55 protein-coding genes, 1 tRNA gene and 1 pseudogene (1 of these 57 running past the window's edge) are annotated in these 55,931 nt (G+C 59.5%); 35 read left to right on the top strand and 22 right to left on the bottom strand.

What is annotated here, in order from left to right; genetic code table 11:
- Positions 1-127: 127 nt before the first annotated feature.
- From ASE80_RS08585 to ASE80_RS08595, 3 genes are all read right to left on the bottom strand, one after another.
- Positions 128-1,453, bottom strand: coding sequence for a sigma-54-dependent transcriptional regulator (locus ASE80_RS08585; RefSeq protein WP_056858546.1), 1,326 nt, complete (start codon positions 1,451-1,453; stop codon positions 128-130).
- Positions 1,447-3,213, bottom strand: coding sequence for an ATP-binding protein (locus tag ASE80_RS08590; protein ID WP_056858547.1), 1,767 nt, complete (start codon positions 3,211-3,213; stop codon positions 1,447-1,449). Before ASE80_RS08590 ends, ASE80_RS08585 begins: the two co-directional genes overlap by 7 nt.
- Before the next feature lie 234 nt (positions 3,214-3,447).
- On the bottom strand, positions 3,448-4,971 hold the full coding sequence (locus tag ASE80_RS08595) for a fumarate hydratase (protein WP_010208051.1): 1,524 nt from the start codon (positions 4,969-4,971) through the stop codon (positions 3,448-3,450).
- 217 nt (positions 4,972-5,188) lie between these two features.
- Between ASE80_RS08595 and ASE80_RS08600 the strand changes: the two genes are divergently transcribed.
- Together ASE80_RS08600 and ASE80_RS08605 are read left to right on the top strand one after the other, a co-directional pair.
- On the top strand, positions 5,189-6,121 hold the full coding sequence (locus ASE80_RS08600) for an iron-sulfur-binding ferredoxin reductase (RefSeq protein ID WP_056858548.1): 933 nt from the start codon (positions 5,189-5,191) through the stop codon (positions 6,119-6,121).
- 30 nt (positions 6,122-6,151) lie between these two features.
- Entirely contained in the window at positions 6,152-6,901 is a 750-nt protein-coding gene (locus ASE80_RS08605; RefSeq protein ID WP_056858549.1) for an enoyl-CoA hydratase-related protein, read from the top strand.
- Between the two features lie 161 nt (positions 6,902-7,062).
- Here the strand turns inward: ASE80_RS08605 and pyk are convergent, their stop codons facing one another.
- Complete coding sequence (pyk, locus tag ASE80_RS08610; RefSeq protein WP_017139781.1) at positions 7,063-8,514, bottom strand: pyruvate kinase; 1,452 nt, start codon at positions 8,512-8,514, stop codon at positions 7,063-7,065.
- Positions 8,515-8,689: 175 nt separating this feature from the next.
- On the opposite strand from pyk, the gene ASE80_RS08615 reads away from it, so the two are divergent.
- A complete protein-coding gene (locus ASE80_RS08615) occupies positions 8,690-9,064 on the top strand; it encodes a tetratricopeptide repeat protein (RefSeq protein ID WP_056858550.1) in 375 nt (124 codons plus the stop codon).
- A 226-nt stretch (positions 9,065-9,290) separates the two neighbouring features.
- Positions 9,291-9,650 (top strand): PilZ domain-containing protein, encoded by a 360-nt coding sequence (locus ASE80_RS08620; RefSeq protein ID WP_056858650.1) that lies wholly within the window; start codon positions 9,291-9,293, stop codon positions 9,648-9,650.
- A gap of 62 nt (positions 9,651-9,712) precedes the next feature.
- Here ASE80_RS08620 and ASE80_RS08625 read toward each other — a convergent pair whose 3' ends face one another.
- Genes ASE80_RS08625 through ASE80_RS08650 form a run of 6 tightly spaced genes read right to left on the bottom strand, consistent with a single transcriptional unit; the run spans position 9,713 to position 16,383 of the window.
- Entirely contained in the window at positions 9,713-11,044 is a 1,332-nt protein-coding gene (locus tag ASE80_RS08625; RefSeq protein WP_056858551.1) for a DUF58 domain-containing protein, read from the bottom strand.
- Positions 11,045-11,051: 7 nt separating this feature from the next.
- On the bottom strand, positions 11,052-12,047 hold the full coding sequence (locus tag ASE80_RS08630; RefSeq protein WP_056858552.1) for an AAA family ATPase: 996 nt from the start codon (positions 12,045-12,047) through the stop codon (positions 11,052-11,054).
- Positions 12,044-13,201 (bottom strand): DUF4350 domain-containing protein, encoded by a 1,158-nt coding sequence (locus ASE80_RS08635; RefSeq protein ID WP_056858553.1) that lies wholly within the window; start codon positions 13,199-13,201, stop codon positions 12,044-12,046. The genes ASE80_RS08630 and ASE80_RS08635 overlap by 4 nt, the downstream gene beginning before the upstream one ends.
- Positions 13,198-14,727, bottom strand: a complete 1,530-nt coding sequence (locus ASE80_RS08640; protein WP_056858554.1) for a DUF4129 domain-containing protein — start codon at positions 14,725-14,727, stop codon at positions 13,198-13,200. The genes ASE80_RS08635 and ASE80_RS08640 overlap by 4 nt, the downstream gene beginning before the upstream one ends.
- Entirely contained in the window at positions 14,714-15,694 is a 981-nt protein-coding gene (locus ASE80_RS08645; RefSeq protein WP_056858555.1) for a stage II sporulation protein M, read from the bottom strand. Before ASE80_RS08645 ends, ASE80_RS08640 begins: the two co-directional genes overlap by 14 nt.
- Positions 15,691-16,383, bottom strand: coding sequence for an RDD family protein (locus tag ASE80_RS08650; RefSeq protein ID WP_056858556.1), 693 nt, complete (start codon positions 16,381-16,383; stop codon positions 15,691-15,693). The genes ASE80_RS08645 and ASE80_RS08650 overlap by 4 nt, the downstream gene beginning before the upstream one ends.
- Positions 16,384-16,548: 165 nt before the next feature.
- Here ASE80_RS08650 and sbcB point away from each other — a divergent pair, with 165 nt between their 5' ends.
- Entirely contained in the window at positions 16,549-17,976 is a 1,428-nt protein-coding gene (sbcB, locus tag ASE80_RS08655; RefSeq protein WP_056858557.1) for an exodeoxyribonuclease I, read from the top strand.
- A gap of 90 nt (positions 17,977-18,066) precedes the next feature.
- On the opposite strand, the gene mvaT is transcribed toward sbcB, so the two are convergent.
- Entirely contained in the window at positions 18,067-18,441 is a 375-nt protein-coding gene (gene mvaT, locus ASE80_RS08660; RefSeq protein ID WP_005790963.1) for a histone-like nucleoid-structuring protein MvaT, read from the bottom strand.
- 347 nt (positions 18,442-18,788) lie between these two features.
- On the opposite strand from mvaT, the gene purU reads away from it, so the two are divergent.
- Positions 18,789-19,637 (top strand): formyltetrahydrofolate deformylase, encoded by an 849-nt coding sequence (purU, locus tag ASE80_RS08665; RefSeq protein WP_017139791.1) that lies wholly within the window; start codon positions 18,789-18,791, stop codon positions 19,635-19,637.
- Positions 19,638-19,748: 111 nt separating this feature from the next.
- Entirely contained in the window at positions 19,749-19,919 is a 171-nt protein-coding gene (locus tag ASE80_RS31105; protein ID WP_164488395.1) for a hypothetical protein, read from the top strand.
- 36 nt (positions 19,920-19,955) lie between these two features.
- Here the strand turns inward: ASE80_RS31105 and ASE80_RS31740 are convergent, their stop codons facing one another.
- Both ASE80_RS31740 and ASE80_RS31745 read right to left on the bottom strand, forming a co-directional pair.
- Positions 19,956-20,720 carry a methyl-accepting chemotaxis protein gene (locus tag ASE80_RS31740; RefSeq protein WP_370589484.1) on the bottom strand — a complete coding sequence of 255 codons (765 nt, stop codon included), beginning with the start codon at positions 20,718-20,720 and terminating at the stop codon, positions 19,956-19,958.
- A gap of 93 nt (positions 20,721-20,813) precedes the next feature.
- Positions 20,814-21,845 (bottom strand): annotated as a pseudogene (locus tag ASE80_RS31745) (HAMP domain-containing protein); the annotation flags it as partial.
- A 204-nt stretch (positions 21,846-22,049) separates the two neighbouring features.
- Here ASE80_RS31745 and ASE80_RS08675 point away from each other — a divergent pair.
- The gene (locus ASE80_RS08675) at positions 22,050-23,528 is read left to right on the top strand and encodes a helicase HerA-like domain-containing protein (RefSeq protein ID WP_056858559.1); all 1,479 of its coding nucleotides are present in this window, start codon (positions 22,050-22,052) and stop codon (positions 23,526-23,528) included.
- A 4-nt stretch (positions 23,529-23,532) separates the two neighbouring features.
- Here ASE80_RS08675 and ASE80_RS08680 read toward each other — a convergent pair whose 3' ends face one another.
- Positions 23,533-23,988, bottom strand: a complete 456-nt coding sequence (locus ASE80_RS08680; RefSeq protein WP_056858560.1) for a DUF721 domain-containing protein — start codon at positions 23,986-23,988, stop codon at positions 23,533-23,535.
- 305 nt (positions 23,989-24,293) lie between these two features.
- Between ASE80_RS08680 and secA the strand changes: the two genes are divergently transcribed.
- From secA to ASE80_RS08695, 3 genes are all read left to right on the top strand, one after another.
- Positions 24,294-27,029, top strand: a complete 2,736-nt coding sequence (gene secA / locus ASE80_RS08685) for a preprotein translocase subunit SecA (protein WP_056858561.1) — start codon at positions 24,294-24,296, stop codon at positions 27,027-27,029.
- A 124-nt stretch (positions 27,030-27,153) separates the two neighbouring features.
- On the top strand, positions 27,154-28,371 hold the full coding sequence (argJ, locus tag ASE80_RS08690; protein WP_056858562.1) for a bifunctional glutamate N-acetyltransferase/amino-acid acetyltransferase ArgJ: 1,218 nt from the start codon (positions 27,154-27,156) through the stop codon (positions 28,369-28,371).
- Positions 28,372-28,390: 19 nt separating this feature from the next.
- Positions 28,391-29,335 (top strand): Nudix family hydrolase, encoded by a 945-nt coding sequence (locus ASE80_RS08695; RefSeq protein WP_056858651.1) that lies wholly within the window; start codon positions 28,391-28,393, stop codon positions 29,333-29,335.
- 108 nt (positions 29,336-29,443) lie between these two features.
- Here the strand turns inward: ASE80_RS08695 and ASE80_RS08700 are convergent, their stop codons facing one another.
- From ASE80_RS08700 to ASE80_RS08710, 3 genes are read right to left on the bottom strand one after another with little or no spacing between them, the layout of a single operon-like run.
- Positions 29,444-30,022 carry a cob(I)yrinic acid a,c-diamide adenosyltransferase gene (locus ASE80_RS08700; RefSeq protein WP_056858563.1) on the bottom strand — a complete coding sequence of 193 codons (579 nt, stop codon included), beginning with the start codon at positions 30,020-30,022 and terminating at the stop codon, positions 29,444-29,446.
- 2 nt (positions 30,023-30,024) lie between these two features.
- Positions 30,025-32,061: a sensor histidine kinase gene (locus ASE80_RS08705; RefSeq protein WP_056858564.1), complete on the bottom strand. Its 2,037-nt coding sequence runs from the start codon at positions 32,059-32,061 to the stop codon at positions 30,025-30,027.
- Between the two features lie 46 nt (positions 32,062-32,107).
- Positions 32,108-33,025, bottom strand: a complete 918-nt coding sequence (locus ASE80_RS08710) for a putative 2-dehydropantoate 2-reductase (protein ID WP_056858565.1) — start codon at positions 33,023-33,025, stop codon at positions 32,108-32,110.
- 123 nt (positions 33,026-33,148) lie between these two features.
- Here ASE80_RS08710 and ASE80_RS08715 point away from each other — a divergent pair, with 123 nt between their 5' ends.
- Entirely contained in the window at positions 33,149-33,634 is a 486-nt protein-coding gene (locus ASE80_RS08715; protein WP_003209785.1) for a YajQ family cyclic di-GMP-binding protein, read from the top strand.
- Between the two features lie 136 nt (positions 33,635-33,770).
- Complete coding sequence (locus tag ASE80_RS08720) at positions 33,771-34,613, top strand: mechanosensitive ion channel family protein (protein WP_056858566.1); 843 nt, start codon at positions 33,771-33,773, stop codon at positions 34,611-34,613.
- Positions 34,614-34,805: 192 nt separating this feature from the next.
- Here the strand turns inward: ASE80_RS08720 and ASE80_RS08725 are convergent, their stop codons facing one another.
- Positions 34,806-36,077, bottom strand: coding sequence for an OprD family porin (locus ASE80_RS08725; protein WP_056858567.1), 1,272 nt, complete (start codon positions 36,075-36,077; stop codon positions 34,806-34,808).
- A 741-nt stretch (positions 36,078-36,818) separates the two neighbouring features.
- On the opposite strand from ASE80_RS08725, the gene ASE80_RS08730 reads away from it, so the two are divergent.
- Positions 36,819-37,244 carry an HIT domain-containing protein gene (locus ASE80_RS08730; RefSeq protein ID WP_056858568.1) on the top strand — a complete coding sequence of 142 codons (426 nt, stop codon included), beginning with the start codon at positions 36,819-36,821 and terminating at the stop codon, positions 37,242-37,244.
- Between the two features lie 3 nt (positions 37,245-37,247).
- A complete protein-coding gene (locus ASE80_RS08735) occupies positions 37,248-37,454 on the top strand; it encodes a SlyX family protein (protein ID WP_017139805.1) in 207 nt (68 codons plus the stop codon).
- An 86-nt stretch (positions 37,455-37,540) separates the two neighbouring features.
- Here the strand turns inward: ASE80_RS08735 and ASE80_RS31650 are convergent, their stop codons facing one another.
- Complete coding sequence (locus ASE80_RS31650) at positions 37,541-38,143, bottom strand: cold-shock protein (RefSeq protein WP_003193875.1); 603 nt, start codon at positions 38,141-38,143, stop codon at positions 37,541-37,543.
- Between the two features lie 411 nt (positions 38,144-38,554).
- Here ASE80_RS31650 and ASE80_RS08745 point away from each other — a divergent pair, with 411 nt between their 5' ends.
- From ASE80_RS08745 to ASE80_RS08840, 20 genes are all read left to right on the top strand, one after another.
- Complete coding sequence (locus ASE80_RS08745; protein ID WP_003193874.1) at positions 38,555-39,028, top strand: Dps family protein; 474 nt, start codon at positions 38,555-38,557, stop codon at positions 39,026-39,028.
- 180 nt (positions 39,029-39,208) lie between these two features.
- Complete coding sequence (locus ASE80_RS08750) at positions 39,209-39,550, top strand: ribbon-helix-helix domain-containing protein (RefSeq protein ID WP_056858569.1); 342 nt, start codon at positions 39,209-39,211, stop codon at positions 39,548-39,550.
- Between the two features lie 168 nt (positions 39,551-39,718).
- Positions 39,719-39,940, top strand: coding sequence for an FmdB family zinc ribbon protein (locus ASE80_RS08755; RefSeq protein ID WP_017139808.1), 222 nt, complete (start codon positions 39,719-39,721; stop codon positions 39,938-39,940).
- 107 nt (positions 39,941-40,047) lie between these two features.
- On the top strand, positions 40,048-41,823 hold the full coding sequence (gene aspS / locus ASE80_RS08760; RefSeq protein ID WP_056858570.1) for an aspartate--tRNA ligase: 1,776 nt from the start codon (positions 40,048-40,050) through the stop codon (positions 41,821-41,823).
- A gap of 137 nt (positions 41,824-41,960) precedes the next feature.
- Entirely contained in the window at positions 41,961-42,707 is a 747-nt protein-coding gene (locus ASE80_RS08765; RefSeq protein ID WP_017139810.1) for a YebC/PmpR family DNA-binding transcriptional regulator, read from the top strand.
- A gap of 154 nt (positions 42,708-42,861) precedes the next feature.
- Complete coding sequence (ruvC, locus tag ASE80_RS08770) at positions 42,862-43,386, top strand: crossover junction endodeoxyribonuclease RuvC (RefSeq protein WP_024077147.1); 525 nt, start codon at positions 42,862-42,864, stop codon at positions 43,384-43,386.
- A 67-nt stretch (positions 43,387-43,453) separates the two neighbouring features.
- Complete coding sequence (ruvA, locus tag ASE80_RS08775) at positions 43,454-44,065, top strand: Holliday junction branch migration protein RuvA (RefSeq protein ID WP_056858571.1); 612 nt, start codon at positions 43,454-43,456, stop codon at positions 44,063-44,065.
- Positions 44,066-45,124, top strand: a complete 1,059-nt coding sequence (ruvB, locus tag ASE80_RS08780; protein WP_017139814.1) for a Holliday junction branch migration DNA helicase RuvB — start codon at positions 44,066-44,068, stop codon at positions 45,122-45,124. It begins immediately after the preceding gene.
- Between the two features lie 139 nt (positions 45,125-45,263).
- Positions 45,264-45,719: a tol-pal system-associated acyl-CoA thioesterase gene (ybgC, locus tag ASE80_RS08785; RefSeq protein ID WP_056858572.1), complete on the top strand. Its 456-nt coding sequence runs from the start codon at positions 45,264-45,266 to the stop codon at positions 45,717-45,719.
- A 1-nt stretch (position 45,720) separates the two neighbouring features.
- Positions 45,721-46,416 (top strand): protein TolQ, encoded by a 696-nt coding sequence (gene tolQ, locus ASE80_RS08790; RefSeq protein ID WP_003209819.1) that lies wholly within the window; start codon positions 45,721-45,723, stop codon positions 46,414-46,416.
- Positions 46,417-46,439: 23 nt separating this feature from the next.
- On the top strand, positions 46,440-46,892 hold the full coding sequence (tolR, locus tag ASE80_RS08795) for a protein TolR (protein WP_161630238.1): 453 nt from the start codon (positions 46,440-46,442) through the stop codon (positions 46,890-46,892).
- On the top strand, positions 46,892-47,965 hold the full coding sequence (gene tolA / locus ASE80_RS08800; RefSeq protein WP_056858573.1) for a cell envelope integrity protein TolA: 1,074 nt from the start codon (positions 46,892-46,894) through the stop codon (positions 47,963-47,965). Before tolR ends, tolA begins: the two co-directional genes overlap by 1 nt.
- 17 nt (positions 47,966-47,982) lie before the next feature.
- Positions 47,983-49,263 (top strand): Tol-Pal system beta propeller repeat protein TolB, encoded by a 1,281-nt coding sequence (gene tolB / locus ASE80_RS08805; protein ID WP_032865998.1) that lies wholly within the window; start codon positions 47,983-47,985, stop codon positions 49,261-49,263.
- A 55-nt stretch (positions 49,264-49,318) separates the two neighbouring features.
- Positions 49,319-49,819, top strand: a complete 501-nt coding sequence (pal, locus tag ASE80_RS08810) for a peptidoglycan-associated lipoprotein Pal (protein WP_003193861.1) — start codon at positions 49,319-49,321, stop codon at positions 49,817-49,819.
- 6 nt (positions 49,820-49,825) lie between these two features.
- Positions 49,826-50,659 carry a tol-pal system protein YbgF gene (ybgF, locus tag ASE80_RS08815; RefSeq protein ID WP_017139818.1) on the top strand — a complete coding sequence of 278 codons (834 nt, stop codon included), beginning with the start codon at positions 49,826-49,828 and terminating at the stop codon, positions 50,657-50,659.
- Positions 50,660-50,823: 164 nt separating this feature from the next.
- Positions 50,824-51,471, top strand: a complete 648-nt coding sequence (queE, locus tag ASE80_RS08820; RefSeq protein ID WP_017139819.1) for a 7-carboxy-7-deazaguanine synthase QueE — start codon at positions 50,824-50,826, stop codon at positions 51,469-51,471.
- Between the two features lies 1 nt (position 51,472).
- On the top strand, positions 51,473-52,150 hold the full coding sequence (queC, locus tag ASE80_RS08825) for a 7-cyano-7-deazaguanine synthase QueC (protein ID WP_056858574.1): 678 nt from the start codon (positions 51,473-51,475) through the stop codon (positions 52,148-52,150).
- A 63-nt stretch (positions 52,151-52,213) separates the two neighbouring features.
- Positions 52,214-52,289, top strand: a tRNA-Lys gene (locus ASE80_RS08830).
- 417 nt (positions 52,290-52,706) lie between these two features.
- The gene (locus ASE80_RS08835) at positions 52,707-52,901 is read left to right on the top strand and encodes a hypothetical protein (protein ID WP_056858575.1); all 195 of its coding nucleotides are present in this window, start codon (positions 52,707-52,709) and stop codon (positions 52,899-52,901) included.
- The gene (locus ASE80_RS08840) at positions 52,902-53,723 is read left to right on the top strand and encodes a hypothetical protein (protein ID WP_056858576.1); all 822 of its coding nucleotides are present in this window, start codon (positions 52,902-52,904) and stop codon (positions 53,721-53,723) included.
- Between the two features lie 112 nt (positions 53,724-53,835).
- Here the strand turns inward: ASE80_RS08840 and pstB are convergent, their stop codons facing one another.
- The 3 genes in view from pstB to pstC are tightly spaced (each overlapping or abutting the next) and all read right to left on the bottom strand, a layout consistent with a single transcriptional unit that may run on beyond the window.
- On the bottom strand, positions 53,836-54,615 hold the full coding sequence (pstB, locus tag ASE80_RS08845) for a phosphate ABC transporter ATP-binding protein PstB (RefSeq protein ID WP_056858577.1): 780 nt from the start codon (positions 54,613-54,615) through the stop codon (positions 53,836-53,838).
- The gene (gene pstA, locus ASE80_RS08850) at positions 54,615-55,487 is read right to left on the bottom strand and encodes a phosphate ABC transporter permease PstA (RefSeq protein ID WP_056858578.1); all 873 of its coding nucleotides are present in this window, start codon (positions 55,485-55,487) and stop codon (positions 54,615-54,617) included. Before pstA ends, pstB begins: the two co-directional genes overlap by 1 nt.
- Positions 55,484-55,931: the 3' end of a phosphate ABC transporter permease subunit PstC gene (gene pstC, locus ASE80_RS08855; protein WP_017139135.1), read on the bottom strand. 548 nt of this gene lie beyond the right edge of the window; the window shows 448 of its 996 coding nt (coding positions 549-996); the start codon falls outside the window, past its right edge — the gene reads right to left on this strand; it ends in the stop codon at positions 55,484-55,486. Before pstC ends, pstA begins: the two co-directional genes overlap by 4 nt.

The following is a 55,931-nucleotide window of genomic DNA, read 5'->3' on the forward strand; positions in this document are numbered from 1 at the left end:
CTCGTGCTTCTAGCACCGCGGACTCACAGCTTGCCATCCACCCCTCTCACCACAGAGTTTATTCCCAGATCAAGACACAAGCGGGCTTGCTCGCGAAGGCGTCCTGAAAGGCGATACAAACGTCAGCCTAGAAAAACATCTCCCGCACCAACCCATGCCGCTGCATCTTTTCATTCAAGGTACGGCGCGGCAGTTGCAGCTCGGCCAACACCGCCTTGATATCGCCTTTGTGCCGTGTCAACGCAGCCTTGAGGCAATGCGCCTCGAACGCCTCCTGCTGCGCCGCCAGGGATTGCCCGGCCTCGACGCCTTCCGGCTCCGGTTCACCCAGGCCCAGCACCTGGCGTTCGGCGACGTTGGCCAGCTCGCGCACATTGCCCGGCCAGTCATGGCTGAGCAGGCGCCCCAGTTGCGCGCCGCTCAACGGTTCGGCGCTGCGGCCCAGGCGCTCGGCGGCGCTTTGGGCAAAGTGGTCGAACAGCAGCGGAATATCTTCACGCCGTTCGCGCAAGGGCGGCAGGCGCAGTTGTGCGACGTTCAAACGGTACGCCAGGTCTTCGCGAAAACGCCCGGCGCGGGCCTCTTCGAGCAGGTCGGGCTTGGTGGCGGCAATGATGCGCAAGTCCACATGGATACTTTGGTTGGAGCCAAGCCGCTCCAGTTTCTGTTCCTGCAACACCCGCAACAATTTGACCTGCTGGGCCAGCGGCATGCTTTCGATTTCATCCAGGAACAGCGTGCCGCCGTGGGCATATTCCAGCTTGCCGATGCGTTTGCCCTGGGCGCCGGTGAACGCGCCGCTTTCGTGGCCGAACAGCTCGGCTTCAAACAGCTGCTCGGGGATGGCCGCGCAGTTGAGTGCGACAAATGGCTTTTTCGCCCGAGGGCCAAAATCATGCAGGCAGCGCGCGACCAGTTCCTTGCCGCTGCCGGTTTCGCCACGGATCAGCACATTGACCGGCAAGCTGGCCAGGTCCAGCACTTGGCGGCGCAGGGTCTGCAAACCACGGGACACGCCGAGCAGGCTCGATTCCAGCTGCGCCCGATGGTCGGCCTGTTGATGCAGGCGGCGGTTTTCCAGGATCAACCCGCGTTTGTCCAAGGCGCGGCGCAGGCTGTTGAGCAGTGCGTCCGGGCTGAAGGGCTTTTCCAGAAAGTCGTAGGCACCGTCACGCATGGCTTCCACGGCCATCGGTACATCGCCATGGCCGGTGAGCAAGATCACCGGCAAGTCGGCGTCACGCCGCTGCACTTCGGCCAGCAGTTCCAGGCCGCTGAGGCCGGGCATGCGCACGTCGCTCAAAATGACGCCAGGAAAGTCCTTGGGCAGATGTGCCAGGCATTCTTCGGCGCGACTGAACAACTGCACTTCAAACCCCGACAGGCTCAACCACTGTTCGACGGCGGAGCGAATACTCGCCTCGTCATCCACCACAATCACTGCGTTCAACATAGGTCGGGCGTCTCCAGCGCGATAGGCAAGGTCAGGGTAAATACCGCGCCGTCGCCACGGTTGCCGGCGAGCAGGCGCCCGCCCAGTTCATGCACGATGGCATAGGACACGGCCAACCCCAAACCAAGCCCGTCGCCCACGGGTTTGGTGGTGAAAAATGGATCGAACACGCTGTTCAGATGCGCTTCGGCAATCCCGCCGCCGCTGTCGCTGACGGTCAGTTGCCACAGTTGTTGGTCGGCGTGCAGGCGGATTTCCAGGCGTTTGCGCGGTTTGTCGGCCATGGCGTCCAGCGCATTGCGTAGCAGGTTGATCAGCACTTGCTCCAGGCGGATCGCGTCACCACGCACCCAGGCAGGGCGGCTGAGGTCCAGCACCACACCAATGCTTTCATCGCGCAGACGGGCGTCGAGCAGGTGCAAGGATTGGTCGACCACCGTGGCCAAATCCAGCCGCTCACGCAGGCCGCTGGGGCTCTTGCGCGCGAAGGTCTTGAGGTGGCCGGTGAGCGCCGCCATGCGTGTGAGCATGTCGTCCAGCGGCGTCAGTGCCTTATAGGCATCGTCCACGCGGCCGTGATCGAGCAGCAGGCGCAAGGTCGCCAACTGCATGCGCTGGGCGGTCAGTGGCTGGTTGATTTCATGGGCGAGGGCTGCGGACATTTGCCCCAGGGCCGCCAGCTTGGCCGACTGCACCAGGCCGTCCTGCGCAGTGCGCAGCGCCTGGGTGCGCTCTTCGACAAGCTGTTCAAGCTCTTCGCGGCTGCGTTGGCGCAAGCGGGCCAGGCGCCAGCGTTGATTCAGGAACAGCAGCAGGAACACCAGCGCCAGCCATGAACCGGCGGCGGCAAGGCCGGCGTTGCGTTGGTCTTCAAAAGCGAACTGCGGTTTGCGCAGCAGGTGCAAGGTCCAGCCTTCGGCTTTGAGCGGCAGGGATTCCCAGATGTAACGGGCGTTGCCGTCGGGGCCGTTGACACGCATCAGGTGGCTGTTTTCGTCAAAGCGCTGCAGCGTCTGAGTGTCCAGCGGCTGCAGCTGTTTCTTGTCGTATTGGCGAGTCGCCTTGAGTTCGGCAAGGTCATTAACCGACAGGGGGCGCAAGTTACGGTAACGCCAGCCCGGCTGGTTGGCGATAAACACGATGCCCCGCGCATCGCTGACCAGCAGCAGGTCGTTGCCTTGAGCCCATTCGCGCTCAAGCTCGGGGAATTCCAGCTTCACCACCATGGCGCCGAGGAACTGTTCGCGCTCATCGACCACGGCGCTGGAGAGGAAATAACCCGGAATGCCGGTGGTCACCCCCACCGCATAAAAACGCCCGGTGCCCTGGCTTTTGGTCTGGCTGAAATACGGACGAAACGCGTAGTTGTGCCCGACATAACTGCTGGGCAGGTTCCAGTTACTGGCGGCCACGGCCAGGCCGTTACGGTCCATCAGTTCCAGGGTGGAAGACTGCGCGGCGCCGTTGATGCGCTCCAGCTTGCGGTTGAGCAAGTCCTGGGTGGCGGCGTCCAGCGGGGCTTTGAGGGCGCTGATCATTTCCGAATCCAGCGCCAGTACGGCGGGCAGGGCGCGGTAACGTTCGATCAGGGTGTGCAAGGAATTGGCATACAGCGCCAGTTGCTGATTGGCGCGAGCGGCGTCATCCACCAAGGCTTGGCGTTCGGCATGGCGGGTGGCCAAGGCGGCGGCCAGCACGGCGCCGGCGATGATCAACAGCGAGTAGAAAGTCAGTCGCAGGGGGCGAGGGATCACGATCATACGGTGATGAACAGGCGCGGTAAGGGGCAAGCACCATAGCATGAGCGGCCGCAAACTTGTGGCAAGTGGAATTTCTGTGGGAGCTGGCTTGCCTGCGATGGTTTCACCTCGGTGTAACTGAAAAAACGCGGTGCGGCCATCGCAGGCAAGCCAGCTCCCACATGATCGAATTCAGCATAAAAAAAGCGACTGGGCCGTGGGGCCGCAGTCGCCTTTATCCTTGCGGGGAAGTGCTTACTGCACTTCTACCGCCAGGCTTTCACTGATCTTTTTCTGCCAGATGGCAGGACCGGTGATGTGCACGGATTCGCCCTTGCTATCTACCGCAACGGTGACCGGCATGTCTTTGACGTCGAACTCGTAGATCGCTTCCATGCCCAGTTCGGCAAACGCGACAACGCGCGACTTCTTGATGGCTTGCGCCACCAGGTAAGCAGCGCCGCCCACGGCCATCAGGTACACGGCTTTGTGGTCCTTGATCGCTTCGATAGCGGTAGGGCCGCGCTCGGATTTGCCGATCATGCCCAACAGGCCGGTTTGCTCGAGGATCTGACGGGTGAACTTGTCCATCCGCGTGGCCGTGGTCGGGCCAGCCGGGCCAACCACTTCTTCGCGCACCGGATCAACCGGGCCGACGTAGTAGATGAAGCGACCCTTGAGGTCCACCGGCAGGGTTTCGCCCTTGTTGAGCATTTCGACCATGCGCTTGTGCGCCGCGTCGCGGCCAGTGAGCATCTTGCCGTTGAGCAACACGGTTTCGCCCGGCTTCCAGCTCTGCACTTCTTCCGGGGTCAGGGTGTCGAGGTTGACGCGGCGAGCCGACGGGCCGGCTTCCCAGACGATTTCCGGGTAGGCGTCGAGCGGTGGCGCTTCCAGCGACGCCGGGCCCGAACCGTCGAGCACAAAGTGCGCGTGACGGGTGGCGGCGCAGTTGGGGATCATGCACACCGGCAGCGAGGCTGCGTGGGTCGGGTAGTCCATGATTTTCACGTCGAGCACGGTGGTCAGGCCACCCAGGCCCTGGGCGCCGATGCCCAGTTGGTTGACCTTCTCGAACAGCTCCAGACGCATCTCTTCGATACGGTTCTGCGGGCCGCGCTTTTTCAGCTCGTGAATGTCGATGGACTCCATCAACACTTCTTTGGCCATTACCGCAGCTTTCTCGGCGGTGCCGCCGATGCCGATGCCGAGCATGCCCGGTGGGCACCAGCCGGCGCCCATGGTCGGAACGGTCTTGAGCACCCAGTCGACGATCGAGTCGGACGGGTTGAGCATGGCCATTTTCGACTTATTCTCGGAACCGCCGCCCTTGGCTGCCACGTCCACTTCCACGGTGTTACCCGGGACGATGGAGTAGTGGATTACGGCCGGGGTGTTGTCCTTGGTGTTTTTACGCGCACCGGCCGGGTCGGCCAGGATGGAGGCGCGCAGGACGTTTTCCGGCAGGTTGTAGGCGCGACGCACGCCTTCGTTGATCATGTCGTCCAGGCCCATGGTGGCGCCGTCCCAACGTACATCCATGCCCACGCGCACGAACACGGTCACGATACCGGTGTCCTGGCAGATCGGGCGATGGCCGGTGGCACACATGCGCGAGTTGATCAGGATCTGGGCGATGGAGTCACGGGCTGCCGGCGATTCTTCGCGCAGGTAGGCTTCGTGCATGGCCTGGATGAAGTCAACGGGGTGGTAGTAGGAAATGAATTGCAGGGCGTCGGCAACGCTCTGAATCAGGTCGTCTTGCTTGATCACGGTCATGAGTCGCGCTCCTCTATAAGGGAACATTCAATAAAGGTGGCTTCAGTGTTGCATCGGTCGGCTGAAACCACCTTTCCAAGGCACGCCACAGTGGTGCAAGGCGCGACGCTAAAAAGGCGCGGCAGTATAACCCGACGCGGTGGCCGATACACCCGACTATGGTCAAACTGTCGCAGGCATGATTCCCTGTGCGGGTCCCTTCTGATTGAGCCTTTATATGCCTGAACTGCACGTCGGCGAACGCCACTGGTCGGTAGCCACCGGCAGCAACCTGCTGGATGCCTTGAATCAGGCGGGCGTGGCTGTGCCCTACAGTTGCCGGGCGGGCAGTTGCCATGCGTGCCTGGTGCGTTGCCAGGGTGAGGTTGTGGATAAGCAGCCTGATGCCTTGAGCTCGGCGCAACGTCAGGACGGTTGGCGTCTGGCCTGCCAGTGTGAGGTTGTCGCAGATTTACAGGTTGAAGCATTTGACCCGCTGCACGATGGCTTGCCCGCGCAAGTGGTGGGCGTCGACTGGTTGAACCCCGAGGTGCTGCGCCTGCGCCTGCAACCCGAACGTGGCCTGCGTTATCGGGCCGGGCAGCATCTGGTGCTGTGGGCGGGGCAGGTGGCGCGCCCGTATTCGTTGGCCAGCTTGCCTCAGGAAGACCCGTTTTTGGAGTTTCATCTCGATTGCCGTCTGCCCGGTGAATTCAGCGATATTGCCCGGCAACTACAGGTGGGCGACGGCCTGCGGCTGGGTGAGTTGCGGGGCGGGGCGCTGCAATATGATCCTGACTGGCAATCGCGGCCACTGTGGCTGCTGGCGTCCGGCACGGGGCTTGGGCCGTTATGGGGCGTGCTGCGCGAGGCGCTGCGCCAGGATCACCAAGGCGCCATCCGCGTGATTCACCTGGCCCATGATGCCGATGGGCATTATCTGGCCGAGCCCCTGGCGGCGTTGGCTGCGCAGCACGCGAACCTGACTGTGGAGCTGTGGACGGCGGCGGAGTCGGCCCAGGCATTGGCGCAACTGCGGCTTGTTTCACGGCAAACTCTGGCCTTACTCTGCGGGCACCCTGCCAATGTCGAGGCGTTTTCCAAACGCCTGTTCCTGGCGGGATTGCCGCGCAATCAACTGCTGGCCGATGTGTTCCTGCCGCGTGGTTGAGCGCTGATTTTTCCAGCCGCGAGATTCGCCATGACCGACGCCATCCTGCTGCAACGCGAAGGCGGGCTGCTGACCCTGCAGCTCAATCGCCCCGACAAGAAAAATGCCCTGACCCGCGCGATGTACACCCAACTGGCTGAGGCGCTGGAACAGGCTGATGCGGATTCAGGTATCCGGGCGGTGCTGATACAGGGCAGCAATGAATGTTTTACCGCCGGCAACGACATCGCCGACTTCCTCGAACAGCCGCCCAGTAATCTGGACAGCCCGCCGTTTCACTTCATGCAAAGCCTGCTCAACTGCCGCAAGCCGGTGATCGCGGCGGTGGCGGGTGCGGCGGTCGGTATCGGTACGACTCTGCTACTGCATTGCGACCTTGTGTATATCAGCCGCGATGCGCGTTTGCGCATGCCGTTCGTCAACCTGGGGCTGTGCCCGGAATTTGGCTCCAGCCTGATCCTGCCTCGGCTGCTGGGGCATGCCAAAGCGGCTGAATTGTTGCTGTTGGGCGAAGGTTTTACCGGCGAGCAGGCGGCCGCGTGGGGAATTGCCACTGAGGCGATGGGTAGTGGTGAAGCGGCGCTGGCCAAGGCGCGGGAAGTTGCGCAGCGCTTTGAAACCCTGGCGCCGGGCGCGGTGCAGGTCAGCAAGCAGCTGATGAAAAGTGTCGACCGTGAACAGTTGCGGCAGGTGATTGAGGACGAGGGGGCGTTGTTTGTACAGCGCTTGAAGTCGCCTGAGGCGATTGCGGCGTTGTCGGGGTTTATCACCCGGCGCTGATGACGCCATCGCAGGCAAGCCAGCTCCCACATTGGAATGCGGTCAACTGTGGGAGCTGGCTTGCCTGCGATGAGGCCCTTTGATTCAACAGATCTCCAGGCCTTTAAATACAAAAAGCCCCGCCATTCACATGGCGGGGCTTTTGTTTTTCAGCGTGTCACTCAGAACTGCGGGTCGCCCACGTGCAGGATCTTCATGCCATTGGTGCCACCGGTGGTGTGGTAGCTGTCGCCCTTGGTCAGGATGACCCAGTCGCCTTTCTCTACGACGCCACGCTTGACCAGTTCGTCGATCGCCTTCTGGCTCACTTCGTTCGGTGCCAGCGAAGCCGGATCGAACGGAATGGTGTACACGCCACGGAACAACGCCGCGCGGGCCTGGGCTTCGCGGTGTGGGGTGAACGCGTAGATCGGCACCGACGAACGGATACGCGACATGATCAGCGGGGTGTAGCCACTTTCGGTCAGGGCAATGATCGCTTTCACGCCCGGGAAGTGGTTGGCGGTGTACATGGCAGCCAGGGCGATGCTCTGGTCGCAGCTTTCGAACACTTTGCCGATACGGTGGCTGGAGGTCTTGCTGGTCGGGTGCTTTTCGGCACCGACGCAGATACGCGCCATGGCCTGCACAGCTTCCAGCGGGTAAGGGCCGGCAGCACTTTCAGCCGAGAGCATCACGGCGTCGGTGTAGTCGAGCACGGCGTTGGCCACGTCGGACACTTCGGCACGGGTCGGCATCGGGTTCTGGATCATCGACTCCATCATCTGGGTCGCCACGATCACGGCCTTGTTGTGGCGGCGTGCGTGCAGAATGATCTTCTTCTGGATACCGATCAGCTCGGCGTCACCGATTTCCACGCCCAGGTCGCCACGGGCAACCATCACGGCGTCGGAAGCGTTGATCAGGGCGTCGAGGGTTTCGTCATCGGCCACGGCTTCGGCGCGTTCGATCTTGGCCACCAGCCAGGCAGTACCGCCGGCTTCGTCGCGTAGCTTGCGGGCGTATTCCATGTCTGCAGCGTCGCGCGGGAAGGACACGGCGAGGTAGTCCACTTCCATTTCGGCGGCGAGCTTGATGTCGGCCTTGTCTTTTTCAGTCAGGGCCGGCGCCGTCAGGCCACCGCCGCGACGATTGATGCCTTTGTGGTCGGACAGCGGGCCACCGATGATCACGGTGCAGTTCAGCTCCGTCGAGGTGGCGGTGTCGACGCGCATGACCACGCGGCCGTCATCCAGCAGCAGTTCGTCGCCGACGCCGCAGTCCTTGACCAGGTCCGGGTAGTCGATACCCACGACTTCCTGGTTGCCTTCGGTCAGCGAATGGCTGGTGGAAAAGGTGAACTTGTCACCGATCTTCAGCTCGATGCGCTTGTTGGCGAATTTGGCGATACGGATTTTCGGGCCTTGCAGGTCACCCAGCAGTGCCACGAAGCGGCCGTGCTTGGCGGCCAGGTCACGCACCAGCTTGGCGCGAGCCTTGTGCTCGTCCGGGGTGCCGTGGGAGAAGTTCAGACGGGCAACGTCCAAACCAGCCAGAATCAGCTGTTCGAGGACTTCCGGCGAGTTACTGGCCGGGCCAAGGGTGGCGACGATTTTGGTACGACGGACGGACATGCACAGACTCCTGAGTTCAAGCGCTGAGGAAGGCTACTATGCTCTTTGGTTGTAGTCATTGTTCGTTTGCACTACTTATCGAAGATTCGCTTGTTTTAGCTCCAATTGAATAGATGAACACCCTTGAAGATTTTTGGCGCGGGGTCGATACACTGCACAAGACAGGAGAACCCCCATGCGAATTTTGCTCATTGCTGCCCTGGCCGTCAGTGTCGTCGGCTGTACCCGCTGGTCGATGGACCATCATTTGAACAACGCTTACCGCGCCTATGGGGTGGGTGATTGCGCACGCGTGACCCTGGAATTGTCCCAGGTGGACCGCGAGAGCCGTACCCGTCGGTATGTGCAACCGGAAGTTTCGATGCTGCGCGGGCAATGCCTGGAGCGCCAGAAGCTGTTTGTTGATGCGGTGCAGACCTACCAGTTCATCATCAATCAATACCCGGCCAGCGAGTATGCCTACCGCGCCCGTGCCCGGCTCGACACCCTGCAGCAACTGGGCCACTACTCCGGCGCCAGCGTCGCGCAGCCACGGCCCGCATCACTTTGATGATATTTATCATTCCATAGCTGGCCCGTCGCCAGTCTTAAGCTATTCTTTGAGTGTCCGTTTGTACAAGTTTATGTTCAATCGGATGGATTGCTTGGGATTGGCAGCTGTAGGGCGATCAAGCGCACGCTGGATTCGCACCAATTTCCAGGGAGAGCGAACATTCAGTGTTCGTTCCGAATAACTGGCGCGGCCACTGATATGGCCAATGGATGGCGATTTCATCATGTTTACCGACCGAAGGATTGAGCGGCATCAGTTGTCTGGTTTCTTGAAAGTCTTCAACCGGCTTACGGATAAGCCTATTGGCTACTTGGGGAACGTGTCCGAAGATGGGCTGATGTTGATCAGCCAATTACCCATGATGGTTGATGTAGCATTTGAACTGCGTTTGAAAATCCCCATGGCAGACGGTGAGTTCCAGGCCATTGACCTCACGGCAATGTGCTTGTGGAGCCATGAAGACATCACCCCGCAGCACTATGACTCGGGGTTTCGCGTGGTCGAAGCACCTGAGGCATACGGGCAATTGATCAGTGCCCTGTGCCATTACTTCAGCTTTGACCCTTTGCAGGCTTCCGCCTAGGAATTGCGCGCTGCCGACCCGGGCCGGGTGAAGTCAGCCGAGCTTGTGGTGGTGTGCATGAGTCATAAAACACCGGCTTTTTTCCAACCCAGATAACGCGTCACCAAGGCGGTCCCCAGGCCCGAGGGTGGCGTATCCAGCACCGACAAGCCGTGGGCACTCAAGCGCTCATGCAGATCGTTTCTCTTGTTGAGGTAGTCGACAGTCCCGCTGTAGGCCAGCGCTTCAGGCAAGGTTTGCACAGGGGCCTGGCGCAGTTGGTCGAGTACCTCTTCGCGCAGGCTGGCGACCAGCACCCGGTGTTGCCGGCTGATGCGCTTGACCGCCGCAAGTAACTCCTCATCATCTTCATCGCGAAGATTGGTCACCACTATCACTAATGCCCGACGTTTCTGCCGGGCCAGTAATTGGCTGGCGGCGGCCGCATAGTCGGCAGTACGGCGGGTGGTATCGAGGTCGTAAACAGCATTGAGTAACAGGTTGAGTTGGCCGCTGCCTTTGACGGGCGCCAGGTAGCGCGGCTGGTCGCAGGCAAAGGTGCTCAGCCCAACGGCATCGCCTTGGCGCAAGGCAACGTAACTGAGCAGCAGGCAAGCATTAAGCGCGTGGTCGAAGTGAGCGAGTTCGGCGTCCTGGCTGCGCATGCGCCGACCACAATCGAGCATGAGCACAATCTGCTGGTCGCGCTCGTCCTGATATTCCCGGGCGATGGGCGTGCGCTGGCGCGCGGTGGCTTTCCAGTCGATCTGGCGCAGGCTGTCACCCTCGCGAAACTCGCGCAATTGATGAAACTCCAGCCCCAACCCCCGGCGTTGGCGCTGGCGAACCCCCAATTGGCTCAACCAACTGTCCACGCCCAGCAAATGTGCACCGTACAAACGGGCAAAGTCAGGGTAGACCCGCGTTGTATCCGGGGCTGCAACAAAGCGCCTCGCAGACCACAACCCGAAAGGGCTGGGCAAGTGAATCTCACAGCGACTGAAACTGAAGTGCCCACGCCGCAAGGGCCGCAATCGATAGCCCAGTTCGCTTCGCTGGCCCGGCAGAAGTTCGATGGGCTGCGGCATATTCTCCACGCTCAGGCCGTCAGGCGCGTGGTCGAATACCTGCACGGTCAGCGGCTGCGGGAAGTCATGTTCAAGGGTCAGGCGTACTTCACCCCAACGGCCCAAGGCCAGGCTACCCGGCATCTGCCGTTGCACCCGTGGGCACGGAAGGCGCCGCAGGCGCAGGGCGTCCAGCAGTGCCAATAGAAACAGCGCCAGCAAAAGGCCCCACGCCACTTTATGCAGCGTGTCGGGTACGTTGAACTGGAGCGCCGTAGCCGCGCCCAACAGGGTGTTCAAACCCAGGAGGACGCCAAGCCAGATCAGCAGCAGACGAGTCGGCTTCATGGTCGAGTCATTGCCGAGGTGCCGGAATCTGCTCCAGCAGTTGCTTGAGCACCTGATCCACTTCCAAGCCGTCAATGTCCAATTCGGGGGCGATGCGCACGCGATGGCGCAACACCGCCAAGGCGCAACCCTTGATATCGTCCGGGGTGACGAACTCGCCACCGCGCAGCAAGGCCCGGGCGCGGGCGCCGCGAACCAGGGCGATGGAGGCACGCGGGCCTGCACCGATAGTCAGCCCTGGCCAACTGCGCGTGGCGCGGGCCAGGCGCACGGCGTAGTCGAGGACTTGCTCATCCAGCGGCAGTTCGCTGGCAATTTGCTGCAACTGCAACACGTCCTCTGCCTGCAGCACCGTGCGCAGTGGCTGCACATCCAGCATGTCGGCCCTGGAGGAGCGGGTGACTTCGCGGACCATCTCCAGCTCCTGCTGCGCATCGGGGTAGTCCATGCGCACTTTGAGCATGAACCGGTCCAGCTCGGCCTCGGGCAGGGGGTACGTGCCTTCCTGTTCGATGGGGTTCTGGGTCGCGAGCACCATGAACGGTTGGCCAATGGGCAGCGCTTCGCCCTCGAGGGTGACTTGGCGTTCCTGCATGGCCTCAAGCAGGGCGGCCTGGGTCTTGGCGGGGGCGCGATTGATTTCATCGGCCAGCAACAGGTGGGTGAACAGCGGCCCCTTGCGCAGCTTGAATTGCTCACTGTGCAGGTCGTACACGGCGTGGCCGGTGACATCGCTGGGCATCAGGTCCGGGGTGAACTGGATACGGGCAAAGTCGCCACCAAAACAGCGGGCCAGCGCGCGAACCAACAGGGTTTTGCCAAGCCCTGGCACACCTTCGAGCAGTATGTGACCACCGGCGATCAATGCGGTGAGCACGTCGTCGATGACCTGGTCCTGGCCAATCACCGCCTTACGCAGTTCAACACGCAGAGCCTGTGCCTGCTGGCTGGCCTTTTGTAGGCTCTCGGCAGTCGGGGCGGTGGCCGTGGGAAATTCACTCATAGGGCATTCCTGAGGGTTTGCAGGCTCGCCACCTGACGGCTGAAATCGGCGCTGGTAAGCCGTTTTGCCGGAAGTGGGCCGAGGGCCTGGCGGATGACGTGGGAGGGTTGGCGCGTCAGGCGTTCGAGGACCTGCCACTGTGCGTCGCTGTCGAGGTGTTCAAAGCCAGCGTGGCGCCGTCGTGCCGCCCGCTGGATATCACGCTGCAAGGCGTGCAGCAGCGTGCCTTGGCCACTGCGGCGCAACAGGAAGTCGGCACTGGCCTTCACGTGTTCCTGTAACTGGCGACGAGCCTTTGGGGCGGGTGCCCGGGTCGGCCCCTGGCGCATGCCGGCGTGCCAGAGTGCCAGGGCAATCAGTGCGCAGAGCGCCACCAGTGCCTGGGGGAAGTTGCGCATCAACAGGGTAAGCAGGTCGTCCACGTCGCTGTTGAACAGCAACGTTACATCCGTACCCCGGTTGAGATACCACAACAGCCAGGCGTTATCGTGTTTGCCGATGCCTGGGGTTTTCCACAGGTCGCTGTCGGTTACCACCGTTACGGTGCCTTGGCCGAAGTTGCGTTGCATCAAATGGCTGGACTTGCCGCTGTTGGCGGAGAACTGCGCCAGGTGCCTGGGGTCGGTGAGGTTAAAGTCGGTATCGAAGCTGAAATAGGCTGGGGCGGTCTCATTGTCGACGTAGAGTTTGGTCAGGTCCGGTGCTTTCTTTTTGCGTGGGGAAGCAGGCTCGTCAAAGCCCTCGCCGAGTGTCTGGTGGAAGTCCAGCCGGTCCAGCAGCAGGTCGCCACTTTTACCGGTTTCCTCATCCCAAAGCGCTTCGGCAACCAGCAGCAGGTGGCCACCGGATTTTGCCCAGTCCAGCAGTTGCTCCGCCTGGCGTGGGGTCATGTTGCTGCGCTCGCCCAGCAATACCAGGCTACGCCCCTTGGCTGGCTGGTCGGCCAGGTGTTCAATGCTGTTGGCGTGGTCCACGGCCAGGCCCTGCTGGCGCAGGAAGTATTCAGCCGCAAGGTAAGGGTTGGCGATGGCTTGTGGCGATGGGCCGCGATCTACTATTTCGTCGTAGGGGATCGCCTTGTGCCAAGCGTAAAGGCCACCTGCTCCAAGCAGGCAGGCCAGCAACAGGCCGATCCACAGCATGGGGCGGTTCATTGTGCGGCTCCCGTACTGAACAGGGCGCGCCAATCGCGGCACAATTGCTGGTGTACCAAAGCCGGTGGAAGGCGGTGGCCATAGGCGAGGTTTTGCCAGTGGTGTGTCAGTGCGTCACTGAAGGCCAGCAGTTGCGGTTGTTGCAGTGAGTGGATGCGCTCCAGGACCTGACCTTCGGTGTCGGCGCTTTTCAGCGGCAGGTTGAAGTCGTGCAGCAGTCGGTTGAGCAGGCCGCGATACAGCAGGCCGAGGGCTTCCCTGGGATGGGTGGGCCACAGCTGTTCGGCGGTGCTGGCAATGTCGTCAGGCAAGGTCTCGCTGCCCAACGCCAGGCCGAATAATTGTGCAGGGGCCGCTTTGGCGGTTTTGGCTTTGGTTGGCCCGCGTCGACTGACAAAGGCGTGCAGCCACTCCCGATAGCGCCAGACAACTAGCGCGAGGCCAGTCGCCAGCAGGCCCCAGAGCAGTACCTCCAGGCCGAGGGCGGCGTTTTTGAAGGTATTGCTGTTGAATCTGTCCAGTAGCGCCTGAAGCCAGGCCGGAAGTTTACCGTCACCCTTTACCTTGTGTTGCGCGGTGTTTTTTTCGTCGCCAAAACGGTAGCGAGTGACGGTTTCCGGGTGCTTGAACGGGGGGCTGTCCAGCAGCGCCTTGATCGATTGGCTGGCGGCCTGGGTGGTGACTTGTTTGGCCGGCTCGGGTTCGTCCGCCATGACGGGGCGGCCGAATGGCACGAGCATCAGCCCAGCCACCAGCAGCAGCAACGTTGCGACGCTGCTCAGGCGTTGGCGTAACCGGCGGAACACCAGTTCAAGGTCCCAGGCTTCCAGCACGGTGCGGCGGTTGAGGTACAGGCTGAAACCGCAAGCGACATAGATGGGCTCCCAGAACACCAGAATCAGGGCGTAGAAGGCGTTACTCAAATGCTCCAGCCACAACCCTTCCGAACCCGTTGCCAGCGCCAACCGTTGCCAGTCCCAATCGAGTTCCAGTTGCTGTGGGATGAACAGGTAGAACAGTGCCATGCAACCGAACCACAGGCCGATTTCCATATGCACGCCAATCGTGGTCAGCCAGCGTGCAGCACCCGCGTTGCGTTGCAGCAGCACCCCCAGGCGTTTTTGACGGGCGTTGCCGTCCAGGCCTTCGAGCTGGCTCACCGGCATGACAAAACTGCGGCTCAGGCTCAGTCGCCTCCAGGTCAGGCTGGCCAGCAGTTGGCCTTTGAGCAGACGCGGCCACTGGCGCACGGCCTGCTTGAGGCTGGGTGTCTCGCCAAACAAGGCCTTGGAGAGGATGTACAACGGCAAGCGATCAAAGGCCGGTTTCAGCCACCAGAACATGAAGATGGCCGTGGACGGGTATTTCCACAGCAGCAGGGTCAGCAAGCTGAATATCGGCAACGTCACTATTGCCCAACTGCTCATCAACAGCAGTCGATGTTCCTGGGCCATCAGTACACCCAGGTCCATGGCTTCCCAGGAGGTACGGGGACGAATCACTACACTGGCCTCACTCAGGCGCATGGCGAGTGCGTCCGGCAAGCGTGAGGTAGGCGGCAACCAACAGCCACAGCCCGGCACCCGTTGAGTATTTGATCCAGGGCGCGATCGTGGTGGAGGAAGACCAATAGGCTTCAATAAACGCCGCGATCAGCAGCAATAGCATGACGCCGCAGAGCATCTGCACACTTGTGCGTGCCGCCAGCCGCAGGGATTCGCCGCGTGTCAGGTGCCCGGGAGCAATCACCGCCCAGCCCAATTGCAAGCCGGCAGCCCCGGCCAGTGCGATGGCCGTGAGTTCGAAGGCGCCGTGGCCGATGACAAACGACCAGAAGGTCTGGCCATAGCCGATCTCGGTGAGATGGCCGGAAATGGCGCCGATGATCAGGCCGTTGAAAATCAGAAAGAACACGCTGCCCAGGCCGAACAGCAAACCGGCGGCAAAGGTCTGGAAGGCAATCCCGATGTTGTGCATCACGTAGTAGCCAAACATCATCCAGTCCTCACTGGACGCGCGGTCCGCAGCACGCCCGAGGTGACCGGCATCCGGGTCATACATGCTGTGCATCTCGGCCACCTGCGCAGGGCTCACGATGCTGTAGATCAGGTCTGGAAACAGGTAGACCAGCAACGCAACACCCACCAGGCTGCCGAAGAACAGCACGCCGGCGATCAACACGAAGCGCCATTTTTCGCGCACCAGGCGCGGGAAACCCGCCAGGATAAAGCCCACTGCATTCGCGCCCAATTGGCTGCGATGGCGATACAACTGCTGGTGGCCGCGCAGTGCCAGTTGTTGCAGGGGATCTATCAGATAGCTGCTGTAGCCACGCTCCTGGGCCAGGGCGAGGTGCTGGCACAGGCGTCGATAATGATGGGGGAAGTCGGACATATCGTCGGCCTTGGCCTTGCCTTGCTCCAACTGGATCAGTTGTGCGGTGAAGGCTTGCCACTGCGGCTGATGGCGGCTTTCGAACAGGCTTTGCTTCATGTTGGCCCCACTAGGCCGCGTGCCACGCCATTGAGTTGTTCTACCGCACGCGCTGGCGATACGTGTAACGGCGTTGCCAGGATGGCCGCCAGTTCGTGCACCCGATCGGCGGACAACTCACCTTGGCGTTCGGCGAAACCCAATATGGCGCGTTGTTCGCTCAGTTGCAGCGTGAAGGGCAGGCGCAGGGCGTCGGCTTGAGGCACCTTGGGGCGCGCCAGTGGCTGCTCGCGGTAGACCACCAGCGTGCCCGCAGCGAGGTCGCCGAGCCGTTTGAAGTGAGGGTGTTGCAGGCAGCTGATGGCGCCGAGGAAGTAGCCCAAAGGCAGCATGTCGACAAAGCGCAGCAGGTTGCGGATGAGTGAGGCCGGCCAGCCAATGGGTGTTCCGTCGTCCTGAATGACGCGCAAGCCCATGACCTGCTTGCCCGGAGAGCAGCCCTGGTTAAGGACTTCGAACAGCACCATGTACCACCAACTGATCAGGAACAGCAGCAGCGAGCCCAGGCCAATACCGATATTGCCGAGCAGCGCCAGCGGCACGAGCAGGATACCCATGATCAGGCCGCGCACACCCAGGTCGAAAGCAAAAGCCAGTGCACGTGGCATCAGGCCGGCCGGGCGCAAGGGCAGGTCTATGCCCTCGGGGGTCTCGATCGGGTAGTGGGTATCCAATGGAACTGATGGCATCGCGATCCTTGGCAGTGCGGGTGGCTTGAAGACACGGATGCTAGCAGTGTCGACGGTGGAAGCAACCCTTCAAGGTTTTGCTGGATGTTTGTACAGTAATCTATCGCTGGCCCCGAGTGCCTTGCTGCGCCTAGACTTTGTCGATCTTCAGCACAGGAACAGCCCGTGACCACCATTTTCTGGTACGACTATGAAACCACCGGCATCAACCCGCGCAGCGATCGCCCGTTGCAGGTCGCCGGTATTCGTACCGACCTCGAGCTCAACGAGGTCGGCCCGCCGGTCAACCTGTATTGCCAGCCAGGCGACGATATCCTGCCGCATCCGGCTGCCTGCGCCATCACCGGTATCACCCCCGGCATTCTGGCGGAAAAAGGCCTGGCCGAAGCCGACTTCATGACCCGCGTGAATGCTGAGCTGGCCGCGCCTGGAACCTGTGGCGCCGGTTACAACACATTGCGCTTTGACGATGAAATGACGCGCTACAGCCTGTACCGCAACTTTTTTGACCCCTATGCCCGTGAGTGGCAGGGCGGCAACAGTCGTTGGGACTTGATCGATGTGGTCCGCACGGCTTACGCACTGCGGCCCGAAGGCATTGAGTGGCCGCAGCAGGACGGGCGTGTCACCCTCAAGCTGGAGCGTTTGACCCAAGCCAATGGCATCGATCATGGCCAGGCTCACGATGCCCTGTCGGACGTGCGAGCCACCATCGCCCTAGCGCGGCTGATCCGCGACAAGCAGCCAAAGTTGTATGACTGGTTGTTTCAACTGCGCAGCAAGCAGCGGGTGATGGACCAGGTCCGCCTGTTGCAGCCCATGGTGCATATCTCCGGGCGTTTCTCCGCCGAGCGTCATTACCTGAGCGTGGTACTGCCCCTGGCCTGGCACCCGCGCAACCGCAATGCGTTGATTGTCTGTGACCTTGGCCTCGACCCGCAGGGTTTGCTCGACCTCGACGCCGACACCTTGCGCCAGCGGCTCTACACGCGCCGTGATGAGTTGGCGCAAGGGGAGTTGCCCGTTCCGCTCAAGTTGTTGCATATCAACCGCTGCCCGGTGGTCGCGCCATTGAGTGTGCTGCGCGCACAGGATCGCGAACGCCTGAACTTCGATATGGACGTGTGCCAGGCACGGGTGCTGCGACTAACTGACGCACAGGAAGTTTGGCGCGACAAGTTGGCGGCCATTTATGCCGAGGAAGACTTTGCGCCGAGCACCGACCCGGAGCAGCAGCTCTATGACGGTTTTATCGGTGACCGCGACCGACGGTTGTGCGAACAAGTGCGCGTGGCTGAACCCTCACAGTTGGCACGTCAGCAGTGGCCTTTCGATGATCATCGTTTGCCGGAATTATTATTCCGTTACCGTGCACGTAACTTTCCTGACACCTTGGACAACGATGAGCAACAACGCTGGAAACTTTTCTGTCAGCAACGTTTGTCGAACCCGGAGTGGGGCGCACCCAATACCCTGTTGGCATTTAAGCAGGCACGTGAGGAGTTGGCTGTTAGTGCTACAGCGTTTCAGCGCCAGGTGCTCGATGAATGGCAGGAGTATGCCGATTCTTTAGCCGCTCGCCTGGGCCTGTAGTCAGGTACTTGCAGAGTATTCGGACAATAAAAAACGCCAGCAAGCTGGCGTTTTTAATGTGTTGCATATCAGGCCTGAGCCCGATCAGGCTTAGCCCAGCAGGGTAGCCCAACCTTCTACCACGTCGCCGCCCCACTTGGCTTTCCACTCTTTCAGAGTCTTGTGGTTGCCACCTTTGGTTTCAATCACTTCGCCGTTGTGCGGGTTTTTGTACTGCTTGACCTTGCGAGCACGCTTGGTGCCGGTAGTTTTCACAGCGCCACGCGGTGCTTTAACTTTAGATTCCGGATCCAGCAGCGCGATGATGTCACGCAGGGATTTGGAGTATTCACCCATCAGGGTGCGCAGTTTGCCTTCGAATTCCAGCTCGGTTTGCAGCTTGTCGTCTTGGGACAGGTTCTTCAAGCGGGCTTGCAGTTCTTTGATAGCTTCTTCGGTGGCGCGGTATTCGTTGATCAGGGACATGGGGACTACCTTATGTAGAGCGCTGATTGACAGTGAGTGGCCTAATAATAGTCAGGCAATTTCCCCAAGTAAACATTTAAGAAGGCATTTATGTGAATTACGTTGAATGTTTGTGGCAATGCTATGCAATCGAGTTAATTAATAGGTGGTAGGTGTAAAGATAATTCTGTTTATTTTGCATAACTGTCTGAGCCTGAGGGCGGGCCTTCATATAGTGGCGGTAAAACCTTACGTTATTAAGGGGTGTCGCCAGGGCCGGTCGACAGAATAAGGTGCAAGGAGTACTGCAGTTTTTCTGCGTAATCGCTAGAATGGCGGCCTTTGCGAAGTTCTGGAGTTTCCCCCTAATGCGCACTTTTCGGCTGGTGATTGCTTGCCCGGACCGGGTTGGCATCGTTGCCAAAGTCAGTAACTTTCTGGCCTCCCACAACGGCTGGATCACCGAGGCGAGCCATCACTCGGACGATCTCAGCGGTTGGTTTTTCATGCGTCATGAGATACGTGCGGACACGCTGCCCTTTGGTCTCGAAGCATTTCGCGAGGCGTTTGCGCCGATCGCCGAAGAGTTTTCGATGACCTGGCACATCACCGACACGGAGCAGAAAAAGCGTGTCGTACTGATGGCCAGCCGCGAGTCCCACTGCCTGGCCGACCTGCTTCACCGCTGGCACAGCGATGAACTCGACTGTGAGATCGCCTGTGTGATTTCCAATCATGATGACCTGCGCAGCATGGTCGAATGGCATGGCATCCCGTACTACCACGTGCCGGTCAACCCGCAGGACAAGGAGCCGGCATTCGCTGAAGTCTCCCGCCTGGTCAAGCAGCACGAAGCCGATGTGGTCGTGCTGGCGCGCTACATGCAAATCCTGCCGCCGGAATTGTGCAGTGAGTACGCAGGCCGAGTGATCAACATTCACCACAGCTTCCTGCCATCGTTTGTGGGTGCCAAGCCGTATCACCAGGCCTCCCTGCGCGGTGTGAAGTTGATTGGCGCAACGTGCCACTATGTCACCGAGGAACTCGACGCCGGCCCGATCATCGAGCAGGACGTCGTGCGCGTCAGCCACAGCGACAGCATTGAAGACATGGTGCGTTTCGGCCGTGACGTCGAGAAGATGGTGCTGGCGCGTGGCCTGCGTTATCACTTGGAAGATCGCGTGCTGGTGCACGGCAACAAGACTGTGGTGTTCTGATAGCCACGTCTAAATAGCCACGTTTAAATAGCCGCGTTTAAGTTGTAGAAAAAAGGGCCTGGGCGTTAAATCGTCCCAGGCCCTTTTTTGTCCGCCCTTAAGGATTAAGCGATGAGCGACCCACTCGATAAAGCCACCTCCAAAGCGCCAGCGACGCTGGGCGAGGGCTGTTTGAGCCGTTTTGATCCGGATGAGCTTAACCCTGAGGACGGCACCGAGTTTCCCGGTGCCGCCGAGTTGTGGCGGCAGGAACAGGCTAAAACCGATCCCGAGCAAGCCTAGCGGCCCGCCGCCTTAAACGCTCGGCGGGCCTTTGGATCAGATCCGGAAGCTGCCCACCAGCTGTTTCAAGCGTGCGGCCTGTTGTTCCAGGTCGGTACAGGCGCGCAGGGTCGATTGCAGGTTTTCCACACCTTCCTGGTTGAGGGTGTTGATCTCGGTGATGTCCATGTTGATCGACTCCACCACCGAAGTCTGTTCCTCGGTGGCGGTGGCCACAGACTGGTTCATGCCGTCGATCTCGCCAATGCGTTGGGTCACGCTGTTGAGACGCTCGCCGGCCAGGTTGGCGATCTCGACGCTCTCCAGGCTATGGCGCTGGCTTTCACTCATGGTGCTGACCGAATCCCGGGCGCCGACCTGCAACTCTTCAATCATCTTTTGCACTTGTTGCGCCGATTCCTGAGTGCGATGCGCCAGGTTGCGCACCTCATCGGCCACCACCGCAAACCCGCGCCCGGCTTCACCTGCACGTGCCGCTTCGATCGCGGCGTTCAGCGCCAGCAGGTTGGTTTGCTGGGAGATGCTGGTGATCACTTCCAGAATTTGCCCGATGTTCACGGTCTTGCTGTTAAGCGCTTCGATATTGCTGCTGGAGGCGCTGATCATCTCGGACAGCTGGTTCATCGCCTTGATATTACGCTCGACCACTTGCTGGCCGTCTTCGGCCAAGTGCCGGGCATCGCTGGCCTGATGGGACGCCTGGGCGGCGTTACGTGCGATTTCTTGCGCAGCCGCGCCCAGTTCGTTGATAGCGGCAGCCACGCTGTTGGTGCGGTTGGCCTGCTCGTCAGAGTTGACCATCGACGAGTTGGAGGCGCTGACCACTCGCAGGGCCACTTCATTGACCTGCTCGGTGGCCGAGGACACTTCGCGAATCGAGGTGTGAATGCGCTCCACGAAGCGATTGAAAGCGTTACCCAGCGTGCCGAACTCGTCGTGATTCTGGATGTTCAGGCGGCGGGTCAGGTCACCTTCGCCCTCGGCGATGTCCTGCATGGCGCGGGTCATCACGTGCAGGGGTTGCAGCAGCACACGGATCAGCATGCCGAGCAGCGCGATGATGATCACCACTGCAATAATCGTGGCGATAACGGCCGAGGTGCGAAATTTGCTGAGCATGGCGAAGGATTTATCTTTATCCACCGAAATACCCAGGTACCAGTTCACCGACGGCAGGCCTTTGATGGGGGTGAAGGTCACGATGTTGTCTTTGCCATTGGCTTCGACTTCGCTGAAATCACCACTGATCTTCGGGGTGTTTTTCGGGTACATGTCGGCCAGCGTCTTCATCACCAGGTTCTTGTCCGGGTGCACCAGCACTTTGCCGTCAGCGCTGACCAGGAACGCGTAGCCCATGCCGCCGAAGTTCAGCGCGCCGATGTTATCCACCAGGGTTTGCAGGCTCAGGTCGCCGCCGACCACACCGATGCTTTGCCCGGCCTTGGCGCTGGGGGTGGCCACGGAAATGATCAACTGGCCGGTCGCCGCGTCGATGTAAGGTTCGGTGAGGGTTGAGCCATTGCTGCTTTGGGCGCCTTTGTACCAAGGGCGCACCCGTGGGTCGAAGCCGTCCGGCATCTTGGTGTCGGGGCGGATCGTGAAGGCGCCTTTGCTGTCACCCACGTAGGTGGCCATGAACGAGGAGGTCAGGGTTTTCTGCTCGAGCAGGCCAGCCACTACGGCGGGTTCAGGGTTGATCGCGATGTTCTGTGCAGCGTTTTCGACCAGGGCAATCCGCCCGGTGAGCCAGGTTTGAATGTTGCTGGCGGTGACATCACCCATTTCATGCAGGTAATTATCGAGGTCGTCGCGAATCGCGTTGCGTTGCAGGTAGTCGTTGTAGAGGGTAAACAGTGCAAAAGCGGCGATGACGATAAGGGAGGCTGCAAGCAGGATTTTGTGGCTGAAGCGCAGGTTTTTATTCATGGCTTGTAGGGTCCGCTAAGGTCTTAATATCCGAAGCGCGTCCTCGTAGGATGCGCAAAATGACAGCGTCAAAAAAGGTGTGATACTGCTTGTGATAATTCCGGTGGTCCCTGTGAGAACTATCTGACCTATTTTTAGACTTTGTAGGTCTTACCTCTGTCTGTATCGACCTGACGGTACTAAAGATTAACCAAAGGTGACGAAATGCCTGATTCCTCGCAACTCCTTATCGGCGCCGGCCTGGACGGCCAGCCCATCGCTCAGGCCATGCGCCTGGCCAACCGTCACGGGTTGATTGCCGGCGCCACCGGTACAGGTAAAACCGTCACGTTGCAGCGCTTGGCGGAAGCCTTCAGCGACGCAGGTGTGGCCGTGTTTGCCGCTGATATCAAGGGTGACTTGTGCGGCCTTGGCGCTGCGGCCAACCCTCAAGGCAAGGTGGCCGAGCGCATTGCTGGCATGCCCTTCCTTAATTACACGGCGAAGGCTTATCCGGTAACGCTGTGGGATATCCACGGGCAGTCCGGTCATCCGCTTCGCACCACCATCAGCGAAATGGGGCCGTTGCTGCTTGGCAGCCTGCTGGAACTCACCGACAGCCAGCAATCGGCACTCTATGCGACGTTCAAGGTGGCCGACCGTGAAGGCCTGCTGCTGCTGGACCTCAAAGACCTCAAGGCGTTGCTCAACCACTTGCGTTATCACCCGGAACTGCTGGGCGACGACGCGGCGCTGATGACCACCGGCTCCAGCCAGGCGCTGTTGCGGCGTTTGGCGGTGCTCGAGCAGCAGGGCGCCGAAGCCTTGTTCGGCGAGCCGGCCCTGCAACTTGAAGATATCTTGCAGCCTGCCGGCGATGGTCGCGGGCGCATTCACCTGTTGGACGTAAGCCGCTTGGTGCATGAGGCGCCCAAGGTCTATGCGACCTTCCTGCTGTGGCTGTTGGCCGAGTTGTTCGAACAACTGCCTGAGCGTGGCGATGCCGACAAACCGCTGCTGGCGCTGTTTTTCGACGAGGCGCATTTATTGTTCGCCGATACGCCCAAGGCATTGCAGGATCGCCTGGAGCAAGTGGTGCGGTTGATTCGTTCCAAGGGCGTGGGCGTGTACTTTGTCACTCAATCCCCGGGGGATTTGCCTGACACGGTATTGGCGCAACTGGGCCTGCGTATCCAGCATGGCCTGCGGGCGTTCACCACCAAAGAGCAGAAATCCTTGCGTGCGGTAGCGGATGGTTTTCGCCCCAACCCGGCGTTCGATACCTTGTCGGTGCTCACCGAGTTGGGCACCGGTGAGGCGCTGGTGGGGGCGTTGCAGGAAAAGGGCACGCCGGAAGTGGTCCAGCGCGTACTGGTGGCGCCGCCGCAATCGCGGATCGGGCCGCTTTCCGAGGCTGAACGCGCAGCGATCATCGCCAGTTCGCCTTTATTGGGGCGCTACGACAAGCCGATTGACCGTGAGTCGGCCTATGAAGTGCTGATGGCGCGCAAGGAGCTTGGCCCGACCGAGGAGGCCAAGCCGTCCGGCGAAGAGCCGAGCTTTACCGACAAGGCCGGAGCGTTCCTGGGGACTACCGCGGGCAAGGCGCTCAAATCCGCCATGCAGCAGGCGGCCAATCAAATGGGACGGCAGTTGGTGCGTGGGTTATTGGGCTCGTTGCTGGGCGGCAGTAAACGCAAGTAGTGGTTCAGGGCTTGGGCCTGGCGTGGGCGGCCAACCGCTCCAACGCTGCGCGCAGGCCCGGATCGCTGATGCCGTCGGCCGTGGCTTGAATGGTTTCGGCCGCATTCTGCGACAGGTCCATGGTGTGGCCTACGGCGCCTTGCTGCACGGTGGGCGGCTGCACCTTGAACTGGATGCGGGTCAGGCTGGCAAACTCATCAAATGCCATTAATTGCCGCTGCAAGCGTTTTTGCTGGTAGCGCAGGCGGGTGGCCCAATGCCCGTCGGTGACAATTAACAGTAAATTGCCTTCGCGCCACGACGCCACATGACAATGTTCGCGGGCGGCAGGTTGCAGCTGGCTTTCTACAAGGCGTTGCAAATGGCCCAAGCGTTGCGCGTGGCCGAAGATGGCTTTCAACGGTTTGGCTTCGCGGAGCAACACGCTGGGCGCGCGGGCTGTAAGTGGGCGAAACGCCATGTTTAGACACCGTAAGTAACAGAGCCGCCATCTTAGCAGAAAGCGCCTGTGCGGCCCCAGGCAAAGCGATAGCAGGGCAATGCGAGTGAAATCAATAGGTAACTTCTGCGCTTGATGGGTTGAAGTTCCAGCAAAAGCCCTTATTTTAAACAGGCCCTCTCACAGCGCCATGCCAGCATCGGGGAATAACGCCACTTTCCTCACCCACGATTCCGGGTAGAATGCGCGTTCGCATGCGGCCGTGAGGGCTGCTCGGGCCACTCACGGTGCGCCCTCCATCCCTATGTGTGGAAGAACCTGCCGATATGTTTGCGCCTTTGTTAAAGAAACTTTTTGGAAGCAAGAATGAGCGCGAAGTCAAACGCATGCTCAAGACGGTGCAGCTGGTCAATGCCTTCGAAGAGCAGATGGTTGCCCTGTCGGACGAGCAATTGCGCGCCAAGACCCAAGAGTTCAAGGCCCGCATAGCCAAAGGTGAAACCCTCGACAAGCTGTTGCCTGAAGCCTTTGCGGTCGCCCGTGAAGCCGGTAAGCGTGTCATGGGCATGCGCCACTTCGACGTGCAATTGATCGGCGGCATGACCTTGCATGAAGGCATGATTGCCGAAATGCGTACCGGTGAAGGCAAGACCCTGGTGGCAACCCTGGGCGTTTACCTCAACGCGCTGTCCGGCAAGGGCGTGCACGTTGTGACGGTGAACGACTACCTGGCCCGCCGGGATGCCAACTGGATGCGCCCGCTGTATGAATACCTCGGCCTGACCGTCGGCGTAGTCACGCCGTTCCAGCCGCCGGAAGAAAAGCGCGCCGCCTACGCGTGTGACATCACCTACGGCACCAACAACGAATTCGGTTTCGACTACCTGCGCGACAACATGGCGTTCAGCATGGAAGAAAAATTCCAGCGCGAACTCAACTTTGCCGTGATCGACGAAGTCGACTCCATCCTCATCGACGAAGCACGTACCCCGCTGATCATCTCCGGCCAGGCCGAAGACAGCTCGCGCCTGTACACCGAGATCAACAAGTTGATCCCGCGCCTGGTGCAGCACGTTGAGGAAGTGGAAGGCGTGGTGACCAAAGAAGGTCACTTCACCATCGACGAGAAGACCCGCCAGGTCGAACTCAACGAAGCCGGCCACCAGTTTGTCGAAGAGATGCTGACCCAGATCGGCGAGCTGGCCGAGGGCGAAAGCCTCTACTCGGCGCACAACCTGGGCCTGTTGACCCACGTGTATGCCGGCCTGCGCGCCCACAAGCTGTTCCATCGCAACGTCGAATACATTGTCCAGGACGGCCAGGTCGTACTGGTTGACGAACACACCGGCCGTACCATGCCGGGTCGCCGTCTGTCCGAAGGCCTGCACCAGGCCATCGAAGCCAAGGAAATGCTCAACATCCAGGCCGAAAGCCAGACGTTGGCCTCCACCACCTTCCAGAACTACTTCCGTCTGTACAACAAACTGTCCGGCATGACCGGTACAGCCGACACCGAAGCGTTCGAGTTCCACCAGATCTACAACCTGGCCGTGATGGTGATTCCACCGAACAAGCCGCTGGCGCGTAAAGATTTCAACGACCTGGTGTTCCTGACGGCCGAAGAGAAGTACGCGGCAATCATCAACGACATCAAGGACGGCATGGCCCAGGGGCGTCCGATCCTGGTGGGTACTGCCACCATCGAAACTTCCGAGCACGTGTCCAACCTGCTCAACAAGGAAGGCATCGAGCACAAGGTTCTCAACGCCAAGTTCCACGAAAAAGAAGCCGAGATCATCGCCCAGGCCGGTCGCCCAGGCGCACTGACCATCGCCACCAACATGGCCGGTCGTGGTACCGACATCCTGTTGGGCGGTAACTGGGAAGTGGAAGTTGCAGCGCTGGAAAACCCAAGCCCAGAGCAGATCGCCCAGATCAAGGCCGACTGGCAGAAACGCCATCAGGCGGTGCTGGAGTCCGGTGGTTTGCAGGTAATCGCCTCCGAGCGTCACGAATCGCGCCGTATCGACAACCAGCTGCGTGGTCGTGCCGGCCGTCAGGGTGACGCCGGTTCGAGCCGCTTCTACCTGTCGCTGGAAGACAGCCTGATGCGTATCTTCGCCTCGGACCGGGTGAAGAACTTCATGAAAGCCCTGGGCATGCAGTCCGGTGAAGCGATCGAGCATCGCATGGTGACCAACGCCATCGAGAAGGCCCAGCGCAAGGTTGAAGGCCGCAACTTCGACATTCGCAAGCAACTGCTTGAGTTCGATGACGTCAACAACGAACAGCGTAAAGTGATTTATCACATGCGTAACACGTTGCTGGCCGCCGACAACATTGGCGAAACCATCGCTGACTTCCGTCAGGACGTGCTTAGCGCCACCGTCAGCGCCCACATCCCGCCACAGTCCCTGCCTGAGCAGTGGGATGTTGCCGGCCTGGAAGCCGCGTTGAAGAGCGACTTCGGTGTGGACTTGCCGGTTCAGCAGTGGCTGGACGAAGACGACCACCTGTACGAAGAAACCCTGCGCGAGAAGCTGATGACCGAGCTTTTGGCCGCGTACAACGAGAAAGAAGAGCAGGCGAGTGCCGAAGCACTGCGCACCTTCGAGAAACAAATCGTACTGCGCGTGCTGGACGACCTGTGGAAAGACCACCTGTCGACCATGGACCACCTGCGTCACGGTATCCACCTGCGTGGCTACGCCCAGAAGAACCCGAAGCAGGAGTACAAGCGCGAGTCGTTCACGCTGTTCTCCGAGCTGCTGGATTCGATCAAGCGCGATTCGATTCGCGTGCTGTCCCACGTTCAGGTGCGTCGCGAAGACCCGATCGAGGAAGAAGCCCGCCTGCGTCAGGAAGCCGAGGCACTGGCTGCGCGCATGCAATTCCAGCATGACGAAGCACCGGGTCTGGAAGCGCCGGAAGCCTTGGGCGAAGAGGTCGATGTGGCCTTGGCTCAAGCCCCGGTCCGCAATGACCAGAAGCTGGGCCGCAACGAGCTGTGCTGGTGCGGTTCGGGCAAGAAGTTCAAACACTGCCACGGCGAAATCAACTAAGATTTTTGCCTGACGTTGCAACACCCTGCGCCGCGACCGGCCTTTGCCGTCGCGGCGTTTTGCCATTAATTTCACCGTTGATCGCGACGGTACAGACATCACCTATTCTTTAAGGAGCGCATTCATGGCTGTTGGTCTTGGTCCTTTGCCCACTTTGCACCCGGTCGCCGGTTTTGAACTCGGTATCGCTTCGGCCGGCATCAAGCGTCCGGGGCGCAAAGATGTAGTGGTGATGCGCTGTGCCGAAGGCTCGACGGTTGCGGGCGTGTTCACGCTCAACGCGTTTTGCGCCGCACCGGTCATCCTGGCCAAGCAACGCGTGGCAGGTTCGATCCGTTACCTGCTGACCAACACCGGCAATGCCAACGCCGGTACCGGTGAGCCAGGCCTGGTTGCCGCCGCGCGCACCTGCGCCAAGCTGGCCCAGTTGGCCGGCGTGGATGCCAGCCAAGTGCTGCCGTACTCCACCGGCGTGATCGGTGAGCCGCTGCCGGTGGAAAAAATCGAAGGCGCGCTGCAAGCCGCACTGGATGACCTGTCTGTGGATAACTGGGCGGCTGCGGCCACCGGCATCATGACCACCGACACCCTGCCAAAAGGCGCGAGCCGCCAGTTTGTACACGACGGCGTGACCGTCACCGTGACCGGCATCAGCAAGGGCGCGGGCATGATCCGCCCGAACATGGCCACCATGCTCGGCTATATCGCCACCGACGCCAAAGTCTCCCGCGACGTGCTGCAGCGCCTGATGCTCGACGGCGCCAATAAGTCGTTCAACCGCATCACCATCGATGGCGATACCTCGACCAACGACTGCTGCATGCTGATCGCCACCGGCCAGGCCAACCTGCCGGAAATCACCTCCACCGAGGGCGCGCTGTTCGCCGCATTGAAGCAGGCGGTGTTCGAAGTGTGCATGGACGTGGCCCAGGCCATCGTGCGTGACGGTGAAGGCGCAACCAAGTTCGTCACTGTTGAAGTCAATGGTGGCGGCAATCACCAGGAATGCCTGGATGTCGGTTACACCGTGGCCCACTCGCCGCTGATCAAGACTGCACTGTTTGCTTCCGACCCGAACTGGGGCCGCATCCTCGCCGCCGTCGGCCGTGCCGGTGTGCCGGACCTGGACGTCAGCAAAATCGACGTCTTCCTCGGCGACGTGTGCATTGCCAGCCGTGGCGCCCGTGCCGAAACCTACACCGAAGCCCAGGGCTCGGCGGTGATGCAGCAGGAAGAAATCACCATCCGCATCGAGTTGGGTCGCGGCGAGTGCAGCGAAACCATCTGGACCACCGACCTGTCCCACGAGTACGTGAAGATCAACGCGGAATACCGCACCTGACAGCCAAGAGGAAAGCGTGGTGAAACGAGTGCATGTAGCAGCAGCGGTGATCCGTGGCGTCGACGGCAGGATCCTGCTGGCACGCCGTGCCGACACCCAGCACCAAGGCGGCCTCTGGGAGTTTCCCGGCGGCAAGGTAGAGGCGGATGAGTCGGTTGTTGCCGCGTTGTCCCGCGAATTGCAGGAAGAACTGGGCATCCAGGTCACCACGGCGCGCCCGTTGATCAAGGTGCAGCATGACTACCCGGACAAGCAGGTGTTGCTGGATGTCTGGGAAGTCTCGGCATTTGCCGGCGAGCCCCACGGTGCCGAAGGGCAGCCATTGGAATGGGTGGCGCCGCGGGATTTGCTCAACTATGAGTTTCCGGCGGCGAATGCGCCGATTGTTGCAGCTGCCCGTTTGCCCGCTGACTACCTGATTACCCCGGGTGAGCTGGAAACGCCGACACTGCTGCGGGGCATTCAAAAAGCCATTGCCGGTGGCATCAAGCTGGTTCAACTGCGTGCGCCCAACGGTTACGACCCTAAATACCGTGACCTGGCGGTGGACGCGGTGGGCCTGTGTGCCGGCAAGGCGCAACTGATGCTTAAAGGGCCGTTCGAATGGCTCGGGGATTTCCCTGCCGCCGGCTGGCACATGACCTCGGCGCAACTGCGTAAGTATGCGAGCAAAGGTCGACCGCTGCCGAAGGATCGCTGGTTGGCGGCGTCTTGCCACAACGCTGAAGAGCTGGCACTGGCAGAGATGATGGACGTGGATTTTGTCACGCTGTCGCCGGTGCAGCCGACCCAGACTCATCCCGATGCCCAGCCTTTGGGTTGGGAACAGGCGGTAGAGTTGATCCGTGGGTTCAGCAAACCGGTGTTTCTGCTGGGCGGGCTTGGGCCGGCTGAGCGGGAACAGGCTTGGGCAGCCGGGGCTCAAGGCGTGGCAGGCATTCGCGCGTTCTGGCCTGAGGTTTGATGATCGTTCCCATGCTCTGCGTGGGAATGCCTCTTGTGACGCTCCGCGTCACGCTTTGGGACGCGGAGCGTCCAGGGCTGCATTCCCACGCAGAGCGTGGGAACGATCTTAGTGGGGCTTCGCCGCCGCCTGCCACAACACTTCCGCGACACCCTGGCGCTTGGCAATCACCCGCGCCGCCACAAACAACACGTCCGACAACCGATTGATGTACGCAAGCCCCACGCCTTCCAACGGCTCCATCGCATTCAACTGCTGACACCGTCGCTCGGCACTGCGTGCCAGGCTGCGGCACACATGGGCCTGGGCAATCAGCGCTGAACCACCGGGCAGGATGAAGTTCTCCAGCGGCCCGACTTCCTCGTTCCAACGATCAATCGCCGCTTCCAGCCGGTCGACTTCTGCGGCATTCAACGCTTTGTACACGGGCATCGCCAACTCACCGCCCAAATCGAACAAGCGGTGCTGGCACGGCGTAAGCACCTCGATGATCTCGTTGAGCTGCGGGTGCTTGCCGCTCTGTTCTTCAAGGTTGGCCAGCAGCAAGCCCAACTGGCTGTTGAGCGTATCCACCTCGCCAATCGCCTCCACGCGAGGGTGGTCCTTGGGTACGCGACGGCCGTCACCCAGGCCCGTCTCGCCCTTGTCGCCGGTGCGGGTGTAGATCTTCGACAGGCGAAAGCCCATGGTCATTGCTCCAGTTGAGTCAGTTCATAGGGGGGCATCTGGCTGCCGGCCAACGGCAGGCGCAGGGTAAAGCAGGTGCCCTGGCCGAGGGTGGAATGCACTTCCATCTGGCCTTTATGGTTGTTGGTAATGATGAAGTACGACACCGACAGCCCAAGCCCGGTGCCTTGGCCGATTTCCTTGGTGGTAAAGAATGGCTCGAACGTGCGTTTGCGCACGTTCTCGCTCATGCCGATGCCGTTGTCTTCCACCTGGATTTCCGCCCACGGCGGATTGAGGCGGGTGCGCAGGATGATGCGCCCCGGCTCGCTGTCGTTTTCACGCAGGTGAATGGCTTGCGCGGCGTTTTTCAGCAGGTTGAGCAGCACCTGTTCCAGCTCGTTGGCAGTGCCGGGCACCGGGCCCAGTTGGGGGTCGAACTGGCGGATGATCGCCTGGCCCTTGAAGTCGAAGCCGATGGTCAGGTCGAAGTCGTTACCGGCAATTTCCACGGCCTGGTCGATCAGTGCCGGCAAATCGCAAGGCGCCATCTGGCGGTTGCTGCGGCGGCTGAAACTGAGCATATGGGTGACGATTTTCGCCGCCCGCGCGCCGGCTTGCTGGATGCCATCGAGCAACTGCGGGACTTCGCGGCTTTGCAGGTAATGGTTGACCGTCTCCAGCTCGATACCGGCCTGTTCGGCGTGTTCCAGGTTCTTCGGCAGGTCGGGAGACAGGCGCCGGCGAATGTTCTGCACGTTATGCAGGATCGCCCCCAGCGGGTTGTTGATTTCATGGGCCATGCCCGCAGCCAGGCCGCCCACGGAGAGCATTTTTTCCGACTGCACCATCATTTCTTCCAGGGACAAACGCTGGGTGATGTCGTCGATACGGATCACCACGCCGCGCCCGGCACCGCCCATCAACGGGTAGAAGGTCAGGGCGTAATGCTTGGGTTCGTCATCCTTGATCCAGGTGACACGCTCAATGCGCTCCACCGTGTGCTGCTCCACCGTGGCTTTTATCTGCGGCAGGTACGGTTTGAGCGGCTGGAAGGCGAGGAAGATCGGCTGGTTCAGCGCTTCATCCAGGCGCGTGCCGGAAAGCGCCGTGGCTTCCTGATTCCATTGGGTGACGTAAAGCTGTTCATCCAGGGCGATCAGCGCCGACGGCATCGAGTCGATGATGCTGTTGAGGTAGTTCTGGAAGCCGGTGAGCTTTTTCTCGATCTTGCTGCGCACCTGCACTTCCAGTTCCAGCTTGCGGTTGGTGTGGCGTGTTTCTTCGGCCAGGCCCTGGGCTTGGTCGTAGGCGGCCTGAGAGTCGTCTCGCGCACGTTTGAGCTGCTGCTCGCGGGCTTCGATGCGCGACAACATGGTGTTGAAGGCTTCGGCCAGGCTGCCGATTTCATCATGGTTGCCGCGCCCGGCACGCAGGGCGTAGTTCTCTTCGCGCGTCACCTGGCGTGACAGTTCTTCCAACTCATGGATCGGGCGGGTGATCAGGCGCTTGATCTGGCGGGCGATGACCAGCCACAGCAATACGCTGAAAATCAGGATGCCGAGGCTGGCGGTCAATGTGCCGGTATAGAACGCCACCGGCAACTCACTGCTGGCCACCAACAGCAGATGCCCGGATGGCTGGCCGGTGCGGGGCAGGGTGATGACCTGGTTGCTGCGAAATTCGGTAAGGCGCCAGGCTTCGATATGCCGGTAGTTTTCCGGCAGGTGCAGGCGGTTGCCGTGCTGCATCTGCGCCAGCAAGGTGCCTTCGCCGTCGTACAGCGCGGCGGCGCGCAAGGGCGAATAGCTGGTCAGCTCATTAAGCAGGGCGTCGGCCTTGGCCGGGGATTCGAGGGCTTCGGCGGCCAGCGACGGGTTGGACACCAATCGTCCGATGGCCTGCAACGCCTGGGGCGCCATGCTTTCCTGGGAGATCCAATAGGCGGCGCTGATAAACGTCAGGTTGGCCACCAGCAATACGGTGGTCAACAGCACCAGCAGGGCGGCCAGCAGTTTCTGCCCTACCGGTAGGTTTTCAAGACGCTGGCGCAGTGGCATCAGGTTTTTTCCAGGTGATAGACAGGTAGGCAGGGTAGCGCGTGCCTCAGTCGCTGGCCAATCCGCGTGCGTGCAAGTAGTCGACCAGGCGCGCCTGCAACTGTTGCAGATGCGGCAGTCCCAATTGATGGCGCGCTGCGGCCTGGCACGCATAACCGAGCAGGTAGCTGATTTCGGTGCGGCGGCCGGCGGCTACGTCCTGATACATGGACGAATAATTGGCCGCGGTGGCCTGGATCACCCGTTCCACTTCAGTGTGCAGGTCCTGGGCGGCGGCGGGTTGGCCGCAGCATTCGAGCAACTCGCTCAGTTCGGCGCACAAGGTCGCGACTTCGCACTGGTGGGCTTGCAGGCCGCCATTGCGGCACTGGTAAAGCACCGTTAAGGGGTTGATCGCGCAATTGAGCGCCAGCTTGCGCCACAAGCGCGTCAGGATGTCGGTGCTCCATTCATGGGGAATGCCGGCGGCGTGCAGGTCGTCCAGCCACAGTGGGGGAGTGGGGTGGCGCGCGTCACCCAGCCAGGTGTAGCCGTGGCCGGCGAAGACCACGCGCCAATCGCCGTCGCGAAACGCGCCTTCGGTGCTGGAGGCAAAGAGACAGCGGGCCTGGGGCAATTGCGCGGCCACCGCATCCTGGCTGCCAAGGCCGTTTTGCAGCAGGATCAATTCAGCGTCCGGTACCAACCGGTGTTGCAGCTGTGCGATGGCGCTTTGGGCGTCGTAGGCTTTGCACGCCACCAGCAGGCGATGAATCGGCGCGGGGCTGTCGGGTGTTTCGCCGATCACCGGGTAAGTATTTTCTATGCCGTGTTCCACCAGGGTCAGGCCGCCCGCCTTGTGATAGCTGGCCAGGCGTGCTGCGTCGCGCACTATCAGCCGCACGGGCAGGCCCGCGCGCGACAATCGCGTGGCCCAGAGGGTGCCCAGGCTGCCGGCGCCGAGAATATGCCAGGTGGTCGACATCAGTTTGTGCTCCGTAGGGTCGCCTGCGATGAATGGTGCGAAAGAACCGCTATAATGCCTCGGCATTTTAGCTTGGGCGCGCTCCATCTCTACTGAGCCCGCCCCTTATATTGGAGAAATGACATGCCTTCGTTCGACGTGGTATCCGAACTGGACAAACACGAAGTCACCAACGCCGTCGAAAACGCCGTCAAGGAACTGGACCGTCGCTATGACTTGAAGGGCAAGGGCAGCTTCGAGTTCAAGGAAAAGGAACTGACCGTCAACCTGACCGCTGAAGCCGATTTCCAGCTGGAAGCGATGATCGAGATCCTCAAGCTGTCGTTGGTCAAGCGCAAGATCGACGCGCAATGCCTTGAAATCAAGGACGCCTACGCCTCCGGCAAGCTGATGAAGCAGGAAGCCGTGCTCAAGGAAGGTATCGACAAGGAGCTGGCGAAGAAGATCGTCGCTCACGTCAAAGACGCCAAGTTGAAAGTCCAGGCCGCCATTCAGGGTGAGCAGGTGCGTATTACCGGCAAGAAGCGGGACGACCTGCAAGAAGCCATCGCCGCCCTGCGCGCCAAGACCTTCGACATGCCGCTGCAGTTCAATAACTTCCGCGACTGATGGCACATTGGGGAACCTGTGAGCGTTTTTAACGTCCCACGCCCCGGAAACAGTGCCTACACTTGAGCCCTTCGGGGCTCATTTGCGTTTTAAGGCAGTCAATTAAGCCGCACATCCGCGCAACAGGAGAAGATAGATGGATTTAAACGCTGAAATGGATCACCTGATCAAGACCTCGCAGTCCTGGATCCCCATGATCATGGAATACGGCAGCCGCGTGTTGCTGGCGGTAATCACCCTGGCCATCGGCTGGTGGCTGATCAACGTATTGACCCACCGCGTGGGGCGCTTGCTGGCCATCCGTAACGCAGACCTGGCGTTGCAGCATTTCATCACCAGCCTTGCGAACATTGCGCTGAAAGTCATGCTGGTTGTCAGCGTGGCCTCGATGATCGGCGTGGCCACCACCTCGTTTGTCGCCGCGATCGGTGCCGCTACCCTGGCCATCGGTTTGGCGTTGCAGGGCAGCCTGGCGAACTTCGCCGGTGGCGTGCTGATTCTGCTGTTCCGCCCCTTCCGCATTGGTGACTGGATTGAAGCGCAGGGCACGTCCGGGACTGTCGACAGCATCCAGATCTTCCACACCGTGCTGCGTACGGGCGACAACAAGACTGTGATCGTGCCCAACGGCATCCTGTCCAACGGCATCATCACCAACACCAACCGTCAGCCGACCCGCAAAGTGGTGTTTGATGTGGGTGTCGACTACGAGGCCGACCTGCAGAAAGCCCGTGAAGTGCTGCTGGAGCTGGCCAAAGACCCACGCGTACTGGCTGACCCGGCGCCTGCGGCCGTGGTGTCGACCCTGGGTGACAGTTCGATCACTGTTTCCCTGCGTTGCTGGACCAATACCCCGGATTATTGGGATGTAGTGTTTATGCTCAATGAACTGGCGCGCGATCGTTTGAAAGGGGCGGGTATTGATATTCCGTTTCCACAGCGAGTTATTCGCGTGATGCAAGAACCGCTTGCCAAATAACTAAGCGGCAGGTTGTCGAACTTGGCCGATAGGTCAAGTTCGATGCGTAAGGCCAGTATAGTTACTTAGCTTGCTAGTTATTTTTTCTTGTGTAATAAATCTGAAATAAAAAAGCCGCTCCCTTGCAAAACAGGGGAGCGGCTTTTTAGTTAAGGCTTACGCCTTAAGTCATCGTTGTAATTAAACAGCTAATTACAAGATGTTCAGCGGGTATTGCGCGATCAGACGCAGTTCGTCGATCGACGCCGAACCGTAGTACACGCCATCAGACGAACGATAGGTCGCTTGACGAACGCGCAGGCTCAGGTCTTTTGCCGGGCCGCTCTGAACCACGTACTTGGCTTCGATGTCGCGTTCCCACTCTTTGCCGTTCGAAGTGGTGCCAGTGTTGGCGCCGCTACCGCTGACATAACGAGTCATGAAGCTCAGGCCTGGCACGCCGAAAGTGGCCATGTTCAGGTCGTAGCGAGCTTGCCAGGATTTTTCGTCTTCAGCGTTGAAGTCGGAACGGGCGATGGAGTTGGCCAGGAAAATCGTGCCGCCGCCGTCTACGCCGTAGCCGTAGTCACCGTCACCGCTGACTTTCTGGTAGGCCAGGGTAAACGTGTGAGCCTGGATGGTGTACGCGCCTTGCAAGCTGTACGCACGGTTATCCAGTTTGGTGGTGTTGTCTTTTTCTGCGCGCTGCAGGCCGGCGCCGTCGCTTTTGGTGCTGTAGATGTTGAAGTCAACGGCCAGGGACTGTTCGTTGCTCAGCGCGTGAGTCCAGTTCAGGTTGGCGTAGGTTTTCTTCCAGTAGTCTTCGGTCTTCGCGTAGTAGAGGCTGGCGCTGACTTCCGGCGTCAGGGCATAGACACCACCGATAAAGTCGGTTTTGGTCAGGCCCAGGCTGTCACGGTATGTCTGTGCTTGTGCCACGCTCGAGGTGAAGTGACCGCCTTCGAGTTTCAGGCCCTTGATCTCGTTGCTGGTGATCGAGATACCTTGCGGCAGCTCTGGCAGCAAGCGGCTGTCGTCGGAAGCGAATACCGGCGCGGTGGTGTACTGGTCGCCGACTTTAAGCACAGTGTCGGAGATGCGGAATTTAACCGCGCCGCCGCCTTTGGAGTAGTCGTCTTGCGAGCGACCGTCGGCACCGGTAGGGAACAGGCCAGTGCCCGAGCGACCCTTGCCGCTGTCCAGTTTCACGCCCAGCAGGCCGATCACGTCAACACCGACGCCGATGGTGCCTTGGGTGTAGCCAGACTGGAACAGACCGTTGAAGCCCAGGCCGGTTTCATTGGTGTAGCTCTTGCCGGTATCGTTATTACGGAAGTCCCGACGGAAGTTCAGCAAACGGGTATTGATGCTGAAAGTGCTGTCTTCAACAAAGCCCTTGGAGTCGTCCTGGGCGGACGCCATTGCGAACTGCGAGGTGCCTGCTGATACAGCCAGGGCGATCATGCTCCACTTCATCACGCGCATCGTGATTTGCTCCTTTGGTTTTAGGAAGAGTACTGCCGTCCCACCTGTATTTTTATCTGGGCGGCTCTTTCTTTTTTGTGTCGGCGCAAAGTTATATCACGCAGACCCTATTGACGATACTTACTCATCTATCCTTTCAGCTTCTTTACGAGGCTGTCGTAAATTGCTATTTCCCTGTCGCAAATTCACAGCCTGAGTGTCACCAGGCTGACAACTAAAGTGCCGTATTCCTACCCCTTGCGAAGTTTGAACTCATCCTTGAAATGCACCTGAACGCTACTGTTCTTATCGCGTAACACCCGTATCCAAACGGGTGCCGTTGCCGACGATACGGGTGTGAATGCAACAAGCGTGCACAAAGCGGTAACCGAATGTCATTTTTTCGTGAAAAACGTTACGGCCGTGTAAAAACCGCATAAGCACGGGCTTTTTACGTCGTTTGGTTTGGGCTTGACGCCCCGCCGAAACACCTTTTGGGAGGTACAAAAAAACTGTACCAGGGCAAAGCGTTACCGGTTCACCCCTTGAGTGGGTAATTGGCGGATCCCTTTGAGGCACGGGTGGGTCATTTTGGTGCATCCCCCTGAGGCCCGATTTAGCGTAGCTCAAATATTTGCCTGCCTCGAAAGGGTGCGTGCTTTTTTCACCCTGTGGCCTCAACGCTCCCGCATTCGCCGTGAAGCCTTGGGCATTCGAAGGTATGCTGGGCACCTGAAATTGACCTGCCGAACGGAGTGCCGCGTGTTCGCCTTAGACCAACGCCTGCAACAAGACACACTGGCCATTGGGGACTTCCCGCTCTGCCGCCTGCTGCTGTCCAACGACGCCAACTACCCGTGGTTCATCCTGGTGCCGCGCATCGACGGTATCAGCGAAGTGTTTCAACTGGATGTCGCCGATCAACACCGGTTGTGGCAAGAGACGACCACCCTGGCGCAGTTGCTCAATGAAGGGCTGGCCGCCGACAAAATGAACATCGGTGCGCTGGGTAATGTGGTCAGCCAGTTGCACGTGCATGTGATTGTGCGCAAGCGTGACGATGCGGCCTGGCCGGCACCGGTCTGGGGCAAACACCCGGCACGGCCTTATACCGATGAGCAAGTGGCGGCGATTCGCAGCCAATTGCGCGGGTTGTTACCTGCCGACTTCATCTTTACCCAGGACTGAATCATGGACCTGCAAGACCGCGTTACCGATCTGGAAAGCCGCCTGGCCTTCCAGGACGACACCATCGAGACCCTCAATGACATCCTGGTCACCCAGCAGCGTGCGGTTGAACGCCTGCAAATGCAGATGACGGCGCTGCTCAAGCGCCAGGAAGAAATGGGCGGGCAGTTCGAGACCTCCGAAGAAGAAGCTCCGCCGCCACATTATTGATAGCTGCGGCATTAATGGCCGCCCATAAAAAAACCGCGATCCAGCTCAGCCGGATCGCGGTTTTTTTTATGCGCTGCGGGTAGGAATCAGCGACGCGGCAGGGCCGCAATCACGTCTTCGGCTTGCAGGCCTTTGTCGCGGTTCATGACGGAGAACTCCACGCGCTGGCCTTCGACCAGAACGCGATGGCCTTCGCCACGGATGGCCCGGAAGTGGACGAAGATATCGTCGCCCGAATCGCGGGAAATAAAGCCGAAGCCTTTGGACGTGTTGAACCACTTGACGGTCCCGGTATCCCGGTTGGTCATGTCGTAGTTTTGCGACGCCGCGGCAGGCGACGAACGGTAGAAGCTGATGGCCAGGTGAAGAACGATGGCGACCACAGCAATCACCAGGCTGAGCAGGATGGCCGGGTGGCCGCCCACTTCAGGCATAGGTGCCAGGAGGGTGAGGGTTTGCACGACAACGGTCAGTACCAGCAGCGCGCTGACCAGGTTTTGCAGTTGATGACGCGTGCCTTTGTTCCAGTAAGGGATTACCGGTGCGAGCGTCAGGTTAAGAAGGCCGAACAAGGCCAGGTACAGGGCGTCGTGTTGTTCCAGGTACGGCAGGCTTTCAGGCTGCAGACTCGGAATAAAGGACAGCAGCAACGCTGCAACGCCCGTCAGGAGGTGGACGATTTTCAACATTTTGATTAACTCACGTTAAGACGGATCACAAGGAAGAGCTGACTGGCACGGTTCGCTTCTGAACAATGGGAGGCGTTGGGCACGTGCGCGGGTATCAGCCTATGTGGCGTACCGCAGAAATGAACGGTAACCACACGCCGCCTATTTAACAGCAAAGGCTGTGCCTACTCAAATCAAGCATTTCGGGGCGTTGCAAGGGCAATAGCATTTCTGCGTAAAACACTTGTCCTAGACGGGTGCGGCTGTTTTGCGCGACATTTTGAGGCGTTCTCGCTCTGCACAGGCTTGTCGGCCGAGCGGGGCAATTTGCCGCATCTCACCCGGCCAGTGCCGGGCTGCACACCGCTGGCACTCTTGCTAGAGTGGTCCTGCACCTGATCAATGAATGTTCGTCAATTGAAGGGGAAAAACATGGCAATCGATATTGGTATCAGTGAAGAAGACCGTAAATCCATCGTCGATGGGCTTTCACGGCTGCTGTCCGATACCTATGTACTGTATTTGAAAACCCACAACTTCCACTGGAACGTCACGGGCCCCATGTTTCGTACGCTGCACTTGATGTTCGAGGAGCAGTACAACGAACTCGCACTGGCGGTGGACTCCATTGCCGAGCGTATCCGTGCCCTGGGCTTCCCGGCGCCGGGCGCCTATTCGATCTATGCCCGGCTGTCTTCGATCAAGGAAGAAGAGGGCGTGCCCAGCGCCGAAGAGATGATCAAGCAACTGGTGGCCGGCCAGGAAGCCGTCACCCGCACCGCGCGCGGTATTTTCCCATTGCTCGACAAGGTCAGCGACGAGCCGACCGCCGACCTGTTGACCCAGCGCATGCAGGTTCACGAGAAAACTGCGTGGATGCTGCGTTCCTTGCTTGAAAACCAGTAAAAGCCCCCCTGAGCGGCGCCTTCCTGGCGCCGCTCGCTTGTTTCTCCGCATTTCCTGGCGTTGTCCTACAACTTTCCAATCCGCGTCTTCTGGCTGCCCCTCTCGCCCTGCTGTTTTATAGGCCCACTGCCCAATGGGAGAAACCCATGGGCTGCTGTTTGGCAATGGAGTGTCAGGTGTATGTCACGCGGAGTGGGTAATGGAGTGATGGAAACCGCCGGTTTTCACAGGATAAAGGTCGACCCCTTTGCCAAAGGGTTCGACATGGGACTGGCCAAGCCATTGTCCCGGTCGGTCAGGCTCAATGGGTTTTCCACCTGCCTGCGTCTTGAGCAGATCTATTGGAATATCCTCACGGAGATAGCCAGGATCAATGCCTGTTCAGTCAGCGCGTTGCTGTCGTACGTCGATCGGGAAGTGCATTTGCGTTACGGGGGAGTGAAGAACTTCAGCGGGTTGGTACGGGTGGTGTGCGTGGTCCATGTATTAAAAGATCGTGTCAGCGCCACGGGCCTGGATTAATCCGCCGGTTGCGAAGCGGGCCCACCGTCAAGGCGGGCCAGGCTTCGGGCAGAAAGCCGGCTGCGCTGTGTCGATTTACCAGATATAATCCCGCGCTTTGCTGCGCGCCCCTGGCTTATCCACAGGGTGGGCGTGGCGCAGTTACGATCTGATCGCCGAGACATCTCCATGCCCATGTACGATTATCAATGTGCTTCCTGTGGTCATCAGTTGGAAGCCATTCAGAAGATCAGCGCTGCGCCGCTGGTCGATTGCCCTGCCTGCCAGGCACCTGAGCTGAAGAAGATGTTGTCCATGCCGGGCTTCCGCCTGAGCGGCGGCGGCTGGTATGAGACCGACTTCAAGACCGGCGCCAAGAAGAATCTGGCGGGCGGCGACAAAGCAGACTGAGTTGAACTCTACGCGCAGGCTCCTGCATTATCCGTCCCCTGCTTAACTGTACGGTGACAAGGCGAGCCTCCACCGAATTTCGAATTACGAGAAGTGAAACCACTACCATGATGCGCAGCCACTATTGCGGCCAACTGAACGAGACCCTGGATGGTCAGGAAATCACCCTTTGCGGATGGGTTCACCGTCGCCGCGACCACGGCGGGGTGATCTTCCTCGATATCCGTGATCGTGATGGTCTGGCCCAAGTGGTGTTCGACCCGGACCGCGCCGAGAGCTTCGCCGCCGCCGACCGCGTGCGCAGCGAATACGTCGTTAAAATCACCGGCAAGGTGCGCCTGCGCCCGGCCGGTGCTGTAAACGCCAACATGGCCTCCGGCGCCATCGAAGTGCTGGGCTATGAGCTGGAAGTGCTGAACGAGTCGGAAACCCCGCCGTTCCCACTCAACGAATACTCCGACGTGGGCGAAGAAACCCGCCTGCGCTACCGCTTCCTGGACCTGCGTCGTCCGGAAATGGCCGAGAAGCTGCGCCTGCGTTCGCGCATGACCACCAGCATTCGCCGCTTCCTCGACGAAAACGGCTTCCTCGACGTCGAAACGCCGATCCTGACCCGGGCCACCCCGGAAGGTGCGCGTGACTACCTGGTGCCGAGCCGTACCCACGCCGGTTCCTTCTTCGCATTGCCGCAATCGCCGCAGCTGTTCAAGCAACTGCTGATGGTCGCCGGCTTCGACCGCTATTACCAGATCGCCAAGTGCTTCCGCGACGAAGACCTGCGCGCTGACCGCCAGCCGGAATTCACCCAGATCGACATCGAGACCAGCTTCCTCGATGAAAAAGAGATCATGGGCCTGACCGAGCAAATGATCCGCAACCTGTTCAAGGAAGTGCTGGACCTGGAATTTGGCGAATTCCCGCACATGACCTTCGAAGAAGCCATGCGCCGCTACGGTTCCGACAAGCCAGACCTGCGTATCCCGCTGGAACTGGTGGACGTGGCCGACCAGCTCAAGGAAGTCGACTTCAAGGTGTTCAGCGGCCCGGCCAACGACCCGAAGTGCCGCATCGCCGCCCTGCGCGTGCCTGGCGGCGCGAGCATGCCGCGCAAGCAGATCGACGATTACACCAAGTTCGTCGGCATCTACGGTGCCAAGGGCCTGGCGTACATCAAGGTCAACGAGCGCGCCAATGGCGTTGACGGCCTGCAATCGCCGATTGTGAAAAACATCCCGCTGGACAACCTGAATGCGATCCTCGACCGCGTCGGCGCAGTCGATGGCGACATCGTGTTCTTCGGTGCCGACAAGGCCAAGATCGTCAGCGAAGCCCTGGGCGCGCTGCGCATCAAGCTCGGTCACGACCTGGACCTGCTGACCTGCAAGTGGGCGCCGATGTGGGTCGTCGACTTCCCGATGTTCGAAGAGAACGACGACGGCAGCTTCAGCGCCTTGCACCACCCGTTCACCGCGCCGAAGTGCTCGCCTGAAGAGTTGGAAGCCAACCCGGCGGGCGCGCTGTCGCGTGCCTACGACATGGTGCTCAACGGCACCGAGCTGGGTGGCGGTTCGATCCGCATCCACCGCAAAGAGATGCAGCAAGCGGTGTTCCGCCTGTTGGGCATCAACGAAGCGGAACAGGAAGAGAAGTTCGGCTTCCTGCTCGACGCCCTGAAGTACGGCGCGCCGCCGCACGGTGGCTTGGCGTTCGGCCTGGACCGTCTGGTGATGCTGATGACCGGCGCCCAGTCGATCCGTGAAGTGATCGCCTTCCCGAAAACCCAAAGTGCTGCGGATGTCATGACCCAGGCACCGGGCGTGGTGGATGCCAAGGCGTTGCGCGAACTGCACATCCGTCTGCGCGAGACGCCGAAGGCTGAGTAAGGCTGCGGCGTGAAAGCGCTATAAAGTTGTACGCAGTCAAAAAGGCGCATCTTCGGATGCGCCTTTGCGTTTAAAAGAGGGAATTCCTGCCTGGGGCGGGATTGATAAGGTTTTTAGAGAATTTTCGGAGTTGTGTTATGGCTGGCCATTCCAAGTGGGCGAACATCAAGCACCGCAAAGAGCGTCAGGATGCCAAGAAAGGCAAGATCTTCACCAAGTGGATTCGCGAACTGACCGTCGCCGCCCGCCAAGGCGGTGGTGACCCAGGTTCCAACCCGCGTCTGCGCCTGGCGCTGGACAAGGCCTTGGGCGCCAACATGAGCCGCGACATCATTGATCGCGCCGTGGCCCGTGGTGCCGGCGCTGCCGATACCGACGATATGGTCGAGCTGAGCTACGAAGGTTACGGCCCAGGCGGCGTGGCGGTGATGGTCGAGTGCATGACCGACAACCGCAACCGCACCGCAGCCGCCGTGCGCCATGCCTTCAGCAAATGCGGTGGCAACCTGGGCACCGACGGCTCGGTGGCTTACCTGTTCGAGCGCAAGGGGCAGATCACGTTCGCCCCCGGCACCGATGAAGACGCCTTGATGGAAGCGGCCATGGAGGCAGACGCCGACGATGTGGTGACCAACGAAGACGGCTCCATCGATGTGTTCACCTCGTTCGCAGGCTTCTACGCCGTGCGTAACGCCCTGGAAGCGGCTGGTTTCAAAGGCACCGACGCAGAAATCGTGATGCTGCCGACCACCAGCGCCGAGCTGGACCTGGACGGCGCGCAGAAAGTGCTGAAGATGCTGGATATGCTCGAAGACCTGGATGATGTGCAGAACGTCTACTCGAACGCCGACATCCCGGAATCCGTAGCCGAACAACTCACCTGAGCACCATGAAAATCTCCTGTGGGAGCTGGCTTGCCTGCGATAGCATCACCTCGGTTTAACAGAAGTACCGAGGTGTCTGCATCGCAGGCAAGCCAGCTCCCACATTTGATTGTTGTTGGCCGCAAGAATCGTGTTTACCCAACCCGCAGGCGTTATGACTTTAATCCTTGGTATCGACCCCGGTTCGCGCATCACCGGTTTTGGCGTGGTGCAACACACCCCGCGTGGCTGCGTCTATGTCGCTTCGGGCTGCATCCGTACCGGCGCGGGCGAGTTGGCCGAGCGCCTGCAGATTGTGTATCGCGGCGTGCGTGAAGTGATCCAGACCTACGGGCCGGTCACCATGGGCATCGAAAAGGTCTTTATGGCCAAAAACGCCGATTCTGCCTTAAAGCTCGGCCAGGCCCGTGGCGCTGCTATTGTGGCCGGTGCGGAGGAGGGCATGGAAATCGCCGAATACACCGCGACCCAAGTAAAACAGGCCGTGGTCGGCACCGGCGCGGCGAATAAAGAGCAGGTGCAGATGATGGTCATGCACATGCTCAAGCTCACCTCAAAGCCGCAAATCGACGCCTCCGACGCCCTGGCCATCGCCATTTGCCATGCGCACACGCGTTCCAGCCTCTTGCCGCATGGCTTGGGCACCGCACGCAGTCGTGGCGGGCGGCTGCGTCTCTGATAGCATCAGCGCAATCGTAATTTCCGGTCAGGCCGTGTTCTGACCCCAAGCTTTAAGGATCTGAACCGTGATTGGACGCTTGCGCGGCACCCTGGCTGAGAAACAGCCGCCGCACCTGATTCTGGATGTAAATGGGTTGGGGTATGAGCTGGAAGTGCCCATGACCACCCTGTATCGCCTGCCGTCGATTGGCGAGCCGATAACATTGCACACGCATTTGGTGGTGCGCGAAGACGCGCAATTGCTCTATGGTTTCATCGGCAAGCGCGACCGCGACTTCTTTCGTGAGCTGATTCGCCTCAATGGCGTGGGGCCCAAGTTGGCGCTGGCGTTGATGTCGAGCCTGGAAGTGGACGAACTGGTACGCGCAGTTTCGGCCCAGGACACATCAGCGTTGACCAAGGTGCCCGGTGTCGGCAAGAAAACCGCCGAGCGCCTGCTGGTCGAGCTCAAGGACCGTTTCAAGGCCTGGGAAGTGGTGCCGAACATGTTTGCCCTGGTACCGAACCAGCCGGACATGCCGGCCGGCCAGGTCGCCAGTGCCGAAAGCGATGCGGTGAGCGCGCTGATCTCCCTGGGCTACAAGCCCCAGGAGGCGAGCAAAGCCGTATCGGCCATCAAGGACAAGAACCTGAGCAGCGAAGACATGATCCGCCGAGCCCTGAAGGGAATGATTTAAGTGATTGAAGCTGATCGTCTGATCGCGGCCACCGGCCCGCGCGACCGTGAAGAAGTCCAGGACCGCGCCATCCGCCCCGTCAGCCTTGCCGACTATATCGGCCAGCCGACCGTGCGCGAGCAGATGGAGCTGTTTATCCAGGCTGCGCGTGGGCGCAACGAGTCCCTCGATCACACGTTGATCTTCGGCCCGCCGGGTCTGGGCAAGACCACCCTGGCCATGATCATCGCCCAGGAGATGGGCGTGTCGATCAAGTCCACCTCCGGCCCGGTGCTGGAGCGTCCGGGCGACCTGGCCGCGCTGCTGACCAACCTTGAGCCCCACGACGTGCTGTTTATCGACGAGATTCACCGGCTGTCGCCGATCGTCGAGGAAGTGCTGTACCCGGCCATGGAAGACTTCCAGCTCGACATCATGATCGGTGAAGGCCCGGCAGCCCGCTCGATCAAGCTCGACCTGCCGCCGTTCACGCTGGTCGGCGCCACCACGCGCGCCGGGATGCTGACCAACCCGTTGCGAGACCGTTTCGGCATTGTTCAACGTCTAGAGTTCTACAGTACTGCGGATCTTGCGACGATTGTCAGCCGTTCGGCGGGCATTCTGGGGTTGCCGCTGGACCCGGAAGGCGCGTTCGAAATCGCCCGCCGCGCCCGTGGCACGCCGCGTATCGCCAACCGCCTGCTGCGTCGTGTGCGCGATTTTGCCGAGGTGCGAGCCAAGGGGCATATCACCAAGGCCGTGGCGGATTTGGCCTTGAACCTGCTGGATGTGGACGAGCACGGCTTCGATCATCAGGATCGACGTCTACTCTTGACCATGATCGAGAAGTTCGATGGTGGCCCGGTCGGTGTGGATAGCCTGGCAGCGGCCATCAGTGAGGAGCGCCATACCATTGAGGATGTGCTGGAGCCGTACCTGATCCAACAGGGTTACATCATGCGTACGCCGAGGGGCCGCGTGGTCACGCGCCACGCTTATTTGCATTTCGGGTTAAACATTCCGTCACGATTGGGCGAGATGCCTGTAGTAGACGAATTCCTCGATGCAGTGGACGATTAATAACTCCACGCCAGACGATTTATCTGAAGTTTGTGCTGTCCTAGTGGCTGGTGTCGTCATTCAGTCGTTAGAAATGCTGAATAGAATGCAAAAACAGTTGCCCAGCCGGATTGGCAACCTGAGGAGTAAGCACTAGAGTATGCGCGCGCAAAACGGGGATCAGTCGTTCGCACATCGCTGTCGCGTTTATTACGAGGACACCGATGCCGGCGGCATCGTTTATTACGTCAACTACCTCAAGTTCATGGAGCGGGCTCGAACCGAGCGGCTACGGGAGCTGGGCTTTGCCCAATCCCAGCTGGTAGGGGAGGACCTGTTATTCGTCGTGCATTCCAGCGAGGCGCGCTACCACGCACCGGCGCGACTGGACGACGAATTGCTGGTCAGCGCTGAAGTTATCGAATTGAACCGTGTCAGCCTGCGCTTTAAACAGCAGGTCAGGCGGGCAACGGATGCAACGCTGCTCTGTGAGGGGCAGTTCCTGGTGGCTTGTGTGCGCACCAATAGTTTGAAACCCCGGGCCATTCCCGAAGCTCTACGTGCGGCCTTTGCCCACGTAAGCGGCGCGGGTAAACAATCAAAGCAGGAGATTTAGCGTGGAACCTACCGTCGTCGACCATTCCTCCATGTGGAGCCTGGTCAGCAATGCCAGTGTTGTGGTTCAACTGGTGATGCTGGTCCTGGTAGCCGCATCGGTTACCTCTTGGGTCATGATTTTTCAGCGCAGCAACCTGCTGCGTGCCGGTCGACGTGCCCTGGAGAGCTTCGAGGAGCGCTTCTGGTCGGGTATCGACCTGTCCAAGCTGTACCGCCAGGCCGGTAGCAACCCGGACCCGGATTCGGGCGTAGAGCAGATATTCCGCGCCGGTTTCAAGGAATTCTCGCGCCTGCGCCAGCAACCGGGTGTTGACCCCGAAGCGGTCATGGAAGGCGTGGCCCGCGCCATGCGCGTTGCCATCTCCCGTGAAGAAGAGAAGCTTGAGCAAAGCTTGCCGTTCCTCGCTACCGTCGGTTCCGTGAGCCCGTACATCGGCCTGTTCGGTACCGTGTGGGGCATCATGAACTCCTTCCGTGGCCTGGCCCAGGCGCAACAAGCGACCCTGGCCACCGTGGCCCCGGGTATCGCCGAGGCTTTGATCGCCACCGCGATCGGCCTGTTCGCCGCTATTCCCGCAGTAATTGCCTACAACCGTTTTGCCGCTCGTGGCGAAACCTTGATCAGCCGTTACTACACCTTCGCCGATGAATTCCAGGCGATCCTGCACCGTAAAGTGCACACCAGCGAAGAATAAGCAGGTAATTTCCAATGGCTTTAATCGCTCGAGCTCGCAAAAAGCGCAAGCCGGTCGCCGAGATGAACGTAGTGCCTTACATCGACGTGATGCTGGTGCTGCTGGTTATCTTCATGGTGACCGCGCCGATGCTCAATCAGGGCGTGAAGGTTGATCTGCCCAAGGTTTCCAGCGAAGCCTTGCCGCAAGACAACAACACTCAGGTCCTGACCATTTCGATCAAGGCTGACAAGACCTATTACTGGAACCTTGGCAGCGAAGTCGACACCCAGAAACAGCAGGACAAGGCCATGACCTTGCCGCAGATGACGGACGCCGTGACCAAGATCATCCGGTCCGGCAATGAAGGCGGCAAGCACACGCAAGTGTTCATTCGCGGCGACAAAGTGGTCGACTATGGCTCCGTCATGGGCGCCATGGGCGGGCTGCAGAAGGCCGGCGTGGGTAACGTTGGCTTGATTACCGAGGCGCCCTGATGCAGCAACAGCGAGAGCCGTCCGCCTCGGAAAGCTACTTCTGGCCTAGCGTCTGGGCAATTGCCCTGCACGTCCTGGTGTTCGGCATGCTGTTCGTCAGCTTTGCCATGACCCCGGACCTGCCGCCAGCCAAGCCGATCGTGCAGGCGACCCTGTATCAGCTGAAATCGAAAAGTCAGGCCACCACCCAGACCAATCAGAAGATTGCGGGTGAAGCCCAGAAGTCGGCTGCGCGCCAGACCGAAGTCGAGCAGATGGAACAGAAGAAGGTCGAGCAGGAAGCGGTGAAGGCTGCTGCGGAACAAAAGAAAGAAGAGGCGGCTCAAAAGGCCGAGGAATCGAAAAAGGCTGACGAAGCCAAGAAAGCTGACGAGGCCAAAAAGGCGGATGAAGCCAAGAAAGCCGACAAAGCTGCCGAAGCTAAAAAGGCTGAAGAGAAACAATTGGCTGATATAGCCAAGAAGAAATCTGAAGAAGAAGCCAAAAAAGCTGCCGAAGAAGAGGCCAAGAAAAAGGCCGCTGAAGAGGCCAAGAAGAAGATAGTCGAAGACGCGAAGAAGAAAGCCGCCGAAGACGCCAAGAAAAAAGCTGAAGCAGACGAGGCGAAGAAGAAAGTCGCCGACGACGCGAAGAAGAAAGCTGCCGCCGACGCCAGCAAGAAAAAGGCCCAGGAAGCAGCGCGTAAATCCGCCGAAGAGAAAAAGGCCCAGGCCTTGGCAGATTTGCTCTCCGACACGCCGCAGCGTCAGCAAGCCTTGGCCGATGAACGTGGCGATGAAGTCGCGGGCAGTTTCGACGACCTGATTCGGGCACGGGCAGCGGAAGGTTGGACACGTCCACCTTCGGCACGTAAAGGCATGACAGTAGTGCTGCAGATCGGCATGTTGCCGGACGGTACGGTGACTTCGGTCAGCGTGGCCAAGTCCAGTGGTGACGGTTCGTTCGACAGTTCGGCGGTTGCAGCGGTCAAGAACATTGGCCGGTTGACCGAGATGCAGGGAATGAAACCAAGCGACTTCGCTCCCTATCGTTCATTCAAGATGACATTCACACCTGAGGATCTAGCCTTGTGAGAAACCTTCTTCGAGGAATGCTTGTCGTTATTTGCTGTATGGCAGGGATAGCGGCGGCGGATGAAAAGAACATCCTGGTCACCAGCGGTAGCGACCGGGCCACCCCGATCGCGGTAGTACCGTTTGGCTGGCAGGGCGGCAGCGTGCTGCCGGACGACATGGCCCAGATCGTCAGCGACGACCTGCGCAACTCCGGCTACTACGCGCCGATTCCAAAAGGCAACATGATCAGCCAGCCGACTCAGGCCAGCGAAGTCATCTTCCGTGACTGGAAAGCCGTAGGCGCCCAGTACCTGATGGTCGGCAGCATTACGCCGGCCGGCGGTCGCCTGCAAATCCAGTACACGTTGTTCAACGTGGCCACCGAGCAGCAGGTCCTGACCGGCAGCGTATCGGGCACCGCCGAACAACTGCGGGACATGGCGCACTACATCTCGGACCAGTCGTTTGAAAAACTCACCGGTATCAAGGGGGCGTTCTCGACACGTCTGCTTTATGTAACGGCTGAGCGTTTCTCCGTAGACAACACGCGTTACACCCTGCAGCGCTCGGACTACGACGGCGCCCGCGCCGTGACCTTGCTGCAGTCCCGTGAGCCAATCCTGTCGCCGCGTTTTGCGCCGGACGGCAAGCGTATTGCCTATGTGTCGTTCGAACAGCGCCGCCCGCGCATTTTCGTGCAGCACATCGACACCGGTCGTCGTGAGCAGATCACCAACTTTGAAGGCCTCAACGGTGCCCCTGCGTGGTCGCCGGATGGTTCGCGCCTGGCCTTCGTGCTGTCCAAAGATGGCAACCCGGACATTTACGTGATGAACATGGCTTCGCGCCAGATCAGCCGTGTAACCAGTGGCCCGGGCATCAATACCGAACCGTTTTGGGGCAAGGATGGTTCGACCATCTACTTCACCTCCGATCGCGGCGGCAAGCCTCAAATCTACAAAACGAGCGTGGGTGGCGGTGGCGCAGAACGCGTGACCTTTATTGGTAACTACAATGCCAATCCTAAGCTTTCGGCCGATGAAAAGACGTTGGTGATGATTCACCGTCAGGATGGTTTCACTAATTTCCGGGTTGCGGCCCAGGATTTGCAGCGTGGAACGGTAAAAATCCTCACAGATACCAACCTTGATGAGTCAGCCACTGTTGCGCCCAACGGCACCATGGTAATCTACGCCACCCGCCAGCAGGGCCGGGGAGTCTTGATGCTCGTGTCCATTAATGGACGCGTAAGGCTCCCGCTTCCTACCGCACAAGGCGAAGTCAGAGAACCGTCCTGGTCCCCTTACCTGAACTGACGCGGCGCTACAAAAAGAATTGCTTAACACACTGGGGTTCATTAGGAGTTTCACGATGGAAATGCTGAAGTTTGGTAAGTTTGCTGCTCTGGCTCTGGCTCTGTCCGTAGCCGTTGGTTGCTCGTCTAAAGGCGGCGACAATGCCGGTGAAGGCGCAGCTGTTGATCCAAACGCTGGTTACGGCGCTAACACTGGTGCAGTTGACGGCTCCCTGAGCGAAGAAGCTGCTCTGCGCGCTATCACCACTTTCTACTTCGAATACGACAGTTCTGACCTGAAGCCAGAAGCCATGCGCGCTCTGGACGTTCACGCGAAGGACCTGAAAGCTAACGGCGCTCGCGTTGTTCTGGAAGGTAACACTGACGCCCGTGGTACTCGTGAGTACAACATGGCACTGGGCGAGCGTCGTGCGAAAGCCGTTCAACGCTACCTGGTACTGCAAGGTGTTGCTCCAGGCCAACTGGAACTGGTTTCCTACGGTAAAGAGCGTCCAGTTGCAACTGGCAACGACGAACAGTCGTGGGCTCAAAACCGTCGCGTCGAACTGCGTAAGTAATTCGTCATGCGAACGTGCCGTCGTGCTCTAACTGTATTGGCTCTCAGCCTCGCACCGCTTGCGGTGTGGGCTGCGGTTCCTGTGGAAGATAGCAACTCTGGCTATAACAATAGCGGGAGCAGTTATCCGCCAGCGGGTTATGGCACGAACGGCGCCTATGCTGGGGGACCGGCAACTGCCGCTCCCTCGGCACAGGGCGAACTGTTCAACCAGTTGCAACGCATGCAGGATCAATTGTCGCAGCAACAAGGCACCATTGAGATCTTGCAGAACCAAGTGAACCAGCTGAAGCAAGAAGGCCTGGAGCGTTACCAGGATCTTGATCGACGTATTGGAGCCGGCGTTACACCTGCCGCAACTCCTGATAATTCTTCTGCCGGTGGCGCGCCAAGCGCCGCCGCCGGTGGTGCAGCAGCAGGCGCGGCGGCTAGCCAAGCGCCTGCCGCCAGCAGCGAACCGGGTGATCCGGCCAAGGAAAAGCTGTATTACGACGCAGCTTTTGACCTGATCAAAGCCAAGGACTTCGATAAGGCCAGCCAGGCCTTTACCGCATTCCTGCGCAAATACCCTAACAGCCAATACGCGGGCAATGCCCAGTACTGGCTGGGTGAGGTGAACCTGGCAAAGGGTGATTTGCAAGCGGCAGGCCAGGCATTTGCCAAGGTCAGCCAGCTGTACCCAAAGCATGCCAAGGTGCCTGACTCGCTGTATAAACTGGCTGATGTAGAACGCCGCCTGGGTCACACCGACAAGGTCAAAGGCATTCTGCAACAGGTGGTTGCCCAATATCCGGGTACCTCCGCAGCCCAGTTGGCCCAGCGGGATCTGCAGCGCTTGTAAGCGATGCAACCCGTTTAGAAGAAACCCGCGCCTGGCGCGGGTTTTTTCGTTAGAATCCACGCCCTTTTATGAAACACGCTTTTTGGGGCCTGCGCGTTGGCGGGGTTCCTTGAAGTGCCTGACGGAGGCGGACAGCCTGTTTAGCTGTTACGCCCGTGGCGACTATGCAAGACACATTACGTATTACCGAAGTTTTTTACTCGTTGCAGGGTGAAACGCGTACCGCTGGCCTGCCTACCGTATTTGTACGGTTGACCGGCTGCCCGTTGCGTTGCCAATACTGTGACAGCGCCTACGCCTTCAGCGGCGGCACTGTGCGCACCCTCGACGACATCATCGAGCAGGTTGCCGGCTTCAAGCCGCGCTACGTCTGTGTGACCGGTGGTGAGCCCCTGGCCCAGCCGAATGCCATCCCGTTGCTCAAGCGGCTGTGTGACGCCGGTTACGAGGTTTCACTGGAAACCAGCGGCGCCCTCGACATCTCCGCCGTCGACGCGCGAGTGAGCCGGGTGGTCGACCTCAAGACCCCGGGTTCCAAGGAAGCGCACCGCAACCTTTACGACAACATGGATTTGCTGACGGCCAACGATCAGGTCAAGTTCGTGATTTGTTCGCGGGATGACTATGACTGGGCGGCCTCCAAGCTGATCCAGTACAACCTCGACCGCCGTGCCGGTGAGGTGTTGTTCTCGCCGAGCCATCATGACTTGAACGCCCGCGACCTGGCCGATTGGGTCGTGGCGGACAACCTGCCGGTGCGTCTGCAATTGCAGTTGCACAAATACCTGTGGAACGACGAGCCGGGGCGCTGACATGACCGAGCAAAAGCGCGCGGTCATCCTGCTCTCTGGCGGTCTTGATTCCGCCACATTGGTGGCCATGGTCCGTGCCCAAGGCTACAACTGCTACACCCTGAGTTTCGACTACGGCCAACGCCACCGCGCCGAGCTGCACGCCGCCGAGCGTGTTGCCCGTGACCTGGGCGTGGTCGAGCACAAGGTGATTGGCCTCAACCTCAATGGCATCGGCGGCTCGGCCCTGACGGACAGCAGCATCGATGTGCCTGAGGCGCCCAGTGAAGGCATTCCGCTGACCTACGTGCCGGCACGTAACACCGTGTTCCTGTCGTTGGCGCTTGGCTGGGCCGAAGTATTGAAGGCCCGCGATATCTTTATTGGCGTCAATGCCCTCGACTACAACGGCTACCCGGACTGCCGCCCGGAGTACGTCGAGGCATTCGAACGCATGGCCAACCTGGCGACCAAGGCCGGTGTGGAAGGGCAGGGATTGCGCATTCAGGCGCCGCTGCAGAACATGAGCAAGGCAGACATCGTGAAGGCAGGCGTAGGACTAGGCGTCGATTACGCGCAGACAGTTTCCTGCTACCAGGCAGACGATTCCGGTCGTGCCTGTGGGAAATGTGACGCTTGCAGACTGCGAGCAGAAGGCTTCAAAAACGCCGCAATTGCGGACCCAACGCGTTATTTCTGATTTATTTAAAATAAGGTGTTGAATAATCCTTAGAAATCAGTATTATACGCGCCACCACACAGCGGGTCGTTAGCTCAGTTGGTAGAGCAGTTGGCTTTTAACCAATTGGTCGTAGGTTCGAATCCCACACGACCCACCATTTTTGGCGGTTTAGAAAATCCGGAAGGCCCACGCAAGTGAGGATTTCCGGGTTTTTTTTTGCCTGATACAAAAGTCTGTATCGGTTTTTCGGGACCTGCCTATCTCAATAGGCACCTAGCCCCTAGGGCGAGTGATCGTTTTGAAAGGTTTAGGTTTAGGGTTAGATAGGTTGTTACCTTTCAGTGCTTGACTGAGTAGCTGTCATTCCCTTTTGATAGCGATAATTTCGCTGAAACGCTCGACTCTTCACAGCACAGCTCTTTGGCTGTTAAATGTTGATATTTGAAGATTTCGGCAGGGTGGGTAGCCATGACGCTGGAAGGGGTCGTGCGGTCGAAATTTTCCTGCAACCGTGCTATACGTAAACCATCTGTTTCAGTCGGTGTTTTTGGAACAATAGTTAGAGGTTAAGATCATGAAATTGCTGAATTTGTTTTTTGGCAAACCTGGTGAGTACATGAGTCAGAAAGACCGTGAGATCTCTGATTCGATTCGAAATCTCAAAAGTTTGAGCGTCGTTGAAGGCCGTATTTCCATCGAACCTTCAGAGGTTGTTACTGCCGAGTTCATCAAGGAGCGCGAAGAAGCGCGCCGTCTTTTGAGTGCCTGAATGGGAATTCTCCTTCTTCTACCGTTCTTGGTTAGCGGTTACTGGATCTGTCTCAACCATCCCCGCATTGCACTCAGTTTTCATAAATACGAAGGTCAGCTTCTTTATCTACTCGTCGCTCGAGAGGGCGTTCTAAGTTTTCTAATTGCCATCGTGTTCAGTGTTTTTCTGAGCCTTTTCAGCTACATCACATTTACGGTTCCTTCCTGTAATGGCTGGATTCAGGTGAGTTTTGATTATTTCCCCATAATCGAAAAGTGGTTGACTGATCATGAGCTATCTACCCAAAGCAATGCCGATATCGGTGCTTTCCTGGCTCAGGCAGTCGTGCTGTGTCTGATCGTGCCAAAGCTTTGGACAAGCTTTGCGGTGTGGCGTTTAAAACGGCAGTACAACCTTCAAACACGTGCAGAGCTGGATACGCAATTGCTATCGATCTTTGTAGCGGGAAATCCGTGTCTTGATTTGCTCATGACATCAATACGCCATCCGAAAACGAAATATCTGTTTACCATGGATGATCGTAAGGTCTACGTTGGTAATGTGATCGGCATAGGTAAGGCGACAGAGGCTCAAGGCGTTGATCAGCATTTTATTCTGATCCCTTTTCTGAGCGGGTATCGTGACAAGGATACGATGCAGGTCGAAATGACCACGGATTACGCGAGTGCCGGCGAGAGCACGATCATGCTTTCTCAGGAGAATATCGTGTCTGCAATGCTGTGGAAAAAAGAAGTATGGGAGACATTCAAGGCTACCCAAGATGCCAAGGCCCAAGTGCCCAAGGCTAAGTTGAAAGACAAGCTTCCTACTAGGAAGTAGAATGGCGTCGAAAATCCGGAAGGCCCACGCAAGTGAGGATTTCCGGGTTTTTTTTGCCTGCAATTTGGCGCTGGTAAAAAACCGCCTCCAAGAGACGGCTCCTTGCCCGACCTTAGCCAAACCGCCCGGTAATATAGTCCTCCGTCTGCTTCATCTTCGGCGTGGTAAAGATCTGATCGGTCTTGCCATGCTCAATCAATTCCCCCATGAACATAAACGCGGTGCTGTCCGACACCCGCGCGGCCTGCTGCATGTTGTGGGTCACAATGATCACCGTGTACTGCGCCTTCAATTCCGTAATCAACTGTTCGATACGCCCGGTGGAAATCGGGTCGAGGGCGGAAGTCGGTTCGTCCAGCAGCAGAACCTGCGGGCGCAGCGCGATGGTGCGGGCGATGCACAGCCGTTGTTGCTGGCCGCCGGAGAGGCTCTGGGCGCTTTGGTTGAGTTTGTCTTTGACCTCATCCCACAGCGCACCGCCGCGCAGGGCTTGTTCGACGCGGTCGTTCATTTCGCGGCGCGAGAGTTTTTCGTGGTGGCGCACCGCGTAGGCGATGTTGTCGTAGATTGACATCGGGAACGGCACCGGCTTCTGGAACACCATGCCGACGTGGCTGCGCAGGCGGTTCATCGAGTAGCCGGGGGCGAGGATGTTTTCGCCGTTGAGCAACACTTCGCCACGCGCTTCCTGCTTGGGGTACATCGAGTAGATACGGTTGAACACCCGCAGCATGGTGGACTTGCCGCAGCCGGAGGGGCCGATGATGGCGGTGATGCGCTTTTCCGAAATATCCATGTTGATGGATTTGAGCGAGCGTTGGTTGTTGTAGAAGAACTCCAACCCACGCACCTGGATTTTGGTTTTGTCGGGAGCAATGCCGGTGGCGTCCATCAGTGAGACCTATTGCGTAAAAGAATCAGGCGGGATGCCAGGCTGAGTACCAGCACGAACAACGTCAGGACCAGTGCACCGGCCCAGGCGAGTGCATGCCAGTCGTCGAACGGGCTCATGGCGTACTGGAAAATGACCACGGGCACGCTGGCAATAGGCTTGAGCAGGTTGCTGCTCCAGAACTGATTGCCGAAGGCGGTGAACAGCAGCGGCGCGGTTTCCCCGGTAATGCGCGCCAGGGCGAGCAGGATGCCGGTGACCACGCCGGCCTTGGCCGCCCGCAGCACGATTTGCAGCGTCAGCTTCCACTGCGGCACGCCAAGCGCCAGAGCCGCCTCGCGCATGGTGGACGGTTGCAACTGGAGCATTTCATCGGTGGTGCGCACCACCACCGGAATCACCAGCAGCGCCAGCGCCAGCGCACCGGCGATGGCAGAGAAGCCGACCTGATGATTGGTCAGCAGGTTCAGCGGCAGGATGACCCCGGTGTAGATAAACAAACCCAGCACAATCGACGGCGCGGACAGCAGGATGTCATTGATGAAACGCACCGTAGTCCCCAGGCGCGAGTGGCGTGCGAATTCTGCCAGCCAAATACCGGCCATCAGCCCGATGGGTGTGCCGATCACCAACGCGATACCCGACATCAACGCGCTGCCATAAAACGCATTGGCCAGGCCGCCTTCGGTGCCGGGCGGTGGGGTCATCTGGGTAAACAGACGCAGGTTCAGGGCCTGGAAGCCGTTGATGATGGTGGTCAGCAGAATCCACGTCAGCCACAGCAAACCAAAGGCGGTGGCGCCGCAACTGAGGAACATGGCCACGCCATTTTTAATGGCGCGTTTGCGGTACAGACGTTCGTTGGCACTCATAGCCCTTCCTTGCGCGACAGGCGCATCAGCAGCAGCCGCGCCAGCGCGAGCACGACGAAGGTCACGATAAACAGCAGGAAGCCCAAGGCGATCAGCGCAGAGCGATGCAGGTCGGTGTAGGCCTCGCTGAACTCGTTGGCGATGACCGAGGCGATGGAACTGCTGGGCATCAGCAACGAGGCGGAAAACTGTTGCGCGTTACCCAATACGAAGGTCACCGCCATGGTCTCGCCGAGGGCGCGGCCCAGGCCGAGAAAAATGCCGCCGACCACCGCCGAGCGGGTGTAAGGCAGAACAATGTCCCACACCACTTCCCACGTCGTGCTGCCCAAGGCGTAGGCGGATTCTTTCAGCTGTGTGGGCACGCTGCGAAACACCTCATGCATCACCGAGGTGATAAACGGCATGATCATCACCGCCAGCACAATGCCGGCGGTGAGCATG

This window comes from Pseudomonas sp. Leaf15, from assembly GCF_001421425.1.
GTDB lineage: Bacteria > Pseudomonadota > Gammaproteobacteria > Pseudomonadales > Pseudomonadaceae > Aquipseudomonas > Aquipseudomonas salomonii.

Excerpts from the sequence above, each read along its gene's own strand:
- ASE80_RS08585 (WP_056858546.1), bottom strand. The coding sequence starts at position 1,453 with ATGTTGAACGCAGTGATTGTGGTGGATGACGAGGCGAGTATTCGCTCC.
- ASE80_RS08590 (WP_056858547.1), bottom strand. The coding sequence starts at position 3,213 with ATGATCGTGATCCCTCGCCCCCTGCGACTGACTTTCTACTCGCTGTTG.
- ASE80_RS08595 (WP_010208051.1), bottom strand. The coding sequence starts at position 4,971 with ATGACCGTGATCAAGCAAGACGACCTGATTCAGAGCGTTGCCGACGCC.
- ASE80_RS08600 (WP_056858548.1), top strand. The coding sequence starts at position 5,189 with ATGCCTGAACTGCACGTCGGCGAACGCCACTGGTCGGTAGCCACCGGC.
- ASE80_RS08605 (WP_056858549.1), top strand. The coding sequence starts at position 6,152 with ATGACCGACGCCATCCTGCTGCAACGCGAAGGCGGGCTGCTGACCCTG.
- pyk (WP_017139781.1), bottom strand. The coding sequence starts at position 8,514 with ATGTCCGTCCGTCGTACCAAAATCGTCGCCACCCTTGGCCCGGCCAGT.
- ASE80_RS08615 (WP_056858550.1), top strand. The coding sequence starts at position 8,690 with ATGCGAATTTTGCTCATTGCTGCCCTGGCCGTCAGTGTCGTCGGCTGT.
- ASE80_RS08620 (WP_056858650.1), top strand. The coding sequence starts at position 9,291 with ATGTTTACCGACCGAAGGATTGAGCGGCATCAGTTGTCTGGTTTCTTG.
- ASE80_RS08625 (WP_056858551.1), bottom strand. The coding sequence starts at position 11,044 with ATGAAGCCGACTCGTCTGCTGCTGATCTGGCTTGGCGTCCTCCTGGGT.
- ASE80_RS08630 (WP_056858552.1), bottom strand. The coding sequence starts at position 12,047 with ATGAGTGAATTTCCCACGGCCACCGCCCCGACTGCCGAGAGCCTACAA.
- ASE80_RS08635 (WP_056858553.1), bottom strand. The coding sequence starts at position 13,201 with ATGAACCGCCCCATGCTGTGGATCGGCCTGTTGCTGGCCTGCCTGCTT.
- ASE80_RS08640 (WP_056858554.1), bottom strand. The coding sequence starts at position 14,727 with ATGCGCCTGAGTGAGGCCAGTGTAGTGATTCGTCCCCGTACCTCCTGG.
- ASE80_RS08645 (WP_056858555.1), bottom strand. The coding sequence starts at position 15,694 with ATGAAGCAAAGCCTGTTCGAAAGCCGCCATCAGCCGCAGTGGCAAGCC.
- ASE80_RS08650 (WP_056858556.1), bottom strand. The coding sequence starts at position 16,383 with ATGCCATCAGTTCCATTGGATACCCACTACCCGATCGAGACCCCCGAG.
- mvaT (WP_005790963.1), bottom strand. The coding sequence starts at position 18,441 with ATGTCCCTGATCAACGAATACCGCGCCACCGAAGAAGCTATCAAAGAA.
- purU (WP_017139791.1), top strand. The coding sequence starts at position 18,789 with ATGCGCACTTTTCGGCTGGTGATTGCTTGCCCGGACCGGGTTGGCATC.
- ASE80_RS31105 (WP_164488395.1), top strand. The coding sequence starts at position 19,749 with ATGAGCGACCCACTCGATAAAGCCACCTCCAAAGCGCCAGCGACGCTG.
- ASE80_RS31740 (WP_370589484.1), bottom strand. The coding sequence starts at position 20,720 with ATGGTCAACTCTGACGAGCAGGCCAACCGCACCAACAGCGTGGCTGCC.
- ASE80_RS08675 (WP_056858559.1), top strand. The coding sequence starts at position 22,050 with ATGCCTGATTCCTCGCAACTCCTTATCGGCGCCGGCCTGGACGGCCAG.
- ASE80_RS08680 (WP_056858560.1), bottom strand. The coding sequence starts at position 23,988 with ATGGCGTTTCGCCCACTTACAGCCCGCGCGCCCAGCGTGTTGCTCCGC.
- secA (WP_056858561.1), top strand. The coding sequence starts at position 24,294 with ATGTTTGCGCCTTTGTTAAAGAAACTTTTTGGAAGCAAGAATGAGCGC.
- argJ (WP_056858562.1), top strand. The coding sequence starts at position 27,154 with ATGGCTGTTGGTCTTGGTCCTTTGCCCACTTTGCACCCGGTCGCCGGT.
- ASE80_RS08700 (WP_056858563.1), bottom strand. The coding sequence starts at position 30,022 with ATGGGCTTTCGCCTGTCGAAGATCTACACCCGCACCGGCGACAAGGGC.
- ASE80_RS08705 (WP_056858564.1), bottom strand. The coding sequence starts at position 32,061 with ATGCCACTGCGCCAGCGTCTTGAAAACCTACCGGTAGGGCAGAAACTG.
- ASE80_RS08710 (WP_056858565.1), bottom strand. The coding sequence starts at position 33,025 with ATGTCGACCACCTGGCATATTCTCGGCGCCGGCAGCCTGGGCACCCTC.
- ASE80_RS08715 (WP_003209785.1), top strand. The coding sequence starts at position 33,149 with ATGCCTTCGTTCGACGTGGTATCCGAACTGGACAAACACGAAGTCACC.
- ASE80_RS08720 (WP_056858566.1), top strand. The coding sequence starts at position 33,771 with ATGGATTTAAACGCTGAAATGGATCACCTGATCAAGACCTCGCAGTCC.
- ASE80_RS08725 (WP_056858567.1), bottom strand. The coding sequence starts at position 36,077 with ATGCGCGTGATGAAGTGGAGCATGATCGCCCTGGCTGTATCAGCAGGC.
- ASE80_RS08735 (WP_017139805.1), top strand. The coding sequence starts at position 37,248 with ATGGACCTGCAAGACCGCGTTACCGATCTGGAAAGCCGCCTGGCCTTC.
- ASE80_RS31650 (WP_003193875.1), bottom strand. The coding sequence starts at position 38,143 with ATGTTGAAAATCGTCCACCTCCTGACGGGCGTTGCAGCGTTGCTGCTG.
- ASE80_RS08745 (WP_003193874.1), top strand. The coding sequence starts at position 38,555 with ATGGCAATCGATATTGGTATCAGTGAAGAAGACCGTAAATCCATCGTC.
- ASE80_RS08750 (WP_056858569.1), top strand. The coding sequence starts at position 39,209 with ATGTCACGCGGAGTGGGTAATGGAGTGATGGAAACCGCCGGTTTTCAC.
- ASE80_RS08755 (WP_017139808.1), top strand. The coding sequence starts at position 39,719 with ATGCCCATGTACGATTATCAATGTGCTTCCTGTGGTCATCAGTTGGAA.
- aspS (WP_056858570.1), top strand. The coding sequence starts at position 40,048 with ATGATGCGCAGCCACTATTGCGGCCAACTGAACGAGACCCTGGATGGT.
- ASE80_RS08765 (WP_017139810.1), top strand. The coding sequence starts at position 41,961 with ATGGCTGGCCATTCCAAGTGGGCGAACATCAAGCACCGCAAAGAGCGT.
- ruvC (WP_024077147.1), top strand. The coding sequence starts at position 42,862 with ATGACTTTAATCCTTGGTATCGACCCCGGTTCGCGCATCACCGGTTTT.
- ybgC (WP_056858572.1), top strand. The coding sequence starts at position 45,264 with ATGCGCGCGCAAAACGGGGATCAGTCGTTCGCACATCGCTGTCGCGTT.
- tolA (WP_056858573.1), top strand. The coding sequence starts at position 46,892 with ATGCAGCAACAGCGAGAGCCGTCCGCCTCGGAAAGCTACTTCTGGCCT.
- tolB (WP_032865998.1), top strand. The coding sequence starts at position 47,983 with ATGCTTGTCGTTATTTGCTGTATGGCAGGGATAGCGGCGGCGGATGAA.
- pal (WP_003193861.1), top strand. The coding sequence starts at position 49,319 with ATGGAAATGCTGAAGTTTGGTAAGTTTGCTGCTCTGGCTCTGGCTCTG.
- ybgF (WP_017139818.1), top strand. The coding sequence starts at position 49,826 with ATGCGAACGTGCCGTCGTGCTCTAACTGTATTGGCTCTCAGCCTCGCA.
- queE (WP_017139819.1), top strand. The coding sequence starts at position 50,824 with ATGCAAGACACATTACGTATTACCGAAGTTTTTTACTCGTTGCAGGGT.
- queC (WP_056858574.1), top strand. The coding sequence starts at position 51,473 with ATGACCGAGCAAAAGCGCGCGGTCATCCTGCTCTCTGGCGGTCTTGAT.
- ASE80_RS08835 (WP_056858575.1), top strand. The coding sequence starts at position 52,707 with ATGAAATTGCTGAATTTGTTTTTTGGCAAACCTGGTGAGTACATGAGT.
- ASE80_RS08840 (WP_056858576.1), top strand. The coding sequence starts at position 52,902 with ATGGGAATTCTCCTTCTTCTACCGTTCTTGGTTAGCGGTTACTGGATC.
- pstB (WP_056858577.1), bottom strand. The coding sequence starts at position 54,615 with ATGGACGCCACCGGCATTGCTCCCGACAAAACCAAAATCCAGGTGCGT.
- pstA (WP_056858578.1), bottom strand. The coding sequence starts at position 55,487 with ATGAGTGCCAACGAACGTCTGTACCGCAAACGCGCCATTAAAAATGGC.